The 45824-nt window shown below is 40.6% G+C and carries 43 protein-coding genes and 1 rRNA gene; 3 read left to right on the top strand and 41 right to left on the bottom strand.

Translation table 11 applies throughout. The annotated features are described in order from the left end of the window. The 28 genes from VRHSUH09_RS02970 to VRHSUH09_RS10405 form a co-directional block, all read right to left on the bottom strand. Positions 1-476, bottom strand: a 16S ribosomal RNA gene (locus tag VRHSUH09_RS02970); the annotation flags it as partial. A gap of 582 nt (positions 477-1058) precedes the next feature. Next, complete coding sequence (secF, locus tag VRHSUH09_RS02965) at positions 1059-1955, bottom strand: protein translocase subunit SecF (protein ID WP_105081331.1); 897 nt, start codon at positions 1953-1955, stop codon at positions 1059-1061. Beyond that, positions 1952-3226, bottom strand: coding sequence for a protein translocase subunit SecD (secD, locus tag VRHSUH09_RS02960; RefSeq protein WP_105081330.1), 1275 nt, complete (start codon positions 3224-3226; stop codon positions 1952-1954). Before secD ends, secF begins: the two co-directional genes overlap by 4 nt. 18 nt (positions 3227-3244) lie before the next feature. Beyond that, entirely contained in the window at positions 3245-3811 is a 567-nt protein-coding gene (locus tag VRHSUH09_RS02955) for a 5-formyltetrahydrofolate cyclo-ligase (protein WP_105081329.1), read from the bottom strand. Then, positions 3811-4101 carry a preprotein translocase subunit YajC gene (gene yajC, locus VRHSUH09_RS02950; RefSeq protein ID WP_005387358.1) on the bottom strand — a complete coding sequence of 97 codons (291 nt, stop codon included), beginning with the start codon at positions 4099-4101 and terminating at the stop codon, positions 3811-3813. The genes VRHSUH09_RS02955 and yajC overlap by 1 nt, the downstream gene beginning before the upstream one ends. A 77-nt stretch (positions 4102-4178) precedes the next feature. Further along, a complete protein-coding gene (gene tgt / locus VRHSUH09_RS02945; RefSeq protein ID WP_105081328.1) occupies positions 4179-5294 on the bottom strand; it encodes a tRNA guanosine(34) transglycosylase Tgt in 1116 nt (371 codons plus the stop codon). A gap of 8 nt (positions 5295-5302) precedes the next feature. Beyond that, positions 5303-6328 carry a tRNA preQ1(34) S-adenosylmethionine ribosyltransferase-isomerase QueA gene (gene queA / locus VRHSUH09_RS02940; RefSeq protein WP_054748472.1) on the bottom strand — a complete coding sequence of 342 codons (1026 nt, stop codon included), beginning with the start codon at positions 6326-6328 and terminating at the stop codon, positions 5303-5305. An 11-nt stretch (positions 6329-6339) separates the two neighbouring features. Next, a complete protein-coding gene (locus VRHSUH09_RS10595) occupies positions 6340-8058 on the bottom strand; it encodes a SpoIID/LytB domain-containing protein (protein WP_105081327.1) in 1719 nt (572 codons plus the stop codon). A gap of 2 nt (positions 8059-8060) precedes the next feature. Beyond that, positions 8061-9065 (bottom strand): Holliday junction branch migration DNA helicase RuvB, encoded by a 1005-nt coding sequence (gene ruvB, locus VRHSUH09_RS02930; protein ID WP_105081326.1) that lies wholly within the window; start codon positions 9063-9065, stop codon positions 8061-8063. A 2-nt stretch (positions 9066-9067) separates the two neighbouring features. Next, complete coding sequence (gene ruvA / locus VRHSUH09_RS02925) at positions 9068-9676, bottom strand: Holliday junction branch migration protein RuvA (protein WP_105081325.1); 609 nt, start codon at positions 9674-9676, stop codon at positions 9068-9070. Further along, a complete protein-coding gene (ruvC, locus tag VRHSUH09_RS02920; protein ID WP_054748471.1) occupies positions 9676-10170 on the bottom strand; it encodes a crossover junction endodeoxyribonuclease RuvC in 495 nt (164 codons plus the stop codon). The genes ruvA and ruvC overlap by 1 nt, the downstream gene beginning before the upstream one ends. A 208-nt stretch (positions 10171-10378) precedes the next feature. Next, a complete protein-coding gene (locus tag VRHSUH09_RS02915) occupies positions 10379-11113 on the bottom strand; it encodes a YebC/PmpR family DNA-binding transcriptional regulator (protein WP_054748469.1) in 735 nt (244 codons plus the stop codon). A 10-nt stretch (positions 11114-11123) separates the two neighbouring features. Beyond that, complete coding sequence (locus VRHSUH09_RS02910) at positions 11124-11696, bottom strand: RNA methyltransferase (protein WP_054748467.1); 573 nt, start codon at positions 11694-11696, stop codon at positions 11124-11126. 112 nt (positions 11697-11808) lie between these two features. Then, positions 11809-13095, bottom strand: a complete 1287-nt coding sequence (locus VRHSUH09_RS02905; RefSeq protein WP_105081332.1) for a glutathionylspermidine synthase family protein — start codon at positions 13093-13095, stop codon at positions 11809-11811. A 14-nt stretch (positions 13096-13109) separates the two neighbouring features. Continuing rightward, complete coding sequence (locus VRHSUH09_RS02900) at positions 13110-13670, bottom strand: hypothetical protein (RefSeq protein WP_009352621.1); 561 nt, start codon at positions 13668-13670, stop codon at positions 13110-13112. 11 nt (positions 13671-13681) lie between these two features. Beyond that, complete coding sequence (locus VRHSUH09_RS02895) at positions 13682-14113, bottom strand: DUF350 domain-containing protein (protein WP_054748465.1); 432 nt, start codon at positions 14111-14113, stop codon at positions 13682-13684. Positions 14114-14149: 36 nt separating this feature from the next. Further along, positions 14150-15217: a hypothetical protein gene (locus tag VRHSUH09_RS02890; RefSeq protein ID WP_105081324.1), complete on the bottom strand. Its 1068-nt coding sequence runs from the start codon at positions 15215-15217 to the stop codon at positions 14150-14152. Positions 15218-15293: 76 nt separating this feature from the next. Then, positions 15294-15947, bottom strand: a complete 654-nt coding sequence (locus VRHSUH09_RS02885; protein ID WP_105081323.1) for an NAD(P)H-binding protein — start codon at positions 15945-15947, stop codon at positions 15294-15296. Continuing rightward, complete coding sequence (gene trmD, locus VRHSUH09_RS02880; RefSeq protein WP_105081322.1) at positions 15944-16774, bottom strand: tRNA (guanosine(37)-N1)-methyltransferase TrmD; 831 nt, start codon at positions 16772-16774, stop codon at positions 15944-15946. The genes VRHSUH09_RS02885 and trmD overlap by 4 nt, the downstream gene beginning before the upstream one ends. A gap of 120 nt (positions 16775-16894) precedes the next feature. Then, a complete protein-coding gene (rimM, locus tag VRHSUH09_RS02875; protein ID WP_005387340.1) occupies positions 16895-17392 on the bottom strand; it encodes a ribosome maturation factor RimM in 498 nt (165 codons plus the stop codon). Beyond that, the gene (locus VRHSUH09_RS02870) at positions 17392-17799 is read right to left on the bottom strand and encodes a YlqD family protein (RefSeq protein ID WP_005387339.1); all 408 of its coding nucleotides are present in this window, start codon (positions 17797-17799) and stop codon (positions 17392-17394) included. Before VRHSUH09_RS02870 ends, rimM begins: the two co-directional genes overlap by 1 nt. 14 nt (positions 17800-17813) lie before the next feature. Beyond that, entirely contained in the window at positions 17814-18041 is a 228-nt protein-coding gene (locus VRHSUH09_RS02865; protein WP_009352618.1) for a KH domain-containing protein, read from the bottom strand. 21 nt (positions 18042-18062) lie between these two features. Then, positions 18063-18326 carry a 30S ribosomal protein S16 gene (rpsP, locus tag VRHSUH09_RS02860; protein ID WP_004695565.1) on the bottom strand — a complete coding sequence of 88 codons (264 nt, stop codon included), beginning with the start codon at positions 18324-18326 and terminating at the stop codon, positions 18063-18065. Positions 18327-18385: 59 nt separating this feature from the next. Next, positions 18386-19738: a signal recognition particle protein gene (ffh, locus tag VRHSUH09_RS02855; protein WP_105081321.1), complete on the bottom strand. Its 1353-nt coding sequence runs from the start codon at positions 19736-19738 to the stop codon at positions 18386-18388. After that, positions 19728-20063, bottom strand: coding sequence for a YlxM family DNA-binding protein (gene ylxM / locus VRHSUH09_RS02850; RefSeq protein WP_005387334.1), 336 nt, complete (start codon positions 20061-20063; stop codon positions 19728-19730). The genes ffh and ylxM overlap by 11 nt, the downstream gene beginning before the upstream one ends. Positions 20064-20344: 281 nt before the next feature. Next, a complete protein-coding gene (locus VRHSUH09_RS02845) occupies positions 20345-20989 on the bottom strand; it encodes a hypothetical protein (RefSeq protein WP_105081320.1) in 645 nt (214 codons plus the stop codon). A 76-nt stretch (positions 20990-21065) separates the two neighbouring features. Next, positions 21066-25724: an ESPR-type extended signal peptide-containing protein gene (locus VRHSUH09_RS02840; protein WP_105081319.1), complete on the bottom strand. Its 4659-nt coding sequence runs from the start codon at positions 25722-25724 to the stop codon at positions 21066-21068. Between the two features lie 259 nt (positions 25725-25983). Next, entirely contained in the window at positions 25984-26133 is a 150-nt protein-coding gene (locus tag VRHSUH09_RS10405; protein WP_167386469.1) for a hypothetical protein, read from the bottom strand. Positions 26134-26281: 148 nt separating this feature from the next. On the opposite strand from VRHSUH09_RS10405, the gene VRHSUH09_RS02835 reads away from it, so the two are divergent. After that, positions 26282-27607 carry an FAD-containing oxidoreductase gene (locus VRHSUH09_RS02835; RefSeq protein WP_105081318.1) on the top strand — a complete coding sequence of 442 codons (1326 nt, stop codon included), beginning with the start codon at positions 26282-26284 and terminating at the stop codon, positions 27605-27607. 120 nt (positions 27608-27727) lie between these two features. Here the strand turns inward: VRHSUH09_RS02835 and VRHSUH09_RS02830 are convergent, their stop codons facing one another. Beyond that, complete coding sequence (locus VRHSUH09_RS02830; RefSeq protein ID WP_054748453.1) at positions 27728-28255, bottom strand: ECF transporter S component; 528 nt, start codon at positions 28253-28255, stop codon at positions 27728-27730. 169 nt (positions 28256-28424) lie between these two features. Beyond that, positions 28425-30599, bottom strand: coding sequence for a heavy metal translocating P-type ATPase (locus VRHSUH09_RS02825; RefSeq protein WP_054748451.1), 2175 nt, complete (start codon positions 30597-30599; stop codon positions 28425-28427). Between the two features lie 343 nt (positions 30600-30942). Here VRHSUH09_RS02825 and VRHSUH09_RS02820 point away from each other — a divergent pair, with 343 nt between their 5' ends. Then, a complete protein-coding gene (locus VRHSUH09_RS02820; protein WP_105081317.1) occupies positions 30943-31608 on the top strand; it encodes a YigZ family protein in 666 nt (221 codons plus the stop codon). An 11-nt stretch (positions 31609-31619) separates the two neighbouring features. Here VRHSUH09_RS02820 and VRHSUH09_RS02815 read toward each other — a convergent pair whose 3' ends face one another. Then, a complete protein-coding gene (locus VRHSUH09_RS02815; RefSeq protein ID WP_009352671.1) occupies positions 31620-31808 on the bottom strand; it encodes a hypothetical protein in 189 nt (62 codons plus the stop codon). 196 nt (positions 31809-32004) lie between these two features. Between VRHSUH09_RS02815 and VRHSUH09_RS02810 the strand changes: the two genes are divergently transcribed. Continuing rightward, a complete protein-coding gene (locus VRHSUH09_RS02810) occupies positions 32005-32895 on the top strand; it encodes a LysR family transcriptional regulator (RefSeq protein WP_105081316.1) in 891 nt (296 codons plus the stop codon). A 229-nt stretch (positions 32896-33124) separates the two neighbouring features. Here the strand turns inward: VRHSUH09_RS02810 and VRHSUH09_RS02805 are convergent, their stop codons facing one another. The 10 genes from VRHSUH09_RS02805 to VRHSUH09_RS02760 form a co-directional block, all read right to left on the bottom strand. Then, positions 33125-34075, bottom strand: a complete 951-nt coding sequence (locus tag VRHSUH09_RS02805) for a dihydroorotate dehydrogenase (RefSeq protein WP_105081315.1) — start codon at positions 34073-34075, stop codon at positions 33125-33127. Continuing rightward, positions 34075-34842, bottom strand: coding sequence for a dihydroorotate dehydrogenase electron transfer subunit (locus VRHSUH09_RS02800; protein ID WP_105081314.1), 768 nt, complete (start codon positions 34840-34842; stop codon positions 34075-34077). The genes VRHSUH09_RS02805 and VRHSUH09_RS02800 overlap by 1 nt, the downstream gene beginning before the upstream one ends. A gap of 133 nt (positions 34843-34975) precedes the next feature. Further along, a complete protein-coding gene (locus tag VRHSUH09_RS02795; RefSeq protein ID WP_105081313.1) occupies positions 34976-36265 on the bottom strand; it encodes a dihydroorotase in 1290 nt (429 codons plus the stop codon). Then, the gene (locus tag VRHSUH09_RS02790) at positions 36249-37199 is read right to left on the bottom strand and encodes an aspartate carbamoyltransferase catalytic subunit (protein WP_105081312.1); all 951 of its coding nucleotides are present in this window, start codon (positions 37197-37199) and stop codon (positions 36249-36251) included. Before VRHSUH09_RS02790 ends, VRHSUH09_RS02795 begins: the two co-directional genes overlap by 17 nt. A gap of 352 nt (positions 37200-37551) precedes the next feature. Further along, positions 37552-40380, bottom strand: coding sequence for an ATPase (locus tag VRHSUH09_RS02785; RefSeq protein ID WP_105081311.1), 2829 nt, complete (start codon positions 40378-40380; stop codon positions 37552-37554). A gap of 12 nt (positions 40381-40392) precedes the next feature. Further along, the gene (gene whiA, locus VRHSUH09_RS02780; protein ID WP_105081310.1) at positions 40393-41340 is read right to left on the bottom strand and encodes a DNA-binding protein WhiA; all 948 of its coding nucleotides are present in this window, start codon (positions 41338-41340) and stop codon (positions 40393-40395) included. A gap of 15 nt (positions 41341-41355) precedes the next feature. Then, positions 41356-42705: a gluconeogenesis factor YvcK family protein gene (locus VRHSUH09_RS02775; RefSeq protein WP_105081309.1), complete on the bottom strand. Its 1350-nt coding sequence runs from the start codon at positions 42703-42705 to the stop codon at positions 41356-41358. Between the two features lie 12 nt (positions 42706-42717). Further along, positions 42718-43632 carry an RNase adapter RapZ gene (rapZ, locus tag VRHSUH09_RS02770; RefSeq protein WP_009352646.1) on the bottom strand — a complete coding sequence of 305 codons (915 nt, stop codon included), beginning with the start codon at positions 43630-43632 and terminating at the stop codon, positions 42718-42720. Between the two features lie 12 nt (positions 43633-43644). Next, entirely contained in the window at positions 43645-44457 is an 813-nt protein-coding gene (locus VRHSUH09_RS02765; RefSeq protein ID WP_105081308.1) for a Cof-type HAD-IIB family hydrolase, read from the bottom strand. Positions 44458-44599: 142 nt separating this feature from the next. Further along, a complete protein-coding gene (locus VRHSUH09_RS02760) occupies positions 44600-45718 on the bottom strand; it encodes an IS256-like element ISVesp1 family transposase (protein WP_105081111.1) in 1119 nt (372 codons plus the stop codon). Positions 45719-45824 lie beyond the last annotated feature (106 nt).

The raw sequence follows: 45824 nt of genomic DNA, 5'->3' as shown, positions 1-45824 counted from the left end.
GACCTTTCGTCCCGATTAACAGAGCTTTACAACCCGAAGGCCGTCATCACTCACGCGGCGTTGCTCCGTCAGACTTTCGTCCATTGCGGAAGATTCCCCACTGCTGCCTCCCGTAGGAGTCTGGGCCGTGTCTCAGTCCCAATGTGGCCGTTCATCCTCTCAGACCGGCTACTGATCATTGCCTTGGTGGGCCGTTACCCCTCCAACTAGCTAATCAGACGCAATCCCCTCCTTCAGTGATAGCTTATAAATAGAGGCCACCTTTCATCCATCCTCGATGCCGAGGTTGGATCGTATGCGGTATTAGCAGTCGTTTCCAACTGTTGTCCCCCTCTGAAGGGCAGGTTGATTACGCGTTACTCACCCGTTCGCCACTAAGATTGATAGAAGCAAGCTTCCATCGCTCTTCGTTCGACTTGCATGTGTTAAGCACGCCGCCAGCGTTCGTCCTGAGCCAGGATCAAACTCTCCAAGATATCTTGAAGCTATTTGAATAGCTCATTTGTTTTTGTTGTCGTTACATTTAAGTAACTTTGAATTATGGTTGGTTTTGACTTTGTCAAAACCCGCACTCTGGCATATGTTCAATCGTATTGATTGATTACCTATCATTGTTCAGTTTTCAAAGATCTGTACCAGTTTCCACTATCTTCTTACGAAGTGTTTCATCAACTGGCGACTTGATTATTATATCAAATTCAGCTCATTACGTCAAGCACTTTTTAAAACTTTTTTCAGAAGTTTTTTTTGCTCATCGTTTGTGCTGTGTCCTAACGACTTGTATAAGTATAGCACAAATAAAATAATCGTCAATATATAAAAACCTTGTTTTTACAATTTCATTTTAAATTCACCACACCTCATCATAAGCACGCCTTAATTCCTTATTAATTCAGGTTTTAAATTGTATAACATCTTTTTTCAATTACTTTAGTTCATTTTATTTTTAACTAACTTTCACTAATTACTACTAAAACTAAATAAAAAGAACCTCTCTAAACTGTATGCTAGAGAGGTTCAATACTTTCACCACTATTATAGTAAAAGCAGTTCATATATTATTGTTGATTACGTACGTCGTTTTTGTTACGGCTCTTCCAGATAGCCCATAAGGATGTCGCTACGCAGATAGAGGAGTACGCACCACTAGCAAAGCCGATGATCATACAAAGCGCAAAGTTCTTCGTTGTATCCCCACCAAATACATAAAGAGATACACAGGCGAACATAACAGTTGCCAATGTATAGAAACTACGATGAATACTTTGTGTAACAGAGGCGTTTGCAAGGTCTGCAAATGTATCAGAACGTTTATGCGTATGTGTATTTTCACGAACGCGGTCAAAGATAACTACAGACTCATTCATGGAATAACCTACAACTGTAAGTACAGCTGCCAAGAAGGATGCATCAATTTCCAATTGGAAATAAGAGAATACACCAAGTACCATAATCAAGTCATGGAAAATCGCAATCAACGCAGAGATAGCTACTTTATATTCAAATCGATAAGAAATATAAATCGCTAACGCCAAGAATGCAATGAGAAGGTTGGTTAACGCATGTTCTGTTACTTCAGAACCGATAACAGCACCTACTGTTTCAATACGCTTAACAGTATTTTGACCAATATTTTTAGTCAAAGACTCAACAACGGCAGCGCTTTCACTAGATTCAAGGTTACGAGTACGGATCATTACATCCTTACCAGATGTATCGCCTGTAGTATCACCAGAAAGTTGAATTTGTGCGTTTTCAAGATTGTATTCTTTCAAAACATCACGAACTTGGCTAACCTCTACAGGTTGTTCAAATACTACTTCAACAATCGTACCACCTGTGTAGTCGATACCAAAGTTAAAGCCTTTCATGAATATCGATATTAAGCTAATGATTACAAGGATGGAGGATATAGCAAACCACCAACGATGATGTTTAACTACGTTTAATGTCATTTGCGTTTACCTCCTTTCAATACTTTTGGTGCAAATTCGTCAGCACTTGTGCTTGGAGAAATATTCGCACCAAACCAGAATGGATGGTTTGTAAAATTACATTCAATTAACATGCGTAATAAGAAACGGCTTACGATAATTGCTGTAAACATACTTACTACTACGCCCACACCTAAGCTGATAGCAAAGCCTTTTACAGGGCCAGAACCTAAAATAGTTAAGATACCAGCTGTGATGATAACAGATACGTTCGCATCTGTAATAGTTGCCAACGCACGGCTGAAACCAGCCTCCATAGATACACGCATAGATTTACCAGAGAAGACCTCTTCTTTGAAACGTTCAAAGATAAGGATGTTCGCATCTACCGCCACACCCATGGACAAGATAATACCTGCGATACCAGGTAATGTCATCGTAGCAGTAAAACCTTTACCTAATACTAGGAGTAAAAGCATTACATATACAAGCAATGCAATATTAGCTACGATACCGGATAGGCGATATAAAATAACCAAGAAAATCATGATCATCGCAATACCCGCGCTGAAAGCTACTATGGATTTGTCTTTGGAGTCTTGCCCCAGAGAAGGACCTACTGTACGCACCTCTAATACATTAATTTTAACAGGCAATGCACCGGAACGTAATAAGATAGCTAAATCTTTAGCTTCTTCTAAGCTTTGGCTACCAGAGATAGTTGCTCTACCACCTGTAATCGCTTGTTGTACTACAGGATTAGTCAATTCTTGACCGTCTAATGTAATCGCAATGCGACGGCCGATATTTTTAGAAGTCAAGTCAGCAAACTTTTTAGCCCCTTCATCACTTAACTCAATGGCAACAAGTGGTTGTTTGTTTTGACCTAATTCTTCTTTCGCATCTTTTAAATCATCACCAGTCATAACAGTTTGGCCTTGGTCATTTTTAAATTCCAACACCGCTGTTTTACCGATACGTTTAATCGCTTCGTCAGGATCTTTTACGCCTGGCAATTCGATGATAATACGACGAGCACCTTCACGTTGTACTAATGGTTCAGATAAACCCATTTCATTAATACGACGCTCTAAGATTTGCTTCGCCCGTTCAACTGCATCATTGTCAGCTTTACCAGTTGCAGAATCTTCTGCTTCCAATACGATATGCGTACCACCTTGCAAATCAAGGCCTTGTTTCAAAGAACCCGCTAAAGGTTCAATACAATACGCAAAAGTACCAATGATGACAGCAACGACTACTAAAAACTTGATAATAGCTTTACCGTTCAAAATAGTTGCTCCCTTCTACTATACACAATGTATAACGCCCTGCTCTGTCACAATTTTGCTCATCCGTTGGTCCAATGCATCCATAGGAATTGGTGTATCCCACAATTGTACTGACCAACATATGCCCATAAATGTACTTGGTGAAAGTTCCTTGAGAAATCGATCATAATACCCATTCCCCATCCCCATGCGACCACCTTGACGGTCAAAGCCAGCACCAGGCACTAAAATCAAATCCAAGTCATGTGGATTAATAACCTCGTATGGCTCAGAGGGAATGCGTATATTTAACACACCCCGAGTGATAGATTCTAGAGACTTGAGACGAACTGCAATCATTGTCGTCTTATCTGTACAAACTGGAACATATACGGATTTACCATGTTCTAAAGCATGACGAATCACATCGTCTAAATTGGCCTCCTTGGGCATCGCCAAATAGGCCATAATGCTATTGGCTGATTTATATTCAGGAGTATTGACGATTTGCTCCGTCAACATTAATGTCCATGTATTACAATCAGCAACGGATAAAGCAGCGCGCTGGGACTTGCACGCCCGGCGCACTGCTTCCTTTGTATTCATTATTTTTCTTCCTTGTTTTTCTTGGAAAGTACGTTAGCAATTGCAGAACGCGCAAATGTTAACTCCACTTTTTCAGATACTTGAACTTTTACTTTTTCATCATCAAGTTCTACGATCTCGCCATAAATACCGCCAATAGTAACGATTTTTTGGCCTTTTTTCAAGCTGCCTAACAAATTAGCACGTTCTTTTTGTTGTTTCTTTTGTGGACGCCACAACAAGAAGTAAAAAATTACTACCATTAACAAAATAGGCCAGCTAGTTTGCAACACTTGTAAAATATCTTCCATTTTATCCTCCTAGTTTAATAAATATGTATTTCTTTTCTAGTATAGCCACCTAATATAGATTTGACTAGACTTAATTACTATTTTTTAAAGCTATCCCAAAACTGCATTCTAAATTGCGGGAATCGGTCTTCCAAAATAGCTTGTCGCATTTGACGCATAAACTCAAGCAAGAAGTAGAGATTATGGTATGTTACGAGACGCAATGCCAAAATTTCTTCCGCCTTATACAAATGACGAATATAAGCGCGGGAATAATTTTTACATGTATAGCACTGACATCCTTCTTCTAAAGGACCCCAATCATGAGCAAACTGCGCATTTCGAATATTAAGGCGCCCCTTCCAAGTCATGGCCATACCATTTCGAGCAACCCGTGTTGGATATACGCAGTCAAACATATCAATACCACGTGCCACGCCTTCAACAAGACAATCCGCTGTACCAACGCCCATCAAGTAACGAGCCTTGTTAGTTGGCAACAATGGTGTAGTATATTCCAAAATCTCGTTCATTAAATCATGAGGTTCCCCAACGGATAAGCCGCCGATACTGTAACCTTCAAAGTCCATAGCTACAAGTTCTTCCGCACTTTGTTTGCGCAAGTCTTTGTACATGCCACCTTGAACAATGCCAAACATACCTTGACGGTCATGAGCTTTACGAGCCTCTTGGCAACGATGAGCCCAGCGGGTCGTACGAGCTGTAGAGCGCTTCGCATAATCGTGATCTGCAGGATATGGAATACATTCATCAAAGGCCATCGCAATATCAGAACCTAATTGTTCTTGTACCTTTGTAGCCACCTCTGGAGATAGAAACTGTTTAGAACCATCAATATGAGATCTAAAAGTTACCCCATCCTCAGTGATTTTACGCATATCACCTAAACTGAAAACTTGGAATCCACCGCTATCAGTCAATATGGCTTGATCCCAGTTCATAAATTTATGTAAGCCACCAGCTTCTTCTACTAATTCAGGACCAGGACGAAGGAATAAATGGTATGTATTACTCAAAATAACTTGAGACCCCATCGCCTTTAATTCCTCTGGCGTCATAGTTTTAACTGTAGCTTGTGTACCTACAGGCATAAACATAGGTGTTTGGAAGGTGCCATGTGGCGTATGCAGTAAACCTGCCCGTGCCCCCGTATGAGGACATGTTTTTTGTAATTCATAAGTAATACTCGCCATGGTCCCTCCTAACGAATAAACATGGCATCGCCAAAGCTAAAGAAGCGATACCTCTCTTTTACAGCCTCTTCATAGGCCGCTAAACAATGTTCTCGACCAGCCAATGCGCTAATTAACATTAATAATGTAGATTGAGGCAAGTGGAAATTCGTTACCAATGCATCAATCATTTTAAATTTGTAGCCAGGATAGATAAATATTTGTGTGGTCCCGCTAATCCCTTGCAGTATCCCTTCATCATTAGTAGCAGATTCAAGAGTACGTACCGATGTAGTCCCCACTGCAATAATGCGAGAGCCTTTTTGTTTAGCTGCATTAATACGGTCTGCTGTATCTTGTGACACTACGAAGAACTCACTATGCATTTCATGATCCTCAATAGTCTCTGCCGATACAGGCCTAAAGGTACCTAATCCAACGTGCAAGGTTACAAACTCAAGCTCTACGCCTTTAGCTTTTATTTTTTCTAAAAGCTCTGGTGTAAAGTGTAGACCTGCAGTTGGCGCCGCAGCAGAACCTTTCTCCTTAGCATATACCGTTTGATAACGATCTTTATCTTCTAACTTTTCATGAATATATGGAGGTAATGGCATTTCACCAATTTCTTGTATCACATCATCAAATACACCATTGCAAGTGAACTCAATGATACGGCCTCCAAATTCAGTCTTATCTATTACAGTCCCACTTAAGCGGTCGTCAAACTCTATGACTTGACCAACAGGACATTTTTTACCAGGTTTAACAAGGCATTCCCAGCGGTTTTCACCACACGGTGTTAGGAGTAATACCTCAACCTTGCCACCAGAGCCTTGACGATGGCCATATAATCTCGCAGGGATAACCTTCGTATTATTAAATACGAGTACATCGCCTTCGTAGAGTTCTTCTAGCAAATCGTAAAAATGCTCTTTATGAACAACTTCACCCGTTACCTTGTCCAAAGTTAAGAGTCGCGCTGTATCACGAGGCTCTACAGGGTGCTGAGCAATCAGTTCCTCTGGCAATTCATAATCAAAATCTGTAACTTTCATCGCAATCCTTATTAGTACATTTTCTTCAATGTAATGCCACTATAGTAGTGACGCAAAATAGTTTGGTAATAATTAGCATCCCCTGGAGTAGCGCGCTTAGCCATTTCCGCAGCGCCCCATTGAGACATACCTAGACCATGTCCCCAACCGTGGCCTTTAATATAGACAGTATCATTATTGCCCGTAAAGTTATGATATGCCTTACCCGTGCCTGTAGCAGGGTTGTGATTTACATAGAAATCAAATAGTGTAGATTTTAAACCTAAAATACTACGCAAAGAATCGCCATCTACTGTCGTCTTTCCAGAGGTGCCTATGAAAGTAGCACTCTTAATACGTCCAGACACGCCTCTGTCAGATGTTTGTTGACCAGGCTTGCCAAGAGGAGTCAATTGGATACTCTTCAATTTGCCGACACCTTTACTTGCAGCATTGAGCTTACTTTCAAGAGCTTGACGAGATGTAGTAACGGTCCAGTTTGATGTAGATGTGCCAGCACTATAGTCTTTTACACCTTTTAAATATGGAATGTCATTCCCCCAAACATTGACGCTATCCTCTGTATAACCGCCACCATCGGAGTGGAATAAAGCATTGATAGGACGTTGGTTATACAGCATAACTACGCCTTTAGTTTTATTTACTGCATTTGTTGTCGCTTGGTACTCGCCACTCACACCACTATATACTTGGTGATCCGTGGAATTACTCACATCATACAATTTGCCTTTATTTTGTTCCATCGTATGAAGAGCATAGGTACGAGCTGCTACAGCTTGAGCCTCTAAAGCAGCTGCTGGCCAGGATGGTACTACCTCTTGTGGCACAACCCCATAGAGATAATCCTCAAGAGGAACAGAGTTAATCACCATCATTGTACCGTTATTAGCACGTAATGTAAGTCCACCGCGGTACCCTTTGCCTTCAAACAAGAATGGTGCATCACTATTAGTAGGTTTCAATGTAACTACTGTATCAATAGCCTTGCCATTGACAGCGATCTTACCACCTCGAACACCAATTGACGTACCACGATTCGCACTTATCGTACTAACTTGACCATTATTACTATTTAACACAACCATATTGGCAGTAGATGTCACCTTAGCATCGGTACTACGGCTTCCTAATAGAACACGTACATTTGGTACATGCTCTATGCGCTCCGTAGCAGGTGTCATCACAGAACCCACTTTATTACGAGTAATCACAGCTGTATTAGCTTTAATACTATCCGCTTCCGTTGTTTTGACTACCTTAGGAGTAGTTTGTTTTGAAGCAGCTGGCTTTTGAGCTATTGGTTTAGCGCCCGTAGCTACAGGTTTAGCAACTGGCTTCGGAGCAGTACCTGCAGGTTTTGCAACTGCTGTTGATTTAGCAGTGCTAACTGTTTTAACAGTCGTTGCTGGCTTTGCTGCAGTACTAGGCTTTGCCGCATTCACCGGCTTAGCACTAGGTTTTGCTACAGTAGGTGTAGCAGTAGACTTAGAAGTCGTTTTCGCTACAGGCTTTGCAACGGGTTTCGTTACAAGAGGACGAAAACTAGATTTCTTCGTCGTATTTACTTTCGATACATTTGTACTAGATACTGTTGATTTTGGTGTAGGCTTTTTCGCGACTACTACATTTTTATTCTGCAATGTAGCCCCCTGTGCTACAGAAGCACCACCAATATTTACACCTAAAAACAACGTTGCCATTATCATCAATTGTAATCGTTTCGTTTTCATTGTCATTTCCCTGTCTGTGAAATACCTAAATGCTCATAGGCAAGTTTAGTAGCTACCCTCCCACGTGGTGTGCGTCCTAAAAATCCTAATTGCATCAAATATGGTTCATACACATCTTCGATGGTATCTCTCTCTTCGCTGATAGCCGCCGCAATAGTATCAATACCTACTGGACCACCATCATAGTTTCCAATAATACACTCCAACACACGTCGATCGATTCGATCAAGTCCTTCTTTGTCTATGTATAAACGTTGTAACGCTTCATCTGCAATTTCCTGAGTGATAACCCCATCACCAATAACTTGTGCAAAATCACGTACCCGCTTAAGTAGACGATTTGCGATACGCGGTGTTCCCCTTGAACGACGCGCTATTTCGCTAGCCCCAGTTGGCTCAATCCCAATATTGAGTATTTCTGCGGCCCGAGTCACAATAAACTCTAATTCCGGTTGTTTATAATATTCCAACCGATTAATAATACCAAAGCGGTCCCGCAACGGTGCCGCCAAGGCCCCGGCTCGTGTAGTGGCACCGACCAAAGTAAACTTTGGCAAGTCAATACGTACCGTTCGAGCACTTGGCCCCTTACCGATGATAATATCGATAGCATAGTCCTCCATAGCAGAGTACAATACTTCCTCTACACTACGAGACAAGCGATGAATTTCATCGATAAATAGTACATCGTGATCATCTAAATTCGTTAAAATAGCAGCCAAGTCACCAGACTTTTCAATGGCAGGACCGGAGGTTATGCGAAAGTTAACACCCAATTCGTTCGCAATTATACCTGCTAATGTAGTCTTACCAAGACCTGGTGGACCATAAAGCAAAACGTGATCCAATGCTTCACCACGTTGCTTAGCCGCCTGAATATACACATTTAGATTTCCTTTGGCTTCTTCTTGACCTACGTATTCATTAAAGAATTTAGGACGTAGACTATATTGCCATATATCTTCTTCGTGCTCGCCATTTCCGACAAGGCGTACTTCTTCGTTCATCCTTATCGTCCTTTCCCAAGCTCAATCAAGCTGACCTTAATCAACTCAGATACATCGCGTTTACCATCATCTAAAGACTCCACAATATCGGCCACATCGCGCTCGGAGTATCCTAATGATACAAGAGCTTCAATAGCCTCTCCTGTAGCTCCACTTGCAGTAACGCCAATTGGCTGAATCACCGCCGGTGACTCCGTAGAGATATGTGTCATTTTAGCTAACTTATCCTTTAATTCAAGAACAAGTCGTTCTGCAGACTTCTTACCAATGCCAGGCAATTTAGTTAATTGCTGAACTTGGCCATTGATTACTGCTAATTTGAAAGCCTCCGGTGTCATGCCAGACAAAATACCTAACCCCACCTTAGGCCCTATACCGGAAACAGAAATGAGTAGAATAAATAGCTCATATTCCTCTTCCGTCCAAAAGCCATAGAGTTGCATCGCATCTTCACGCACATTGAGATACGTGAATAACGTTGCCTCATGGCCTTCTATCAGTTGTTGACGCGTAGTGGTCGGCACATATACGCGATACCCTACGCCATGTACATCTACGTAGCAAGACTCTTTAAAGAGATGTGTTACGATGCCCCGTACATACCCTATCATTATACCAACCTCTTCAATCTATCGTTGTGAGAACTATGGGCCGTACAGATAGCGACAGCTAATGCATCTGCTGTATCATCGGGCTTAATTTTCTCACGAATCCCCAAAATATTCATCGTCATATAAATAACCTGATTCTTATCAGCCTTGCCGTAACCTGTGACAGCTTGCTTGATTTGCAGAGGCGTATATTCATAGATTGGAATCCGTTGTTGCTCGGCAGCCAATAAAATGACGCCTCGTGCTTGACCAACTTTAATAGCCGTCGTTACATTTCGGTTAAAAAATAATTCTTCTACACCGAACTTATCTGGCTTATATTCCTCTAGAATATCACTGAGGTCATTAAATAAAATTTCCAACCGCTGTGAATCAGTTAATTCCTTAGGAGTTGTAAAAGCCCCATAGGCTACTGGTGTTAGTTTACTGCCCTTCACGTCAATAATGCCATAACCGCATATCGCCGTGCCTGGGTCAATTCCTATAATTCGCACCCCAACCCCCTTAGTCTAAAAATGAGATAAGCTATCGCCTACCTCCATTACATAATCTATTTCATTATAGCACAATACCACATCGAAATTCATGAATTCCTGCATAAAATTTTATAAGAAGTCTATTAGTTTTATTAACTTTTACAAAAATTCTAACATCATCTAACAATAGGAAAGGAGCACCCCTCGTGTGGAGTGCTCCTTTTTATTATTCTTCGTCGTCTGGCAAGATACCATTGTGATATACGTTTTGTACATCATCAAGATCATCCAATACATCGAGCATTTTTTGCATTTTAACAGCATCATCACCTGATAACTCAATTGTAGTATCAGGGATCATTGTAATTTTTGCAACTACTGTTTCGATGCCCGCATCAGCAAGAGCTGCTTCTACCGCATCATAATCTTCTGGAGTTGTATAAATTTCAAATACATCATCTTCAGATTTAAGGTCTTCTGCACCAGCTTCAAGAGCTAACATAGTTACTTCATCTTCATCATGACCTTCTTTTTCGATAACGAATACGCCTTTGGATTTGAACATCCAACCTACGCAACCGCTTTCACCAAGATTACCACCTTGTTTAGAAAACGCATGACGTACATCTGCTGCCGCACGGTTACGATTATCCGTCATAACCTCAACAGTAACAGCAACACCTGCAGGACCATAACCTTCATATACGATTTCTTCGTATGCATTCATATCCGTAGCGCCGATACCTTTATCGATAGCACGTTGAATATTGTCCTTAGGAATATTGTTTTCACGAGCTTTTTGTAAAGCCAATTTTAAACGCATATTACCTGTTGGATCTGCACCACCCATACGCGCTGCAACGGTAATTTCACGACCGATTTTCGTAGCCATTTTAGCTTTTAACGCATCTGTTTTACCTTTTTTATGTTTAATATTTGCCCATTTAGAATGTCCTGACATAGACGCCTCCCTATTTATTCCACCATGCTTCGCCCCGCAATCGATCAAGGATAATCGATACAGCACTGCGCACAGATAAGTGATTGTATTCACCGTGACCATATATAGGTTCTAAAATATAGTCAAAGCTTTCCATCGTTTCCTTTGTCATACCATAACCGGTACCAAATAATACTAACACAGGGCGCGTCTCATTTTCAAGATGTTCACGCATCCGTGCATAGGAAATTGTATTATCATAAGTTCTAGCATCGGTAGTTGCTACGATAGGTTTTGTCCCTTCCAGTTCCTCGATAGTACGCACCGCAACAGCGATAGAATTAACGAGTTCAACGCCTGTGAAAGCATCTTTTCTGTCCGGATTATAGGTACTACCAAAGCCTGACTTCCAATGCTCCATAATAGTAGCTGCTAATTCTCGTTGAGCCGGTATATTATGAATCACAAAATATTTAGATACATCATAGGTGATAGATGCGCGTGCAATGTCGTGAATATCATAATTGGTAATGGCCGTCGTAATGACCTCTTTATGCTTGTTCATAATAGGATAATGAACAAGTCCAATATATAAGTTAGCCAATGCCTTATATCTCCTATAACCTAACAACAAAGATAAACAAAAGTAATACTAGCCTTAGAACTTGATGTTCCTCACCCTATAATTTATGTACATTAATTAACCTACATAGTTTTTAATCAATAACCAAAGGTAAAAAATAGGCTTCTGTACCAGCAATTTCTTCAGGAGAGAAACGAGCTCCTACAGCAGAGGCTTGGTCTCCAAGCATAAAACAAGACAGCGTCAAACACCCTTCTTTTGTACCACTATCTACGGTGTGAATAAAACGTCTTTGCTTAATAAAATCTTGGTACATAACCTTCTTACTGTCACGACAAATAATGTCATCATAATTATCTACAAACTTTTCCATAAAGACCTTTGCTTGATCCCCATGTTTTTCTACGACTTGTATATTGCGTCCCTCACGACCCCAGATTTCCTTTTGAATATAAAGACCCTCATCGAGGTTAGGAAAATCACTTTCAAAATAGGACGGAGTCAAATAACGTTCAATAATATCTCGCTCAGGACCTGTAAAAAATTGATCTGTTAAGTATAAGGCATACACCAAGGACATAAATGACTTATTTTGCAAAATAATCGCTTCTGGAGGATTAAATAAATTAAATCGTCCCTCATTATATAAATCTAAGAACATTTCACCTAATGGTTCTCCCGTTGCCGTCGTCTCATCGATTAACAATTCCATGGGATGCAAACGATACAGGTTTGATGCATGACTGCCATCAGGAAGTAAAACCCCTTCATCATCAATGACCATGTCATAAAATGATAAGAATCGTACATCCGCTTCAGGACATGCGGATTTCATCGTATTCATTAAAAACTTAGTAGTTCCTAAATCTTCTAAATAATCATGAAAGCAAGCGAACACAAATGGATTAGGTCCACCACTATTTGCCGTATTATATTTACTATTTTCCTGAGAAGTCCGTTCATAAACACGTTTCAAAAAACGTTCTAGCTCATCCCTAGCCCCTACATTTGGATGCTCTTTATCAAAATAACGGGCCCCTACCTCATTAGCATAATAACTTTCAATCAAAAAACAGGGGGTATCCGCATTAATTTCCACCATGCGCAATCGCCCCTGTGTATCGAGAACAAAATCAAAGCGAGACAGCCACGTAGGTAGGCCTAATGGATTCCCTCGGTGAAGATAAGGAATCAGATTTTCCGGCATATCCATATTGAGGGCGAACTCATCAGGTGCCTGCTGAAAGACTTTAGTAGCCTTATAAAATATTTGGAATAACATACGAGATGCATGTCGTATTTCATCGTAAAACTCAGCTGGAAAAGATTGTACTGAAAGCGTTGGATACCGATCGTCATATCCTTCATAATCCACAAAAGGCAGTATGTCCGTATCTAACTCATCAATATAGGATTGCATAGTACCGCCTCCCATCACGAGCCACCAGAGCGTGAACCAGCACTACCAAAGCCTGACTTTTGACCTATAGAAGAGGCCTTTTGACTTCTTCGCTTCTCATAGTCTTGATAAGTACGTCGCCCCAAAGAAGTACGCACATTTGAACCTGTTGCAGTATATACATAAGGTTCCTCATACGGTTTTAATGGAGCCGCCACGCGATATGTCATAGTTCGTCCATCCATACGAGCTGTAGGTGGATTAAATCCATGGAAAATATAGTAGCCTGCTGCAATACTTGGCAAAAGACTGGCTAAACCAGCATCCCACACTAAACTGCCATCCTTTTCTCGGTGAAAGGTAACGGATCGGTCATCATCAAACAAAGCTGTTTCTTTACCATCGCCATGATTTAATAAAGAGTAGCGATTTCCTTGATTATCCTTTAATCGAACTTCCCCATCATTTGCTTCCGGATAGATTTTATCACATACGGCATAAGCGATGTCATTCCAGTATGAAGACACACCAACGATGCCTGCCACAGCGGCAAAGGCACTCGTTATGTATATAGTTTTCTTACTTGGCTTATACATAGGACACTCCCTTAGTGCACAGCACCACTAACAACGAGAGCAAGACCTACAAAGATACCAAATACGAGAATACCAGCAGCTGTATTACCACGCATAATCTCTTCAGATAAATTATATTTACGATGCCATAAATTAATAAACATATAGCCTGTTACAAACAATACAATCCCTAAAATAGCATATATGATACTTGCTACTACACCGTGCAATAAAGAAGTATCTGCTGTAGTAACTACAGGAGACATGATAACAGCACGCAATATTTCACCAATACCGATAAAGGAACCTGCGGATAGCCAGGCTACAGCACAGTTACCACGTTTGATTTCTTCACTAAATTTACCAGGTACAAAAAAATCAATAACCGTATTGGCAGTTAACATTAAGAAAATCCCAAAACAAGCATAAAAAATCGTCAATAATACATCAGGAATAAAAATCATGATAAACCTCCTAATATTGTCCCTTTATATTCATAGTCAACGGTTAAACATATAAGCCTTATCGGCTTCATTAAGATTGTGTATATTAAGGAATTTCTCGCGCCCACTACTATCCCGTTGGCGAACCATATAGGCATAGGAATCAAGCACATGTGTCTTGCGTATTGTACTATTAATGAGCTCCTGTTCTTCTGGTGTCAACTTTCCTGGTTCACACACCTTAACGCGGGTTTGCCCATCTACGTTAGTGATAATATAGGCAGACTTAGCATCATAAAATACAATAACTTCATGACCTTCTGCTAAGCTCTCACCTTCATTTTTAATATCCCCATTTAAAGAATCTATTAATTCTAATGCTGTACTAACAGGATCTAAACTAGAAGTATATTCATTATCCGAATCCGTCTTAGTATAATAGACGGATGTATCATGCATATGCTCCTTTGCAGTATAAGGGAAGCCAAAGGTACCACGTATACCATGCCAAGTTAGGTCAGAATCCCAACTAACAAGGCACATCAAAAATAATGCGCCGCAGCCAATGGCCATGGCAAATCCTTCGAGTCGTTCTTTCAAACGTTGATTACGTTTCTTTTTACGAACAGCGTTAGCTGCCGCATCATTACAGAGTTTAATATTCACCAACTGTACGCGAGAGCCTTCGGCAAACATTTTTTCCCCTTTGAACCAATTTTCTTCAAAGAATACGCTAGCGCCGCCTTCACAGGGCAATTGATATTCCTTATACCCAGCTCGATCACCTACGGACGCACCACTATCACCATCTACGGCTACAACCTTTTCCAAACCGATTTGATGTAATGTAAAGCCTTTCGGCGCACGCTTACGATAGGATGTTCTAGATACAGTACACCACTCATTATCATTGTACTCAATGGTAACCCATATTTTATCAGTTCCCTCAACAGCCTCTAGGCCATATTCATGCCAATAATCACCAGGAGACTTTTGCATAGATGGTTTAGCCTTATAGGCTTGTTCCTGATCAGCTTTTGGAATAATCTCATTATATTTAATTTTTTCAGTTATTATATAACGGCTGCCCTGAACCTCAAGGACATCGTAACAATTAAACTCCATAAACAACCTCGTTAGAGTAGCAATAACCTATTTACGCATCTAAACTACTCTCTCTCCTAAACGGGATTTAATGAAATTAAGCTTTAAAGTAGCCTACACGTTCATGAATCGTTTCATTTTCAATAATAGAAATACCATATTGTTGCCCCATAGTAGCTGATACAAGCACCTTAGCTACATCAGCAGTTTTTACAGGCTCTTGACTCATTAATACACGTGCTTTATTAATGACCCCCAATACAGCACAGCTAATACGCTCTACCAATTTAGGTTCTTCTCGAATCAAGGTAGCTGGACGAACAATAACAATCGCTTCAAATGGAAGTTCTAAGATGACCTCTTCCAATTGTCCTTTCATAGACATATAAAAGAATTTCGATTTTGGATTCGCCCCTAAAGAGGAGACTAATCCATATTTTTTTACTCCATTTTGAGCTGCAATGCGAGCCATTTCGTACTGGTAGGTATAATCGACTGTCCATTGTGCTTCTTTAGAACCTGCTTGTTTACGGTTTGTGCCCATAGCAGAGAATAAAATATCTCCTGTTACTAGGTGTGCCCATTCACGAGGTTCATCAAAATTAACGATATGAACGGTTACCTTTGGAGATGTATACGTAACTTGACGACGTACAAATACATGAATTTCTTGAATTTCATGATTGTCAATCAATGATTCTACAATATGGCGCCCTACTGCACCAGTAGAACCTAATACTAAAGCTTTCATACTTCACCTGTATCTCTTTCAGACTCTTCAGCAATAATCTCTTTTAACAGTTTAACTTCCTCTTTTGTTAATGGTCGTTCTAATAAATCGGGCCGCAACAATCGTGTCCGCTTTAAGGCTTCCTTTTTTCGCCACGTAGCAATATTTTTATGATGACCGCTACGTAGTACATCAGGAACAACCCATCCTCTGAATTCTGGAGGCTTTGTATATTGAGGACATTCTAATAAAGGCTCATAAAAGGAATCCTCTTGGGCCCCACTAGCTGCACCTAATACACCGGGAATCATACGAGCCACTGCATCAGCTACAACCATAGCTGGCAATTCTCCACCCGTTAATACATAGTCCCCAATTGAAATAGTTTCATCTACTAAATGTTCCTCTACGCGATAATCGACGCCTTCATAATGACCACAAATGAGCACCAATTGATCGTACGTCGCTAGTTCACGAGCCTTTTCTTGTGTAAAAGGTTGACCTGTAGGTCCCATGAAAATAACACGACGTCGTATACTTTCACTGGGATTACCAATGAGGCTCATTTCATCACACATCTCATCTATAGAATAGGCGCTATTAGTTTCGCTATCATATTGAGCAATAACAGATTCTACCGCTTCAAAGATGGGAGGTGCCATCATAAGCATCCCCGCACCACCACCATACGGCGTATCATCTACTTGACCATGTTTATTATGACTAAAGTCCCGAGGGTTAGTTACGCCCATAGATAAGCGTTCCGCTTCGATAGCCCGTTTTATGATGGAATGACTAAAAAAAGCATCAAAAAACTCAGGAAATAAAGATACGATATCGATACGCATAGACCGTCCTCTGTACTTATTAACTCACATAAACTCATTAGCATTATCTATATATAGCTATATTATATAACTTTTACCATAATATACCTATATGTAGATAAAATAAAACCGCCTAAAGGATTATATCCATTCAGGCGGATCTACGATCATCAATTTATTCTCCACATCGATGTCTTTAACGACCTCTTCAATGGCTGCAAATAATTGATCTGGTTCCCCATCTTTGGAAACCACATAGACATCATTAGCACCAGGTTGCAACACATCAGTAACCGTACCAAGCACGTTACCTTTAGTATCTTGAACCTCAAGACCGATGATATCAAAAATGTAGTAGCGACCTTCTGGCAATTCTACCAAATCTTCACGACGGACTTGAATTGCTTTCTTACTGAATAATTCAGCCGTGTTACGATCAGGAATTTCCTTAAAGGATGCTAGTACAAATTGCTTATGAAATCGTGCGGATGCAACGTGGTATTCTTTACCATCGATGTAACAGGCATCCATATGCATAAACCGTTCTGGAAAATCGGTTTGAGGCATAATACGAAGATCACCCCGCACGCCGTGCGGGGCGATGATAACACCTATTGTGATGAAATCGTTATGTTTCATTATTGACGAAACGCAACGATTTTACCGTCTTCTAATAGGATTTCAGCGCCCATCATGGCATCCAAATCATCCCCGATTTTAACGGTAACTGTTTGCTCTAAAGTACCTTGAGGAATTTCAGTTCCCAAAGCTAAACCTTGAGCGTCTTTCAATTTAGCTGTTACTTCTTCTTTGAAAGCCAAGCGTTTATTTTTTTCTTCGTCGATTTGTTGACGAATAGCAGTAAGACTTGTTGCATCAACTTTAGCTGCATCAGCCAAAATACGTTGGGCTTGGAACTCAATTGCTTCCAAATCTTTATTCACCATATCAAGACGAGTTTCAAGATCAGATACAATTTTCGCTTTCAAGTCTTCTGTTACTTTTGCTTTTACTGCTACAGGGACACGTAATGTCATTTCTTCCATTGGAATACTCCCTTTTAGACAATATCAACAGATATCTTTTTGTTCTCTTTAATAGCCGCCGCTTTCACCACAGCGCGAATCGCCTTCGCAATTCGTCCTTGCTTTCCGATGACTTTGCCCATATCCTCTGGGGCTACGTGAAGTTCGTAAACCTCCATATTTCCCTTTTGGACCATGGTAACAGATACGGCATCAGGCTGCTTCACTAATGATTTCGCAATTAATGAAATTAATTCTATCATCACAGTATGCCTCTCTATTAATTACTTTTTAGCGTCAGCAAATTTTTGCATAACGCCTTGTTTTTTGAACAAGGAGCGAACAGTGTCAGTAGGCTGAGCACCTTTAGCTAACCAAGCCAAAGCTTTTTCTTCGTCTACATTAACGATAGCTGGTTGTTTAGTAGCATCATATTGACCAATAGTGTCAACAGGACGACCTTCACGTGGAGCACGTGCGTCAGCAACAACGATACGGTAGAAAGGAGCTTTTTTAGCACCTAAACGAGTCAAACGAATTTTTAACATGTGAAATTCACCTCCTTATACTGATGTGGGTGGACAGGTTCAGCGCCCCTGCCCATGTATTACATAAACGGTAATTTAGGCATTCCTGGGAAGCCGCCCTTACCGCCACGTAAACCTTGCATGCGCTTCATCATCTTCCGCGCTTCCTCAAATTGTTTCAACAAGCGATTTACATCTTGTACCTGAGTACCAGAACCTAATGCAATACGCTTGCGGCGAGAACCATTCAGAATATTTGGATTTTCTCGCTCTGCTGCCGTCATAGATGTAATGATGGCCTCAATGCGGCGCACCTCTTTACTATTCAAATCAAGGTCTTTCAATTGATCCTTAATTTGTCCCATGCCTGGCAACATACCAATAATATTTTGTAATGGCCCTAACTTTCTTACCTGATTCATCTGTTTCAAGAAATCATCCAAGGTGAAATTGTTTTTCGCCATTTTCTTAGCCATTTCACGAGCTTCTTCTTCATCGATAGCGCCTTGAACATTTTCAATCAATGTTTTAAAGTCACCCAAGTCGAGAATACGAGAAGCCATGCGGTCTGGATAGAATACATCGAAACCATCCATTTTTTCGCTCACACCAGTGAACTTGATTGGCAAGCCTGTTACAGCTTTGATAGATAATGCAGCACCACCACGCGCATCACCATCGAGTTTAGTAAGTATAACACCATCAACGCCTAATTTTTCATTAAACGTTTGTGCTGTTGTTACCGCATCTTGACCGATCATGGAGTCTACAACGAGTAGAATTTCATGAGGTCGAACAGCGGATTTAATATTGGATAACTCGTCCATGAGGACTTCGTCTATCGCCAAACGACCAGCTGTATCGATGATAACAACATCTTTCAACATATGCGTGCTTTGCTCTACAGCGCGACGCGCAATATCTACTGGATTAGCACCAGGTGTTTCATCAGCAAATACGGGAATATCGATTTGCTTACCTACAACTTGCAACTGTGTAATCGCGGCTGGACGATATACGTCGGCAGCTACGAGCATTGGGTGCTTACCTTGTTTGCGAAGGTATACTGCCAATTTACCAGCTGTTGTAGTCTTACCAGCACCTTGCAAACCAACGAGCATGATAATCGTTGGTGGCTTGCTAGAAATCATGATGCGACTTTGTGTACCGCCTAAGAGAGCCGTTAATTCGTCATTTACGATTTTAATAACCGTTTGAGCGGGGTTCAAGGAGCCGAACACCTCTTCGCCGAGGGCCTTTTCCTTAATGGACTTAACAAAGTCCTTTGCAACCATAAAGTTAACGTCCGCTTCTAAAAGTGCCGTACGTACTTGACGCAACGCAAGATTGACATCTTCTTCTGTAATTTTGCCCTTCCCTTTTAAGGATTGAAAGGCTTCTTGCAGTTTTTCTGACAAGCTATCAAATGCCATAATATCCCTCCATTTGCGCCAATACTTGTTGTACCTTACTTTCAGCTAACACCTCTTTAGGCAAGGTTTCTTTCAACTGTGAAAGCAGTCCTTCACGCTGTTCATATTGTGCTACCAAGTGTAATTTAGATTCGTAATCGTTTAAAATGTGCCGAGCACGCTGTAAATTATCATGTACAGCCTGCCGTGATACACCTAATTCCTCAGCAATCTCGCCAAGGGACATATCGTCTTCGTGGTGAAGTTGTAAGGACATGCGTTGCTTGTCCGTCAATAATGGCCCATAGAAATCTAAGAGCAAACTGATAAGTACTCGTTCTTCCATTTCGCCACCTCCATCACTGTCAAGTCATATTACTTTACATATACTACAGCATAAAAAAAGATGTGTCAAGTAGAAATACTTAACACATCTTTTTTATTGTAAAATTATTATTAAAATAAATTTTTAAATTGCAATATGAAATTGAGCTGTATCCAAATCTACAATTCTATTAACTTCTTCAAGAAAGACCTCCAAGGGAGTTCTATAATTTAGAAGCTTGCATGGCAATAATTTAATTACAATATTTAATTAAATTAGCGGTTTATTAGTTACACCATATCTTACTGAATTGTTGGTGCATAAATCACTTGGCGAAGATCCACCGTGCGAAGTTCGTCCATCGCAGGGGCCACTTTTTCGTCCACAGGTTTCACGCGATTGTTGCCGTCTTTCATTGCTTCGTTCAAGCTGAAGATAACCATTTCGTTCATGTAGAAACGCAGTTCGTCATCATGTACATTGGCCGTATTGCGATCCAAGATGTCGATGATTTGTTGCGCGTAGTCCAATTTAGCGTTTTCAGATACAGTCGCATGCTCTGTAAAGAACTGTTTGTAATCGTTGTACAAACGATCTAATGCCATGCGCGCATAGCTGTCGTTTTTGTAACGATGACTCACGATGTACCAGCTGCGACGAACGTTCATGTAGTACAACACATTGTTACGGTAACGCTCTTGACCGGTCATAATGCGGGAATCATCCATGATACGCTTGCCCTTTTGATCCAATTGGAATTGTGTGAAAGCATTCACTACGTCCCAAACTTCTTCGCTAGGTACAGGAATAGCCACTTCTGCTTCAATCACGTTTAATGGTTCAGCTGGTTGTTCCGGCATCATCAATCGATCTTGAGCCGCATCCGCTTGGCCCACCGCACACACACACGCAAGTGCCAATATAGGCATAATTTTTTTGAATTTCATACATTCTCCTGATAATCAGCCGCCCTGCGAAGGGCGGCTTTCATATTCCTTACATAACTAGACTAAGAATTCTCCCTTATTTAGAAAGACCCACTTGTTGCATAAGTAATGCGATTTGAGCTTTCATTTGTTCATTATCTTCCTTCACAGAGGATAATTCATCAATACGTTGTTGCATACGTGCATTATCCTCCTTAACAGAAGACAACTCATGGAGGCTTTCTTGCATGCGTGCATTTTCAGCTTTCAACGCTGTTACTTCATCTTGCAACACATAAATAGAGCTGATAGGACCGCCCTTATAACGTTCAGGAACAGCTTTCTTCGCATCGGAAGTGCCGAATTTACGAGTTACACCAGCATTCACCATGTTATGGTGGCTACCTACGGACATCCCTACATGGAACATTGTATCTTCCGCCGTGTAATGTGCAATGCCTAGAGCCGCCGCCGTTTCACCGCGATAGTTGCCGATGCCGGCCATCACCTGAGTCGGTTCCAACGGATCATACTGAATAGGTTTCAACGCTGAAATTGCCGCCGCATGAGCGCCCACACGTTGCGTTTCGCCCGCTACCGCATTAATGGCATTTGACAAGCCGCCAGTAGCATCTTTCAATTGATTTACGTTAACCGCATCGGTACCATTTACGCCAGGGCCGACATTGGTAATTGTATTACCGCCGTTATCCAAACCGTTTTTAGTAAGGCTTACAGTATTTCCGTTAGCAGGTGTAATCGTTACACCGCCACCGTTCATAACTATAGTATTACCTGCAGCATCTTTAGTTGTGACTGTTTCAAGACCTTTCAAATCTTTCGCCATACGAACCTTAAGGTTGCCAGCACCATCAGATACGACACCTAAATTATCTTCTGTAGTCAACTTGCTAGCATCAGTGATACCGCCGATTACATTTACTTGTTCGTTAAGCTTTTTCTTGATAACATCACCGGAGTCACCACCGTATTTCATACCGTCGTCTTTAGTCGCCACTTGATGTGTCTTACCGTTTTCGTCTTGGTATTTAATGCGAGTGATTTCTTTACCTTCGAGATCAGGATCTCCTTTTTCAACAGTGATATCTGCGCTGCGACCATCTTTGCCGTTTAAGCCAATGTGACCAATGCCGTCTTTACCGGACATGGATACAGCATCTTTACCGTCTTTGCCTGTGATACCTACTTTGCCGTCTGTACCGTCAGCACCATTAGGACCAGTAATAGATACGCCATCTTGACTGTTTTTACCAACTTTTACCTTATCAGTAGTTAAGCTGTCAGTCTTAAGGTTTTTCGCCATCTTGATATTAACATTACCATCTTGGTCGGCTACTGTTTTAATATTTTCGCCGGAGTATTTATCGTCAGACTCTGTACCTTCACCTTTGATAGTAACCTTTTGGCCTAGATTACGGTGGAATTCACCTGTATTACCAGCAAAATCCATACCTTTTTTCGTGATTTCATCACCTATGTTATTAATCTTATTATCTAAGGATTTGTGAGATTTTTGCAATTGATCTTCTGTAGCCGCACGACCGCTTGTGATGTTGTCAGGATCCCAATCTTTGTTTTCTAGGCCTGTCACATAGCCGTCTTTACCATCAACAGAGACTTTACCTGCTGCAATCTTACCATCTTTACCATCGATAGTCACCTTATCACCAGCTTTAATTGTACCGTTTTCACCGTCAATTGTTACGTTGCCAGCTTTAATAGTACCTTTGTTGCCGTCGATTGTAACTTTATCACCAGCTTTGATAGTACCTGTAGTACCATCCATTGCGATTTGTTTCGTAGCATCAGAGCCCAATGTCACTTGATCTTTAAGACTTACTTCATAGTTCTTGGAACCATTCGCATTGGTGCTAGGTGTCACAGTAATATTATTACCTGCAGATACCGTTGTGGATGCAGCTGCTGTAGCTTTATCCAATTGAGATTTATTAACCGCATCTTTAGGATCCGTACCGTCGGCTACATTCGTAATCTTATTACCGCCGTTATTGAGGCCGTCCTTTGTGAGGCTCACCTTATTACCGCTGGCAGGATTGATTGTCATACCGTCACCGTTGATAACAGTGTTATTACCACCGTTTGTGAAAGTTGTAGACGTTAAACCCTGTAATTCTTTCGCCAATTTTACATTCAATGTACCGTTACCGTCGGATACAACACCGATATTATTGTCGGATAATTTAGCTACATCAGCACCGCCTTTGATAGTTACGGTATCACCTAATTTTCTGTTGCTTACGGCACCGGTATCACCGGCAAAGTTCAAGCCTTTTTCAATAGTTTTATTGATATCGGAGATATCCTGTTTATTCTTATTGATGTTCTGCGTATTGTTGGCGATATCTCCGGCATTTTTAGTGATGTTCTGTTTGTTACCCGCAATATCCTGTTTATTTTTGTCGATGTCGGATCTATTCGTATTAACTTTGTCGTTAACCTTCTTCAACTGATCTTCCGTAGCACCACGACCGGATACAGCCACTGGATTATCCACATTCCAATCCGTATTCGTGAGACCTGTTACATGACCTGTATCACCATCTACAGTTACAGGGTGGGCAGCACCGACATTGATTTTATTGCCTAAACCGACAGTAAATTCCTTACCGCCATTCGCATTCGTACCTTCCGTTACGGTTACATTCGCATCCTTTGCTTTCACAGTGGATGCCTTCGCAGTACCGTTGATAGCTTTTTGTAACTGACCGTAGTTAACTGCATCATTAGGATTACTACCATCCGCCAAGTTGGTAATCTTCTGATTGTTCGCATCAATACCATTCGGCGTTACATAAGTCTTACCGTCTACAGTCAAGCCGTCATTGTTGATAGTCGTACTGCCGGCAGTAACGCTTTCTAGACCGGTTAACGTTTTCGCCAATTTTACATTTAATGTATCCGTTCCGTTGGATACAACGCCGATATTATTATCGGATAGTTTTGTCGGATCGGTCACACCACCGACAATATTCGTCTGTTCACCAAATTTACGAGTAAATTTATTAGCTGTAGCCGATGCAGCTTTCACATCACCAGCATATGCCACGCCCTTATCCATCTCCGAAGTAACTGCATGCAATTGACTGCCGTTGATAGCATCCGTAGAAGTATCGGAAATACGACCTGCCGCTACATTAGTAATTGTCCGTTCCATGCCTGCCTTGCCGACACTTACGGTGGATGCCGGATTAATACCTGCAAAGTTATGTACAGCCCCGTTAATGGTTGCGGAAGGTGTCGCTACAGCTGCTGCCGTTTCAGAACCGGTCCCCAGAGCTACAGCGCTTTCATTATCTACCTTTGTATTATTACCGAGAGCCACAGCATTTTTCGCCGTCACGGAAGCATTGTTCCCGAGAACCATAGCCCCATCAGCGGAAACATTGGAGTTACTGCCCACTACATAAGAATTATCGGCCGTAATACTGTTCTTATAGCCGAATGCACCAGACATATTACCTTTAACAGTACCGTCTGTAACAGTTGTAATTTTATCCTGATCGGCACCTGCACCACTACCATTTGCTTCCGTCGTGGTCATAACAGTAGCGGAACCGATAGTATTTCCTGCACCGATAGCATACGCCTGATTACCGTAAATCGTATTCTTGGAACCAACAGCAGCAGACTCTTTCCCGGATTTAGAACCGTCTTTCATATCTAAACCGACCTGGTTCGTATCACCGATAGAGGATGAACGATCACCGTAAGCACCAACCTGCGTACCAAGAGCAAGAGAATTTGTTCCCCAACTACGTGTCATGATACCGATGCCGGTGCTGGCTACACCTTTAGTCAAAGAGTTGATACCGATTGCTGTAGAGCCTGTACCATAGGCTTCGCTCAATGTACCGATAGCCGTAGTTGCATCACCGATAGCCGCCGTATTTGCATATTTACCTTTTACATTAATAGATGCCGAACCAAGAGTGCCGGCGAATTTATCTTCAATTTCCTTGTTAAAGCTCTTTTTAATACCGTTTCCAGCAGCCAATTGAGGCACAGTTGTTTCCAATTCAGTACGAGCCATATCGATATCATCACCGCCGATGGCAACGGATGAATTACCGATAGCTCTTGTATCTGCACCGAGAGCAAGAGACTGTGTACCATAAGTTTTCGCAGTGCTGCCGATAGCTACACCTTGCGCATATTTAGGGTTAACAGTACCGCCATCATTCTTAATTTTTACATTTGTTTCCGCAGATGCACCGATAGCCACATCACCACGAGCACCGTAGGAAGCAGCATCCGCCCCCATAACAACAGCGCCGGATCCAGGATTACCATGATGCGTAGAAACAATACTCTTTGCGGAACGACCGATAACGATATCTCCGTTTTCCAAAGCTTGTGCCCCTTGACCTATAGCTACTGTACTTGTCGGGATATTCGTGCCTACAGTACTTTCACCGGCTGCTTTTGCACCTGTACCGATAGCAATAGAATTAGTACCCCGAGCATTTGTGCTATCACCAATTGCGATACCACCGTCATTTTCAGCTTGTGCGTTGATACCATTTTTAATCGGTGCCCCCAAAGCATCCGTAGGCATCATAACGCCCGTCAACATAACGGCAAGCGCAGTAGCACCTACCATTTTAGAAAATACAACCGACAAAGAAGAACGTTTCGTCATGTTCTTTGCTGTTTCCGCTACGACTACGTAACACCCCTTTGTACGATTCCAAATTACTTTAAAAACTCGATTCATCAATCTTACCCCTTTAAATTAAACTAACTATATCCACTTACATAAAAATTACAGTAACCAATCGATAATCACTGAGACTATATCGATTTTCTCAAAATCATATAACTAAAATACCACATTTTACTGTATAAGTAAAATTTTTTTCATTTTATTTTCACATAATTATGCGTTCAAACTATCAATTTTTCGATATACAAAAATATCGAGGCACCGTCACTCGAACAGCCCTCGATATTCTTATATATACTATTAAATTATTCTATTGGATTGTCGGTGCATTAATCGCGGTGCGAAGATCAACCACATGAGCGTCCTCCATCACAGGAGCACCTTTTTCGTCGACCGGTTTCACGCGATTATTGCCATCTTTCATAGCTTCGTTCAAGCTGAAGATAACCATTTCGTTCATTTTCACCTTTCAATGCTGTTAGTTCATCTTACTCTCATTATATTAAGTATTTAAAAGTTGTAAATATACATTTTTACTTAAATAGAATAGGAGATTATGTTATAATAAATACATCCAATATTTTCAATATAAAAACAGGAGGTATTTTATGAATACCAAACAATATGACCTTATTGTCCTAGGTTTCGGCAAAGCCGGTAAAACATTAGCAGCTAAATTTGGCTCTATGGGTAAATCTGTAGCTATGATTGAAGAAAACCCACTTATGTATGGTGGCACATGTATTAATATTGCATGTATCCCAACTAAAACGATGATTATAGCCGCATCAAAAGGCTTATCTTACGATCAAGTATTAAACCAACGCGAGGTAGTTACATCTCGTTTACGCAATAAAAACTTCGGTATGTTAGATAACAATGAACATGTCGATGTATATACTGGACATGGTGAATTCATTAGTAATAAAGAAATCGCCATTACAGCTGGGGAAGATAAAATCATCTTATCTGGTGAAACAATTATTATTAACACTGGTGCTGTAGCGATTAAGCCTAACATTGATGGCATCGACACAGCAACAGGCTTCTATAATAGTACAGAAATCCAACAATTATCCCCGCAACCAAGTACACTAGGCGTCATCGGCGCGGGCCCTATCGGCCTTGAATTTGCCAGCCTATATGCTAAACTAGGTACAAAGGTAACAGTATTTAATATTGAATCTGGCATCTTAAAACGGGAGGAACCGATCGTACAAGAATTAGCTAATGAGTACTTGACTGAACAAGGTATTACTATTCTTAATGATGTAACATTAAACTCTGTATCTAATGATGGCAACAAACCTGTTATCACTGCAAATGGTCAAAACTATACGTTTGATGCCGTTTTATATGCTACAGGTCGCAAACCAAATACAGCTAACATCGGTTTAGAAAATACGGATATTGCTACTAACGAACGCGGCGCTATCGTAGTTAATGATACATGTGAAAGCTCCGTTCCTGGCGTATATGCAGTAGGCGATGTAAACGGTGGTCCTCAATTTACCTATATTTCTCTCGATGATTTTCGCATTGTATTTGGTGCACTTACAGGTAATGGCCAATACACATTAAAAGATCGCAAAAATATTCCTTACACAACATTCTTAACACCTCCACTCGCTCGTGTAGGTCTTACAGAAGAAGATGCTATCAACAAAGGCTATACCGTTAAAACTAAAGAAATGCTCGTAGCTACCATGCCAAGAGCTCATGTAAACGACTATTTAAAAGGTGCTTTTAAAATTGTAGTAAATGCAGATAACGATTTAATCCTTGGTGCTACACTTTATTCTCAAGGTGCTGAAGAGTTGATTAACCTTATTAAAATGGCTATGGACAACAATATTCCATATACATATTTCAAAAATCAAATCTTTACACATCCTACAATGGCAGAAAACTTAAACGACCTATGTAATTTTTAATCGTTTAACAGTCAATATAAACGCTAATTATAAAACAATAATTTAACAAAAAAGCCTTTAGACGCTAAAATAATATAGAGTCTAAAGGCTTTTTATGATTAGGCTACCACATAATAGCCATTAGTTTTTTGTAAATAATCTACGTACTACCTTTTGTAGTTTTGGTGTTAACACAATAGCTACAATGATACCAGCCGCACTGGTAATCAAGGAGTATTGGATTTTGCTAGCTGCTACAGCCGCGCTGTTAAGAACAAACCACCAAGCAATGAAGTAGCCAAAGGCAGTCCAAATAGCACCGATAATGAGAGCTACTAAAATACGACCAAAAGATGCTGTCGGTTTATTGATAGATGGAGGCAAGTAGCCAGCTGTCATGCCACCTACGATGAGACCTGCAATACCTTTAATAAAGAAAGAGAATACAATGTATTGCGTATGTCCACCAAAAAGATCAAATAATGCGGAACCAATAGCCGCACCTAAACCACCATATAAACCACCAAAGAGAATAGATGTGGTAAAGAGAGCAGCGGAACCTAAATGAACCATGGCCCCACCTGGTATTTCAATGCGAATCGTTGTTGCTACTGCACATAAGGCAGCAATAAAACCGATATATACAATATCGCGAGTCTTTAATTTCATAATAAACTCCTTCCCTTTTCTTAAGAACTATACTCAGTATATCAGATGATAAGTACTATAAAAATACCGAATTTATAGGAATTAAAATATTACCAATAAAAATGAAGAACTACAAAACAGCACCTATACCATTCTATAGGTGCTGTTCTATATTTTATCTCATATATAATTAGAGTTTAGCTCGTTTCAAGCGAAGGGAGTTACCCACAACGGTAACGGAACTGAATGCCATCGCTGTACCCGCAATCATCGGATTCAATGCACCGATAGCCGCTAGAGGAATTCCGATGCAGTTAAAGATCAACGCCCAGAACAGATTTTGTTTTATGTTGGTCATGGTCTTACGACTGAGACGAACCGCTTGAACTAATGTATGTAAATCGTTTCTTACGAGAACGATATCCGCCGCCTCTACCGCAATATCTGTACCACTGCCGATGGCAAAGCCAATATCTGCAGTTACAAGAGCAGGTGCATCATTGATACCGTCGCCTACCATGCCCACTACAAGACCTTTATCTTGTAACTCTTTTACCTTGCTAGCTTTATCTTGAGGCAAGACTTCTGCAATAACGTGAGTAATACCTGCTTGTTTAGCAATATATTGAGCCGTACGTCGATTATCACCGGTAAGCATCCATACATCGATACCTTGAGACTGTAATTCTTTTACAACCTCAATAGTTTCTGGACGCAATTCATCCTCTACAGCCCACAAAGCACTGATTATACCATCAACGGCTAGAACAGATACAGATGCACCTTGTTCTTCAAAACGAAGAATATCGTCTTGAACCGCACTTAAATCGTAACCTAATTCAGTCATCCAACGGCTATGACCAAGCTGTACAGATACGCCTTGGTATGCCCCTTGTAAACCTTTACCTGGTACATCACCAAAACTTTCAAGTTCAACAGCTGTACCTTTATAGCCACGATCTTCACCGTAGTACACCATAGCCTTAGCAATCGGATGTGATGTACCACTTTCAAGAGCCATCATAATCGACATATTTGTGCTTTCATCACCATTAAAGTTTTTGAAAGCCGTCACATCTAGCACACCTTGTGTAAGGGTGCCAGTTTTATCCATAACGATAGCATCAAGTTTTCCTGCTTTTTCAAGATATTCTGCACTCTTGATGAGAACACCATGTTCTGCACCTAGACCAGAGCCAACCATGATAGATGTTGGCGTTGCAAGACCAAGAGCACATGGACACGCAATAACGAGGACGGCTGTAGCATTAATGAGCGCCACATTGAGAGAATCGCCCATTACAAAGTACCAAACGAGACCTGTTAGAATAGCAAGGCCAATAACGATAGGAACGAAGTATTGTGCTACGATATCAGCAATACGTTGAATGCTCGCTTTAGAGGTTTGTGCCTCTTCTACAACCTTGATGATTTGGGACAGCATTGTATCGGAACCAATACGCTTCGCTTCCATCGTGAAAGCACCACTCAAGTTAATGGTCGCTCCAATTACCTCGGAGCCTACTTGTTTTTCTACAGGCAAGCTTTCACCTGTGAGCATAGCCTCATCTACTGTAGAATAGCCGTCAGTAATTGTACCATCCACGGGAATTTTTTCGCCTGCCCGTACTTGTAAAATATCGCCGGCTACTACTTTAGAAGTAGGAATATCTACAAACTCACCGTCACGCAACACATGAGCCGTTGCAGGTTGTAAAGCAATCAATTTTTGAAGTGCTTCAGAGGTACGCCCTTTTGCAATCTCTTCTAAGAGTTTACCAAGAAGGATAAAGGTAATGAGCCACGCAGAGGTTTCAAAGTAAATGCCATGAGGCCCTAGCTCAGGATGGAACTGCCAATTATAAATACTGAATAGATACGCTACTGTCGTACCCATTACTACGAGTACATCCATTGTAAGGGCACCATTTTTCACGGCACTCCACGCACTCTTATAAAACATGAGACCAGGTCCAAACTGAGCGATAGTAGCTAGAATAAACTCAACCCATACAGGCAATGCTTCAATACCAAATCGATGGAGGGTCATATTCACCATCATAGGCACAGCCATACAAGCTGCAACTATTAATCGGATAATATGAGGCTTTAAATTAACCTTTTCTATTTCCTGCTTTGTTTCATCCGCCTCTTCAGCACCAAAGCCGATATTTGTAATAGCCTCTATAATCTGTTGTGGTTCTACGCTAGAGCCCTCTTTATATTCAACGCTACCCTTTCGAGTCAAAAGATTTACCTTTACAGACTCTACACCATCGACTTTAGAAACAACATTTTCAACACGCTTTACACAGGCGGCACAATGCATACCTGTTATATCAAACTCTTGTTTCTTCTTACTCATAGTATCACTTCCTTCTAACCGTATATGTAAAGATATGTACACTTATAGAAATACAAGACATATGACCATAAACTTATAGTGTACATAGCTTGTATTAATAGTAGAGATTTTTATTAAGTTCTAACATTTAACATATGAACACATTTACATGAGTACACATTCATACATCTCTATTTAATAGTAACATAAATTCTCAATACGTCAATATCCTACTAAATTTAGAGGATTATTCCTTTTTTACAGGGGAATTAACATATCCCTACCTATACACAACATTCATAAATAGATTATAATAAAGTGATGATGAATAAACATAAACTTTGATTCTAAAGGAGGTGAAAATATGCCTGAATCAATGAGTCCTACAGTAGAATTTACTTCGGTAGCGAAGGAATTCCGCCATGAATATATTGTTGATAAATCACGATTTATCACAACTATTTACCCTTGTACAACTGAAGAGGAGGCGCAAGCCTTCATCGGTCGCATCAACAAAGAGTTTTGGGATGCCACTCATAACTGTACAGCCTATGCATTAGGTCCTAAGCAAGAACAACAGCGATCTTCCGATAATGGCGAGCCATCTGGTACAGCTGGCAAGCCAATGTTAGAAGTGCTCAAGAAAACTGGTATTACCAATGTTGTAGTCGTTGTAACTCGCTATTTTGGTGGTATTAAACTAGGTGCTGGTGGCTTGATTCGTGCATATTCACACTCCGTTGCGGAAACATTACGTCTTGCCCCTAAAGAACTACACACAACACGAACTCAACTACAAGCAACCATCGATTACTCACTATATGGCGCAGTAGAAAGATTTGTACAAGACAAAAAACTACATTATGAAGCAAATTTTGGTGAACATGTAACGGTAACAATCTTAGTCCCCCCTACTGATGTGGAAGGCATACAAAAAGAGCTCCAAGACATGAGTCATGGAGCTGCAGATTGTACAATATTAGATTCTATTGAAGTGGTACTACCGCTAGATGAATCATCTAACCAATAGACACTAGGCAATTAGTTGCCGTGGTTAACTAAACCTGTTACGCCTTGACTAAGTTCACGACGTTTTTCATTAGTCAACGGATGAGGCCACACGCGTTCAAGTTGTTTTTTACGACTTAAACCAGTATTATGTGCAGTCATTAATCTACGTGCTTCCCAGTTACGAATTGCTTTGCTTAATGTTCTTTTTACCACGCCCATAGTAGTACCCACTTTCTTAACCACCGTCATTATATCAAAAATTGTGATAAGGATAGAAAGTTTACTTCATATATAATTAACTCACTATTTCCTTGTTGAGTATAGTATATATACCATTTTATAAAATGTGAAATGACGGTTACTTAGTTCGTTATAATTTTTATTTATCTTATTTTGTGTATAATAGGGAGATTCCATGGATACATCTTACTACCACAATTTTATTACCCTCGTTCAAACGGGCAATATGACGCAGGCCGCAGAGATTCTTCATATTACACAACCAGCGTTAAGCAAGCAGTTGAAATATTTAGAGGCTGAATTTGGAGCCCAGTTAATCAATATCAAACGCGGGCAACGAGGATCCAACTTACAATTAACAGATGCTGGTAAAATCTTCTATGAAAAGGCACAACAGCTTTGCTCTATTGAAGAATCTACCTATAATGCTGTGCAACAATTGAACTCTCGCATTGAAGGTACCTTGCGTATTGCAACCTCTGCTTCTCGTTCAACACCAATCGTGCAGCAATATTTGCCAGCCTTTTCTATGAAGTATCCGTCTGTTCACTTTGAGATTTACGAAGGTCTCATGACAAATGTAGTAAATCAACTCATCAACGGCAGTGCTGAATTAGGTATTGCTAACATTCAGATGGTAGACACTGATAAATTTGATATTCTTCTTACCCAAGAAGAACATTTATATGCTATCTTCCGTCGCGATGTATTCTGGACAGATCGTGAACATGATACCATCACTTGGGAAGACATAAAAAAATGTCCTCTATCCCTCTCTGGTGGTTCCGTACGTATGATTATGCAATCTAGCTTAACAGACATGGAACAACTCAATGCAGTGGCTATAACTACTACTAAAAGCTCCGCTATTGAATGGGCTTCTTCTGGCCGCACTGTATCATTAGTTCCAATGGATGCAAAAGAATTGATCAACCATCGTAAGATGGCCCGCATCAAATTGCCAGAATTCTCAGGGGACTTTAAAAAAGCCTTTATCACTCTTAAAGGACATGCTTTATCTCCTGTAGCACAGCAATTTATCGATTTCTACAAAGCTTATGTCTAATTAAGAATAGGCAAAACGATTACCAAAATATGACGTTAACAGAGCATACTACTGTAGCGGCTATAAATATAGCCTTCAGTAGAATACATAAGAAAAGACCTAGTGCAATATGTACTAGGTCTTTTTGCATCATATCTTGTATATCAGTAAAGCTTATGGTTGTACAGTAAAACTTATGATTGTGCAGGAAAACTTATGGTTGTGTAAGTTTACCATAGATATGATTAGATTAAGCTTTATGAACAGCACCAACGATATCAGTTATGCTATTTAAATTATATTGTTCTACATATTCACTCATTTCACGGGCAATACGTGAAATGGCTGTTGGATCTACCATCGTAGCAACTCCAACTTGAACGGCTTGAGCACCAGCCATCATAAATTCGATAGCATCAGTACCAGTCATAATTCCACCAAGCCCCATAATAGGAATATTAACCCCTTTATAAACTTGGTGCACCATACGAAGTGCTACCGGTTTAACAGCTGGACCAGATAAACCACCATAAATATTACCCAATACAGGTTGTCGACGGTGAATATCTATGGCCATACCGAGAATGGTATTAATGAGACTTACCCCATCACCACCACCGGCTTCTACAGCCTTTGCAATTTCCACAATGTCTGTTACATTTGGTGAAAGTTTTACAATAACAGGTTTATCGGTAACTTTACGAACTGCTTTAGTTACTTGTTCAACTACCTTTGGGTCTACACCAAAGGCCATACCTTCACACTCTACATTTGGACAAGATACGTTAACTTCTAAACCTGCAATACCATCTACAGATAAAGTCTCAGCCATCCACGCAAATTCTTCAATGGTGCCTGCAGACATATTAGCAAGTAATGGTACATCGTATTTCTTTAAATCTGGCAAAATATCTGTAACAAAATATTCCGCCCCAGGATTTTCAAGGCCGATACAATTCAAAACACCAGATGGTGTTTCTGCAATGCGAGTACCGCGGTTACCATGACGACCTTTTGGAGTCAAACCTTTTACAGAGATAGCCCCTACTTCATTGCTTAGATCAACGTAGCCTGCATATTCAGGGCCATTACCAAAGGTACCAGACGCAGCGATAATAGGATTTTTCATCTTAATACCGCAATAATCGATAGCTAACTTTGGATTTGGCGTAACGGTGTTATTTAAATCGCGTTCACTCATTAAAAGAACACCTCCTCAGCTGGGAATACAGGACCATCTTTGCAAACTTTATAGCGTTTACCTTCTGCACCATCACAACCACAGCCTAAACAACCACCTGTACCACAACCCATGCGCTCTTCAAGAGAAACTTGGCATGGTACATTGAGGTCTTTAGCCACTTGAGCTACGCCTTTCATCATCGGCGTCGGACCACAAGTCATAACAGATGTGAAAGCATTAGCATTAATCAGATCCGGCATGATAGCCGTAGGGAAACCTTTTGTACCTACGCTACCATCATCAGTAGTGATATGTACTTTAACAGGCGTATCGTTAAATAAGTCTGCCCAGAAGGTTTCGCTTTCATTTCTAAAACCGAGAATAACTTGTGCTTCTTCCCCTTCTTTCAAATGGGAAGATATGCATAACATTGGTGCAATACCTACGCCACCACCAACGAGAAGCATATTCTTAGATGTAACAAATGGTTCACCCAAAGGACCTAAACAATCTAGAGTATCGCCTGGAACAAGGTGAGTCATAATCTCAGTCCCTTTACCTACGACACGATACAAAAGGGTGATCGTCCCCTTTTCTGCATCAAAGCCTGCATAGCTGATAGGTCGGCGCAATAATGGTGCTGTTGAGTCCGCTACGCGAACATTACAAAACTGTCCTACCTTTGCTTCTGCTGCTTGTTTTGGTGCGTGGATATCCATTACCCACACATCAGAGCCTATTTGCTCATTGCGAACGACTTCGCCCTGTTCTACATAGCCACTCATGGTTATTACTCCAATTCAAAATCCTGTAACGCTTCTACAGTATAATTTGCATTATTTTTACGATTTGCTACAACTCGTAATACTTCGCGTGCTGTATCGAGACTTGTTAAGCAAGGTAGTACTAACGTGCCTTTTATCGTAAGACTACGCCATCCTTCATGACTACTTCGCCATTAACGACTGTAAGTTTTGCTTTACCTTTAACAGTCATGCCATCGAACGGGCTTACCTTACCTTTTGTATAGAATTTATTGCGGTCTACAGTCCATTCTTCAGTTGTAGAGAATACTGTAATATCCGCTGGTTTGCCAACTTCAAGAACACCTGCATCGAGACGCATCAATTCAGCTGGACGAGTACTCATATTGTACACAACTTGGTCAATGCTAAGTTTATCTGGACCGTAGGCATTTGTAATAACTGCTGCCAAAGATGTTTCGAGACCACTGAAGCCATTTGGTGCACAGCAGAACTCATGGTCTTTTTCTTCAAATGCATGAGGTGCATGGTCTGTGATAATGGCATCAATTGTGCCATCTTTCAAACCTTCTAACAAAGCTTGACGATGATCTTCGGAGCGAATTGGAGGAGCCATTTTGAAAGCTGGGTTATATTCGCGTAAATATTCGTCAGTAAAGGATAAATGTTGGCTTGTAACTTCACAAGTTACATTAAGGCCTTTAGCCTTCGCACGACGAACCATATCTACCGTATTTTTACTACTTACGTGAGCGATATGGATATGACCACCTGTCATTTCAGACAATAAGATATCACGTGCTACAGCCAAATCTTCAGCTACGGCAGGACGACCAGAAACACCTAGTTCATAAGATACAATACCTTCGTGCATATGACCATTTTTAGTCAATGTAATATCTTCCGCATGGTCGATGACCATTTTATTGAACATGGAGGAGTATTCTAAAGCGCGACGCATGAAAGCCGCATTTTCTACATAGTGACCATCGTCGGAGAATGCAACTACACCTGCTTCAGCCATATCGCCTAATTCAGCAAGTTCTTTACCTTCAAGACCTTTAGATACAGCGCCGATGAATTCAACTTTAACTACACCAGTAAGCTCTGCTTGTCTTTGCAAACCTCTTACTAGCATCGCATTATCAACTACAGGATTAGTATTAGCCATAGTTACAACGCGTGTGAAACCACCCGCTGCAGCTGCTTGTGTACCAGAGTGGAAGTCTTCTTTCGCTTCTTGGCCTGGTTCACGCAAATGTGTATGAATATCGATAAGGCCAGGTGCTACGATAAGACCTGTTGCATCATATACTTCAGCGCCATCTGCACTTAAATTTTGACCGATGGCTGCAATTTTACCATCTTTTACGAGAACGTCTGCTACTTCGTTTTGTTTTTTTGCCGGATTTACTACCGTACCATTTTTAATAAGCAAGCTCACTACCGTCACCTCCGATAATAGTTAAGTACAATACAGCCATACGTACAGCTACGCCATTGCGTACTTGTTCTTGAATTACTGATTGATCAGAATATGCTACATCTGGCGCAATTTCAAGACCGCGGTTCATCGGGCCTGGATGCATTACCATTACATCGTCTTTAGCTAATTTCAGTACTTCGTTATTGATGCCAAAGATTCGTGCATATTCTCTATTTGTAGGATATAGTGCAGAGTGAATACGTTCTAATTGAATACGAAGTACATTTACTACATCTGCATTAGCAACTGCTTCACGAATATCATGGTGTACAGTAACACCTAGTTTTTCAAGTTCTGGATATACCATTGTACGAGGACCAGCTAGATGTACATCAGCACCCATTTTAGTAAGGCCGTAGATGTTAGATCTTGCTACACGACTGTGCATGATATCGCCGATAATTACTACTTTTAAGCCTTCAAGGGATTCTTTTTTCTCTAAAATAGAGTACATATCTAGCAAAGCTTGAGTTGGATGCTCATGAGCGCCATCACCTGCGTTGATGATGATAGGATCAACTGCTTTTGTAGCATATAAAGGTGCACCTTCTGCGCTGTGGCGCATTACGATAGCATCTGTGCCCATGTAGGACATTGTTAACAATGTATCGCGGAAGCTTTCACCTTTACCCATGGAAGAGCCACTTGGAGAAAGATTGATAACGTCAGCCCCTAAATATTTGCCGGCTAACTCAAAGGAACTACGGGTACGAGTACTTGGCTCCATAAAGAGGTTAATAATAGATTTTCCCTTCAAAAGTGGAACCTTCTTATCATCAGAAAGTACGATGTTCTTCATTTTCTTTGCCACATCTAAAATCAATTTGATTTCTTCAGGTGACACATTTTGCAAACCTAATAAATGTTTGCCTTTTAGGCTAACTTGTCCCATGATTTCCTCCTAACTCACGTAACAAAAAAGACCTTTTGCCCAGGGCAAAAGGTCAAATAGTTTGCACAAAGAAGCCCTTATGGGCGCTTCAACTATATTCCTTTTTCAGCCTCTCTGGACTAAATTAAAAGGTATTGTATTATGCAATGGTCTCTCGTACCATATACGCATTTTCTTTTTTTATTGTACTGAATCTACCTGTGAAAGTCAATGTAAAACGCAAAATTCATAATGATTTTAAAAAGAGGACAAGCCCATAAAAATTGCTTGTCCTCTCTATATTTAAACAGCTTTTAACCCCTCACAATAGACTAGTTTAACTTAAAAATTTTATCAATTGAAATTAACAGTATTAGCCTAAAGGATAAATTCTTGGAGGATTTTGTTCTTCGTTTTGCTGTTCATTTTGTGGTGCCAATGGAGCTATCGGCGCAGTTGGCATCGGATTCACTTGCACATATTGCTGATCTTGTGGCACTTGCGGTTGTCGTTGATCACGACGACGCGTATTTTGAGATGCCGTCGGTCTTGGCTTAGTTAATTCATCGATAGATACTGCATTTGGAATTGTTACATTCGGTGTATCTTCATGAATATCGTCAAGCTCGTTAAAGGATGGACCAGTCTTAGCAGCTTGAGCCGCTTTACGTTCCTCTTCAATTTGTTGTCGAGCAAGCTCTGCTCGACGACGAGCATTTTCTTGTTGTTCTTTAACACGTTGAATTGCTTCAGCACGCTCTTTAGCTTTACGTTCGATTTCGGCTTGTGCCAACGCTTGTTGACGAGCCGCTTCGGCCTTACGCTCCGCTTCAAGATGCGCTTGGTATCGTTCCTCAGCAATACGGCGAGCCTCTGCGGCTTGGCGTTCTGCTTCAGCTCGTTCTGCCGCAAGTCGTTCTTGCTCTGCCTTACGAGCCTCTTCAGCCAAACGAGCTTGTTCAGCTTTACGGGCTGCTTCAATTCTCGCCTCTTCTGCTTTACGCGCTTCTTCAGCACGTTTTGCTTCTGCCGCTTTACGAGCCTCCTCTGCCTTACGAGCAGCCTCAATTCGTGCTTCTTCAGCTTTACGAGCTTGCTCTGCTGCACGTTGTGCTTCCAAGGCAGCTTTTGCTTCTGCAGCTTTACGAGCTTCCTCGGCGCGTCTAGCTTCTAATGCTTCTTGTTCTGCTTTACGTTTTGCTTCTAAACGAGCTTTTGCTTCTGCTGCTAAACGTTCTTCTTCGGCTCTCTTAGCTTCTAAGGCCGCCTTTTCTGCCGCTCGTTGCGCTTCAAATCGAGCCTTAGCCTCAGCTGCCTTACGTGCTTCCTCAGCTTTACGAGCTGCCTCTACACGAGCGGCTTCAATTCTACGCTCTTCTTCAAGACGTCTTTCTTCGGCTGCTATGCGAGCTGCTTCCGCTTTTCGTGCTGCCTCTACACGTTCTGCTTCCGCCTTACGTGCCGCTTCGATACGAGCCAACTCAGCTTTACGCACTTCTTCTACCTTGCGAGCTTCCTCAGCTTGGCGTTCAAGCTCAGCCTTTCTAGCTGCTTCTATGCGTTTTGCCTCTTCTGCTTGTCGCATTTCTTCGACTTTCTTAGCCTCTAAAGCTGCTTTTTCTTTTGCCGCTTGCGCCTCTTGAGCCGCTTTTAATTCAGCTGCCTTGCGATCAGCTTCGGCTTTTTCTGCCATTTTACGCTCAATTTCAGCATGTTTGGCTTCTGCAGCCTTGCGTGCCATTTCTGCTTTTTCAGCAGCTAATTTAGCTTCTTCTGCTTTTTTACGTGCTAATGTTTCCTCTGCTTCTTTTGATTTTTTAAGTTGAGCTTCTTTTTTAGCTTCAGCAGCTGCTTTATCACTTAACTTTTTAGTTTCTTCATGAGCGATATTCTCTGCCTGCTTACTAGGTGTCAAAGTAGATTTTGTAGTATCTACAGTACCTTTATTGCTATCTTTACCACCTATAGGGCCTACCGGAATTTGCGTAGTTCCTTGAGTTGGATGACCTAAACTATCTTTTACATCCTTAGGAACATTAACAGCAATAGTTTGATGTTTTTGTGGATTTGCAAGAGATTCAGGGATTAACAAGAACCGTATCGGCAAGTTAGATGCCCCTGCAGGCATAAAGTTTAATGTTAATAAATCACCTGCGTTATAGTTACCCATGATGCGACTATCTAAAATAGTTCCATCCCCAAGTGCAGAGATACCATCAGCACCGCCAATATGATAGGTTCGTGTATCTATTTGACCACGGCGAGCACCTTGTTGGTGTAATGCTTTCACCGTAAAGGAACCAGAATAGGGACCACCAAGAGGGTTAAAATACAATCTAAATGGTTCATTACCCTTTGTAGGAATTTTTAGTGTATAAGATACACCATAGTTACCACGATCGCGAACAAATGCTTTATTTTGCATTTCGTCTACACCGTTGATAAACATATCTTCACGGTCATTACCGATTTCTACAAAAGCACCGCCTAATGTCGTATCAAATGGTGTAGTAACCTCCATATTACGCTTAGACCCAGTATAGGTACCACGCAACTGAATTTCATCAATAGGCAAATTTTTCGCCCAATGAGATGCATCTACAGCATCAATACCCATAGGTAGCATCATAACGCGAGCAAATACAGGCGCTTCCGTTTTAATATCTACAATCCCTGTAAATAATGCGTCTTGATATACAGGCGTTTGCTCTAAATCGCTAAATATTAGTTTACGACCTTGAGGTGGAATACTTAATGAATATAATGGTCTAGCATTAGGGCTTTCATTAAGAGGCTGTTCTAAATCTTTACGCGACAAATCACGACCAGCCGCAAAATAGTCAGGTGTAGCTACAGACTTTAACTGTCGCATTACATGGACTGTATTAGGATATGCCGTTTGATTTTCGAGGACAATAGCAATTTTATGAGGCTGATCCATTTCATTTACATGATAAAAATAGATACGGCCATTGCCATTAATTGTACCTGCACTAAGCGTACCACCTACAGGTCCTACGTATTCAGGGCTATCTGATAGTAGTAATGTATCCGTTTGAGCTACCAATGTGGGTGGTAACGGAGAAAACTGAAAATATCCAATTGATTGTAAATCTATATCACGAGCCTCTACATGGCCTGTAAGAGCAGCCATGGCGGCCATAGCCGCAGCTACACAATATCTTGATTTATAAGAAAACATATATTATTACCTCTATATTTCTTCAAGCCCCATCGGGTCATATGTAAGTGCTAATGCTTCAATCTTTTTAAGACGGTGGCCAATACCCGATTTAGACAGTTCACCATCCATTAACTCTTCTAGCTCTTTTAAACTCGCTTCGGGATTTTCCCACCGAAGTCTTGCAACGACTCGCAATTTTTCAGGCAATTCTTCAATACCGATTTCTCTATCAATAATACGGATAGCTTTTACCTGACGTACCGCTGCATCTACAACCTTTTGTAAATTTGCAGTTTCACAGTTTACCTGTCTATTAATCTGATTTCGTACAGTCTTCATAATCCGTACGTTTTCAAATTCCATGAGAGCAGATTGAGCACCCATGATTTGTAAGCAGTTCGTCACTGCATCGCCTTCTTTAAGGTATACTACATACTCTTCCTTGCGCTCCGTTAATCCAGCGTGAATGTGAAAGAGCCGTAACACATGGATAATCTCCCGTGCAAAACTTTCATTGCCCGTCATAAACTCTAGGTGATAATCACTTTGCGGTTTATTAACGGATCCTCCCCCTAGGAATGCACCCCGTAAAAAAGCACGTCGAGACTCCATAGACTTGAGCCAACTGCGTGGAATTTGTTCAGTTACAGGCCATAGTGCAAGATCTTCTAAAGCTTGACGCCCCTCTATAGATGGCTCTACAGATAAGGTGTACATATTTTTCTTACGCAAGTTTAAGCCTTGTCGTACTAATACATTAGTAGGTAATTCGTATTGTTTCTTTAAAATACCTAGCAAACGACGAGCTACCGCATTATTAGCCGTAGACAATCGAATTCCTACGGCACCGTTCATACCTAAAATAATGGATCCACCCATGCGCAATAAGCAGGACGCTTCAATTTTCATGGCCACATCTGCATCACTAGAGGACTCATATTGGCATAATTCATTTTTTACATCTTCTGCAAATGACATGGGTATCCTTTCTTATTAATGATCGTCTCGTTGGAGATAATATTCTAGGATATGTGGTTCTGTGTTAGATTGCATAGCACGAACGATATCCATAATGACTTTGCCTAACCGTTCTGGATCATGAACAGCTGGCTTTTTAGAACTAATCAAGGTAGCACGAATTGTACGAATACCTTTAGCTTGTAATTTTTTCGTATCTAATGCTACAGGTTCAGAGCCTACAGCACTATATTGCTCAACCATTTGAATTGGCAATGGACCATCATTAGCTAAGACGGTATCTACAATACCTTCCCCACCATGAGCAATTAAAGCCTCTACATGGTCATTTAATGTATAACCCGTGGTTTCACCTGGCTGCGTCATAACATTAGCAATATAGATTTTATTGGCCTTACTTGCTCTTACATGAGAGGCAATCTTATCGGTCAACAGATTTGGAATAATACTAGTATATAAACTACCAGGACCAAAGATGATTACATCTGCTTCATCGATGGCACGCAAAGCAGCACCTTCCGGTTTTGGTTGAGCAGGATCGCTGTAAATACGTTGAATGCGCTTTCCAGAATTCGGAATATTGCTTTCACCTTCTACGATAGTACCATCGGTCATCTCCGCTACTAATTTAATGAACTCAGTAGACGACGGAATTACACGACCTCGTACACGCAACAATTTACTAGCCGCTTCAAGCGCTTCCTCCACATCGCCATCATATACTTGAGCAAGTGCTGTGATAAAGAGGTTACCAAAACTATGCCCAGATAGCTCATTTTCCCCTTCAAAGCGGTAACGGAACAGGTTTTCCATAACCCCTTCTTGTTCAGCTAATGCAATCAAGCAGTTTCTCAAATCGCCAGGAGCAATCATTTTAAAATCTTGACGCAAGCGACCAGAAGAACCGCCATCATCAGCCACAGTTACAATAGCTGACAAATTTGACGTATGAGACTTCAAGCCACGCAATAAGTTTGATAACCCCGTGCCACCGCCGATAACGACGATTTTTGGGCCCTTATCAAGGCGAATATTCTGAAAAATAATATCCGATACTTTGCTATCAGGATTTGGTAATACAGCACGAATAATCGTTTTAATAACCTTACTCGTACCGATGAGCATCAGTATAGCACCGATGGATAATAGTACAAACCCTACAGCAATGAGAACATTATAATTGTAAAAGCCCGTTAAATCATAAGAAAAGGCTAGTACAATATCTTCAAGCACGGCTAACCATTGATAGTTAAACATCAATGAAATACCGATAATTAATAGACCTACACCAACACTAAACAGGGCAAGCCAACGTTTTATATTTAGGCCCGGACTTAGCCACCGGAACCATCTTTTTCGCAACATATGAACCCCTATCTAGTTACCAAGTGTTTTAATTTCATGAGGATTAAAGTCTTCTTCTACATTATTTTTCATCATATCTCGATGTTCAACGGATACACGATAGCCTTTTTCTAACAAGTGAGAATATAATGATTCTGCCATAGCAACAGATCGATGCATACCACCAGTACAGCCTACCGCTACGATAAATTGAGATTTACCTTCTTGTTCATAATTTGGTACAAGAAAATCTACCGTATCAAAGAAGCGTTTTTTAAACTCATCTGTTACTTCAAAGGAATGAATATATTCATTAACGGCCTTCACGCGACCTGTTTTATGTCGGAATTCAGGAATATAAAACGGATTTGGTAAGAAGCGTACATCCCATACCATGTCCGCATCGAGAGGAATACCATATTTAAAACCAAAGCTAACTACCGTAATAGCCATGCCATGACCTTCATCCACTTGAGTAAAGCGAGTTTTTAAATACTCTTTAAGACTAGCTGTTTTCATATTTGTAGTATCAATGATGAAGTCTGCTTTATGGCGTACAGAATTAAGAATTTGACGCTCTTTTTTGAGACCAGTCGTAATCAACCCATCTGGAGCCAATGGATGGCTCCGACGACTTTCTTTATAGCGACGAATTAATGTTTCATCAGTAGCGTCCATGAATACGATTTCAAAATCTACCTTCATATCTTTTAATCTATCAAGAGATGAAGAGAGAGCTTCAAAGAACTCACCACCACGAATATCTACCACTAAAGCTACCCGATTTGTACGCTCCCCACCTTGACGGCAAATTTCACTCAATTTTGGAATCAGCACAGGTGGAATATTGTCGATACATAAATACCCCATATCCTCTAAGGCCTGTAATACTTGAGTTTTACCAGCACCAGACATGCCAGTAACGATTAATAAACGAAAGGCTTCCATAGTTTTACTCCATTATAAAAGATTCTCTTCAATCCAGCGGGCCACACCATCTTCATTATGATGACCGCAAATTGCATGAGCTACAGATTTCACATGATCAGTAGCATTTTCAACAGCTACTGAATAACCGGTTTCACTAAGCATTGAAATATCATTCTCTGCATTGCCAAAGGATATAATATTCTCTAAACCGATGTGATTATCAATAGCTAACTGTGCCAAAGCACGCCCTTTAGATACATTCGGAGCAATGATTTCTAAAAAGTCACGTTGACTGCGAACTAATGTAACTACATCTCCCACCAAAGGCGTTAAGGTATCAATAATTCTATCAATGCCTTCTACAGTATCGATAGCAATTAATTTATTAGGTTCTACTGTTAAGCTATATAAATCATCCCCTAAAAACTCCGCTTTAGCACCTGTTTGGGTTTCATAGAGATCGGACTGCCATGTTTTATGGTGGCATAATAAGTGATCATCCACATAGGATTGAATGTGCCAATCGTATTGTTTAGCTAAATCAAAAATACGACGTACAGCTTGAATAGAAACAGGCTGCTCAAAAAGCTTACGCCCCGTCTCTAATTCTTGAATAAGGCCCCCTGAAAACAAAATCATCGGTACATTACCAAGCTGTAAAGCCAAGCCAATAGGCTTAGCCGTCTGGTACATGCGCCCCGTAGCTATAGTGATGGCAATCCCTTTTTTATGCAGCCTTTGTAATACATCTACAGTATAGTCAGATACAGTATTATCGCTGCGTACCAAGGTTTCATCACAATCGATAGCCACCATTTTAATATGAGAAAAAGAAGGGTTCATATTTACCTCCTTTATAGGAAAATCTAATACTCTTTATTATACCATTTATAGCACTTATATACATAGAAATAACCTAGTTTCACGTCAATAAACTTAATATGTATCTATTATTTAGGGTTATAGGACAAAAAGTGTTGCTATTTTAGTCCCAAAGATTGGTAAATAGGCAATCATAATTATGCAAATCACTCCAAACAATAGCATCACCCCAAGTCGGAATAGAAGCTTCTAACCTAGATTGTTCATGTATGGTATGATATATATCAGAAATACTCTTGTTGGTCGGCATAACCTTAAGTATTTCTGCATTAGAAAGCGGGTTTGGTGAGTGCATATAGCACCACCAGAACACCGCTTTTATTCGTCTTTCAATAGACATTCCTCTATGATTACGTAACATAGTGCGTAACTGAGCATTTACACCACCTTCTATACGATTATTAGTAGCTGGGCAGGTACATGTTAACGATGCATCTAAGTAAGTAAATAAACATCTTTTGTTAATCAATTTAACTAAGGAATTTTCTGCTTTTATAAGTCGTTCATGTTTAGGTCGTATCGTACCATTTTCATCAACTGTTATTTCTGATAGGAATACCCTATGTCGTACTTTCCATGACATAACGTTTTGTACCCACTTCATAGCATGATCTTGCGTGTGTATTGTTAATAAATCCCTTGCAATTCCATATAACTCACAACCAGCAATCGTTTTAGGACGTATTGTTGTATAGCGTTTTACTTGTTGAAATGCATGAAATAAGCACCTTTGTAGTTTGGCTTTCGGCCAAACTTTTTTTAATGCCTTTTGAAAGCCGGTACCACCATCGGATATAACTACTATAGGTGATGAAATACGTCGTAATAAAGCCTCCCAAGCCTTAGAATGCTCATATCTACAAACATACCAGCCTAAGACATGCGTCTCATTACAACAGATTAAAATACAAGCATTTCTAGCTAAATAAATACCATCAACAAATACCACACTACTTGATGATTCAACTTTTGGTGGTAATGGCCAAAGCTCCCAAAACTGTGATGTTTTTCTACGAAATGAACGTCCATCGCCAGCCATATCTAACTGTGTGTGTTTACCAAATAACCAATCCAAAAATATCTGTAAATTATTATTAGTTTTATTCACTTTATTTGTGAATGAGCAAGAACATTGATTACAATACCAACGTTGAGAACCCGCACTTGTTTTACCATTTCTCTTACAGACGAAACCACAATTAGGGCATCTGACTAGTTTCATAATTATACTCCTTCTAAAAAATATATCTCTTTAGAAAGATAAAACCTTTTTTGAGTCAGTAAAATCAAGGGGGTTCCGACTTTTTAGCAACACTTTTTGTCCTATA

The sequence above is a fragment of the Veillonella rogosae JCM 15642 genome, assembly GCF_002959775.1.
Classification (GTDB): Bacteria; Bacillota; Negativicutes; order Veillonellales; family Veillonellaceae; genus Veillonella; species Veillonella rogosae.
Note: the sequence above shows the minus strand (reverse complement) of the source record. Positions and strands in the feature narration are given on the sequence as shown.

Bases quoted from the DNA above. Each gene is read 5' to 3' on its own strand.
- secF (WP_105081331.1), bottom strand. From the start codon at position 1,955: ATGACATTAAACGTAGTTAAACATCATCGTTGGTGGTTTGCTATATCC.
- VRHSUH09_RS02955 (WP_105081329.1), bottom strand. From the start codon at position 3,811: ATGAATACAAAGGAAGCAGTGCGCCGGGCGTGCAAGTCCCAGCGCGCT.
- yajC (WP_005387358.1), bottom strand. From the start codon at position 4,101: ATGGAAGATATTTTACAAGTGTTGCAAACTAGCTGGCCTATTTTGTTA.
- tgt (WP_105081328.1), bottom strand. From the start codon at position 5,294: ATGGCGAGTATTACTTATGAATTACAAAAAACATGTCCTCATACGGGG.
- queA (WP_054748472.1), bottom strand. From the start codon at position 6,328: ATGAAAGTTACAGATTTTGATTATGAATTGCCAGAGGAACTGATTGCT.
- VRHSUH09_RS10595 (WP_105081327.1), bottom strand. From the start codon at position 8,058: ATGAAAACGAAACGATTACAATTGATGATAATGGCAACGTTGTTTTTA.
- ruvB (WP_105081326.1), bottom strand. From the start codon at position 9,065: ATGAACGAAGAAGTACGCCTTGTCGGAAATGGCGAGCACGAAGAAGAT.
- ruvA (WP_105081325.1), bottom strand. From the start codon at position 9,676: ATGATAGGGTATGTACGGGGCATCGTAACACATCTCTTTAAAGAGTCT.
- VRHSUH09_RS02915 (WP_054748469.1), bottom strand. From the start codon at position 11,113: ATGTCAGGACATTCTAAATGGGCAAATATTAAACATAAAAAAGGTAAA.
- VRHSUH09_RS02905 (WP_105081332.1), bottom strand. From the start codon at position 13,095: ATGCAATCCTATATTGATGAGTTAGATACGGACATACTGCCTTTTGTG.
- VRHSUH09_RS02900 (WP_009352621.1), bottom strand. From the start codon at position 13,670: ATGTATAAGCCAAGTAAGAAAACTATATACATAACGAGTGCCTTTGCC.
- VRHSUH09_RS02895 (WP_054748465.1), bottom strand. From the start codon at position 14,113: ATGATTTTTATTCCTGATGTATTATTGACGATTTTTTATGCTTGTTTT.
- VRHSUH09_RS02890 (WP_105081324.1), bottom strand. From the start codon at position 15,217: ATGGAGTTTAATTGTTACGATGTCCTTGAGGTTCAGGGCAGCCGTTAT.
- VRHSUH09_RS02885 (WP_105081323.1), bottom strand. From the start codon at position 15,947: ATGAAAGCTTTAGTATTAGGTTCTACTGGTGCAGTAGGGCGCCATATT.
- trmD (WP_105081322.1), bottom strand. From the start codon at position 16,774: ATGCGTATCGATATCGTATCTTTATTTCCTGAGTTTTTTGATGCTTTT.
- rimM (WP_005387340.1), bottom strand. From the start codon at position 17,392: ATGAAACATAACGATTTCATCACAATAGGTGTTATCATCGCCCCGCAC.
- VRHSUH09_RS02870 (WP_005387339.1), bottom strand. From the start codon at position 17,799: ATGGAAGAAATGACATTACGTGTCCCTGTAGCAGTAAAAGCAAAAGTA.
- VRHSUH09_RS02865 (WP_009352618.1), bottom strand. From the start codon at position 18,041: ATGATAGAATTAATTTCATTAATTGCGAAATCATTAGTGAAGCAGCCT.
- rpsP (WP_004695565.1), bottom strand. From the start codon at position 18,326: ATGTTAAAAATTCGTTTGACTCGTTTAGGTGCTAAAAAAGCTCCTTTC.
- ffh (WP_105081321.1), bottom strand. From the start codon at position 19,738: ATGGCATTTGATAGCTTGTCAGAAAAACTGCAAGAAGCCTTTCAATCC.
- ylxM (WP_005387334.1), bottom strand. From the start codon at position 20,063: ATGGAAGAACGAGTACTTATCAGTTTGCTCTTAGATTTCTATGGGCCA.
- VRHSUH09_RS02845 (WP_105081320.1), bottom strand. From the start codon at position 20,989: ATGAAATTCAAAAAAATTATGCCTATATTGGCACTTGCGTGTGTGTGT.
- VRHSUH09_RS02840 (WP_105081319.1), bottom strand. From the start codon at position 25,724: ATGAATCGAGTTTTTAAAGTAATTTGGAATCGTACAAAGGGGTGTTAC.
- VRHSUH09_RS10405 (WP_167386469.1), bottom strand. From the start codon at position 26,133: ATGAACGAAATGGTTATCTTCAGCTTGAACGAAGCTATGAAAGATGGC.
- VRHSUH09_RS02835 (WP_105081318.1), top strand. From the start codon at position 26,282: ATGAATACCAAACAATATGACCTTATTGTCCTAGGTTTCGGCAAAGCC.
- VRHSUH09_RS02830 (WP_054748453.1), bottom strand. From the start codon at position 28,255: ATGAAATTAAAGACTCGCGATATTGTATATATCGGTTTTATTGCTGCC.
- VRHSUH09_RS02825 (WP_054748451.1), bottom strand. From the start codon at position 30,599: ATGAGTAAGAAGAAACAAGAGTTTGATATAACAGGTATGCATTGTGCC.
- VRHSUH09_RS02820 (WP_105081317.1), top strand. From the start codon at position 30,943: ATGCCTGAATCAATGAGTCCTACAGTAGAATTTACTTCGGTAGCGAAG.
- VRHSUH09_RS02815 (WP_009352671.1), bottom strand. From the start codon at position 31,808: ATGGGCGTGGTAAAAAGAACATTAAGCAAAGCAATTCGTAACTGGGAA.
- VRHSUH09_RS02810 (WP_105081316.1), top strand. From the start codon at position 32,005: ATGGATACATCTTACTACCACAATTTTATTACCCTCGTTCAAACGGGC.
- VRHSUH09_RS02805 (WP_105081315.1), bottom strand. From the start codon at position 34,075: ATGAGTGAACGCGATTTAAATAACACCGTTACGCCAAATCCAAAGTTA.
- VRHSUH09_RS02800 (WP_105081314.1), bottom strand. From the start codon at position 34,842: ATGAGTGGCTATGTAGAACAGGGCGAAGTCGTTCGCAATGAGCAAATA.
- VRHSUH09_RS02790 (WP_105081312.1), bottom strand. From the start codon at position 37,199: ATGGGACAAGTTAGCCTAAAAGGCAAACATTTATTAGGTTTGCAAAAT.
- VRHSUH09_RS02785 (WP_105081311.1), bottom strand. From the start codon at position 40,380: ATGTTTTCTTATAAATCAAGATATTGTGTAGCTGCGGCTATGGCCGCC.
- whiA (WP_105081310.1), bottom strand. From the start codon at position 41,340: ATGTCATTTGCAGAAGATGTAAAAAATGAATTATGCCAATATGAGTCC.
- VRHSUH09_RS02775 (WP_105081309.1), bottom strand. From the start codon at position 42,705: ATGTTGCGAAAAAGATGGTTCCGGTGGCTAAGTCCGGGCCTAAATATA.
- rapZ (WP_009352646.1), bottom strand. From the start codon at position 43,632: ATGGAAGCCTTTCGTTTATTAATCGTTACTGGCATGTCTGGTGCTGGT.
- VRHSUH09_RS02765 (WP_105081308.1), bottom strand. From the start codon at position 44,457: ATGAACCCTTCTTTTTCTCATATTAAAATGGTGGCTATCGATTGTGAT.
- VRHSUH09_RS02760 (WP_105081111.1), bottom strand. From the start codon at position 45,718: ATGAAACTAGTCAGATGCCCTAATTGTGGTTTCGTCTGTAAGAGAAAT.